Genomic DNA, 53,375 nt, shown 5'->3' on the forward strand with positions numbered 1-53,375 from the left:
GCGACGGGCGGCTATGACGCCAGGCAGAACCTGATCCAGGACGGTGGCGGGCGCATCTTCGCCTACGACGGCGAGAACCGCCTGACCGCGATGAGCGGGCCGGCGAGCGCCAGCCTGGAATATGATCCCCTGGGGCGGCTTTCCAGGACCACGATCAACGGCGTCGTCACTCAGTTCCTCTACGCCGGCGACAAGCTTGTGGCGGAGTATGACGGCTCGGGCGCGCTCCTGCGGCGCTATGTGCCCAGCTATGGCGTCGACGAGGCGGTGCTCTGGTGGGAAGGGGCCGGCTTTGGCGATGCGCGTAGCCTGCACGCCGACCGGCAGGGCTCGGTGATCGCGACGGCGAGCGGCGGCGCGGCGGCGGTCTACACCTACGGGCCCTATGGCGAGCCCGGCGACAACTGGGGCGGGGGCAGCCGTCTTCGCTATACGGGCCAGATCGTCCTGCCGGAGCTGAAGCTCTATCACTACAAGGCCCGGGCCTATGATCCGGCTCGCGGCTGGTTTCTGCAGGTCGATCCCATCGGCTACGAGGCCGACATGAACCTCTATGCCTATGTCAATGGGGACCCGCTCAATCTGCGCGATCCTGATGGCCAGAGGCCTTATACAGACGGCGAGCTGAACATCGTTCGCCAGATTTTTGGCGATTCCGTAAAGTATAAGGATGTAAATATTCGGGAAGGCTCTGGTTTGAATGTGGCCGCAGCAATAGCATTCAAGCGCGGTCACGGAGCAATTACTATTGGGAACACCATTTATTTAAAGAGCGATTCTGGCGACCTTTCTGTCTCGGAGCCTGGACTGATAGCTCATGAAACAACACATATCTGGCAGTATCAGACCAAGTTGGGCCTCATCAAAGGGCCGGGGATCATCGCGGCCGACACCATCAAGCGCGGGCTGGACAAGGCCTATGACGTCTCGAACGTGACGGCGGACGACAACCTTTCGGAGCTGGGTTACGAGCAGCAGGCTCAGGTGGTGGAGGAACAAGTCAACTCCGCCCAGGGGGGCGCGGGCGCCAAGCCTGCCGATCAGGCCAACAACTCACGACTATCCTCGGTGCTGAACAAGGCAGGACTGGGGACGTTCTCGATGGATGGATCTTCGATCACCGCCGATAAGGCCCAGGGGTCCAGGATCGGTTGTAAGGATGGAGCTTCCGTATGTTGATGTCGCAGGGGCTCCGTCGCGTTGCGACCATGGCGGTGATTGTCTGCCTCGGCGCGACGGGTCTGTCCTGTTCACGCGAAGTGGACGTGACGATCAGCGGTTCAGAAGGCGCGCCGAAGTTTCAGCTCAAGGGCGCAAAGGCTTGCGTAACGGCCCTGACCATCCGAACCGACGATGGCGCGACCGCACTCTGGCATCTTGGCGCGCGCGACTGCCGCAACTTGTCGGAAGTCGCCTATGGTGTGACGCCGGAAGGCTTTTGGGACAGAGGTCCGGCCAGAGAGATCGGCGCGGGCCCGTACCGGATTAATGCGAGCGGGCCCGGATGGCGTGGAAGCGCTCGATTCGCCATCGCTAACGGCAAATACAAGATCATTCCGGAATGACCTCGATCAGCGAGACCGAGGCGCGTGGCGGAGGGTGCTCGTGATGGGCGGCCAGGTCGGGCTGCGTTCGGGCCGGGCTGGATGGCTGGGCGCGGGTAGCGTTCTGGTGCTTGTGGTTTGCCTGGCCGGTGGCGCGGCCCGGGCCCAGGGCTATAGCGCGAGCGACTACACCAGCTACTTCAAGTACGACGAGAAGCGGCGGCCGACGATGAAGATCGGGCCGGATCCGGACGGAGCCGCCGGTCCGCTCAAGCGTGGCGCCACCCAGACGACCTACGATGCGGTGGGGCGGGTGGTGCGGCTGGACGTGGGCACGGTCGATAGCGTTTCGGTCAGCGGCGGGGTGGTCAGCTACAGCAACTTCGTCGCCAACCAGACGACGCTGACGCGCTATGACGCGGTGGGCAACAAGACCCAGGTCTATCGTTCGCCGGGTACGACGGCCGCGAAGCTGACCCAGACGAACTATGACGCGTCCAATCGCGCCGTCTGTACGGCGGTGCGGATGAACCCGGGGGTCTTCGCCGCCCTCTACGAGGCGTCCGACCGCCCGAACGCCTGCGCCCTGCAGGCCGAGGGCAGCCAGGGTCCAGATCGGGTCGCTCAGACCGAATATGACGCCGCGGGTCAGGTGCTGCGGGTGTTCCAGGCCGTCGGCACGGCCGATGCGCGTCGCTATCAGTTCAATGTTTGGCGTCTGAACGGAACCTTGGGCCTGGTCTACGACGCCAACGGCAATGTCACGAGCTACAGCTACGACGACTTCGACCGCCTTACCTACACCCACTATTCCAGTCCCAACCGCGCCGCTCCCGGACAACTGACCGTGGCCAATGGCGCCGACTACGACCTGTACGGCTACGACGCCAACGGCAACCGAACCAGCTGGCGACGGCGCGACGGAACGGTGATCGGCTACGGATATGACGCCCTCAACCGCGTGGTTTCCAAGGGCGGCGCCTCGATTGCCGACGTCACCTACGTCTATGACCTGTCCGGCCGGGCGACCTCGACGCATTTTACGGGCAGCGGACAGGGGGTGACCTACACCTATGACACCGCCGGCCGGCAAAGAACCGAGGCCAGCCTCGGTCGGACCTTGATCTACGAATACGACAAGAGCGGCAATCGGACCCGACTGACGTGGCCCGATGGAAACTATGTGGTCAACACCGTCGACGCGGCCAATCGGCTGAAGGCGGTCGCCTTGACCACCAATGCGCCGTTCCTGACCTATGGTTTCGACATCTGGGGGCGACGGACCTCGGCCAGCTACGGGACGGGGGCGACGACCACCTGGGGCTTCGACGTGGGCAACCAGATGACCAGCCTGGCCCACGACCTGCCCGGTGCAACTCAGGACGTCGCCTTCGGCTTCGACTACAACGCCGCGGGGCAGACGGTTGGCCAGACGGTGTCCAACGGCGCCTATGTCTGGAATGGGGAAACCGTCAGTCGCAACGTCACGGCCGACGCTCTCAATCGCGATGCGGCGATCGCTGCGACGGGCGGCTATGACGCCAGGCAGAACCTGATCCAGGACGGTGGCGGGCGCATCTTCGCCTACGACGGCGAGAACCGCCTGACCGCGATGAGCGGGCCGGCGAGCGCCAGCCTGGAATATGATCCCCTGGGGCGGCTTTCCAGGACCACGATCAACGGCGTCGTCACTCAGTTCCTCTACGCCGGCGACAAGCTTGTGGCGGAGTATGACGGCTCGGGCGCGCTCCTGCGGCGCTATGTGCCCAGCTATGGCGTCGACGAGGCGGTGCTCTGGTGGGAAGGGGCCGGCTTTGGCGATGCGCGTAGCCTGCACGCCGACCGGCAGGGCTCGGTGATCGCGACGGCGAGCGGCGGCGCGGCGGCGGTCTACACCTACGGGCCCTATGGCGAGCCCGGCGACAACTGGGGCGGGGGCAGCCGTCTTCGCTATACAGGCCAGATCGTCCTGCCGGAGCTGAAGCTCTACCACTACAAGGCCCGGGCCTATGATCCGGCTCGCGGCTGGTTTCTGCAGGTCGACCCCATCGGCTACGAGGCCGACATGAACCTCTATGCCTATGTCAATGGTGACCCGCTCAACAAGACGGATAGCACGGGCCTGGATCCGCGGATCACTGTTGATATTCAGACCAACAGCGTGAAGCTCGAATATGCTCTGACACTTACTGGAAGCGGGGTCACGCCGACGACGATGTCCGAAGTCCAAGCTGTGGCCAGTGAGATCAAGACCAACGATGGCGGTTATAACTTATCGGTCAGCGTGGTTCCGGGCGCGGGGGCGTCCGACGCGATCAACTTCGACTTTAGCCCTGGCAAAGATACCGCCATGGCCGCCAAGCAGGAAAGTGGTCGTGGAGAAGGAATAAATCTTCAAGATGACACTGGTCACATCCGTTCTGATCGCCCTGACGCCGCCGCCGCGGTCGCCCATGATGTACTCCACGACGGGCCGAAAGGGTTGCTAGGCGCCAGTGACAGATACAACCAGGCGACCGGCGTTGTGGATCAGGGCTTCGAAAACAACATCATGGGCTCAACCCGAGGGCGCCAAATGACTAGCGGACAGGTCGACGAAATCATAAAAAAGCCTGGAGCCAACGTCACATATCTGGGGCTGCCGTATTGAGGATGCCGTACGAGTTGAAGATGAGGCTGGCCGCCGCTGCGGTTTTGCCCGCGTGGATCATAGCGCTCCCGGCTTTGGCTGATCCGCCGCCTCCGCCGTTGAACTCGATTTCTGCCTATGCCTGTTACTCGGTAGTCGATCCACAATCCGTCGAGATGCGTTGGCGGCCGCAGTCGTCGACTGCCACAACGAAATTCACATTCCGCCATGGCCAGATCGAGATCGACGAGCAGCCTGCGGACAAAAGTGCATGCTCTGGCCAAATAAACGATGAGATCGTCTGGGGGCCGGTGACGCTTGATGGCGCGCGGCGAAGAGCCGAAGCTCATCTGTGCCTGTCGCCCGATCAAGGCGGAAGCGTTGGTTGGTTGAAGTTGCATGTTCGAGCAGAGGCGGAGAATACAGAGTCTCTCAAGGAAGCCGTAGATGGCTTACAGGCCCTGGCCTCTTGTCATGTGGGACGCCCCGGCGTTGCTGAGTTTGTGTTCCACGGAGATAAACTCACGGTCTATCGTCACATTCTAGGCAAGCGGCTTCCGTAAAATCGGCGAAGGCGCGAGGCGCATTTCCCGTGGCTCGCGTAGATCGCCGCTCCAAGAGTTAACACCGCCGGTGCGGTACTGTCTCGCGTACGCCACCCTGCTCTAAAGTCCAGCGCGTGAAAGCGGCCGGCAATTCTCCCATTGTCCGCCAAACCTGGCATTGCGCGGAGACGGTCAAGCGGGGCGAGCCGCTCCTGAGGCGACACGACGTGTGAAAAATAATCTGGCGCTGGCCCAGCCAGCTCCGAGCACAGGTGAGGCGCAAAGTGGTCGCGCAATTCCCGGTGTAAAAATATTGATGAAAATCAATATCTTGAGGGGTGTGGTGGCGGTGAGAGAGGGATTCGAACCCTCGATAGAGTTTCCCCTATACACGCGTTCCAGGCGTGCGCCTTCAACCACTCGGCCACCTCACCAGCGCACTCGGGTCGGGGGCGGTTGAGACCCCCGGCGCGGGAAGGGGCGCAATATACTCAAGCAGCGACTCGTAGCAAGCGCCGTTACGGGATGAAAACGACGCCGCGACGACTTATATCGGCGGGCAAGGAACTCCCGCCTCCGAAAGGCCCCGCCATGCTGTTCAAGAAGTCCCTCGAGATGCCGACCGTCGACACCGCCCTGCCCGGGCGCGAGGCGGCGATCCCGACCGCGCAGACCCACTTCGTCAACGGCGCCCAGCTGAAGGGCCCCTATGCCGACGGCCTGGAGACGGCCGTGTTCGCCATGGGCTGCTTCTGGGGCGTCGAGCGCGTGTTCTGGAAGGTGCCGGGCGTGCTGGTCACCGCCGCCGGCTATGCCGCGGGGATCACCCCCAACCCGACCTACGAGGAGGTCTGCTCGGGCCGCACCGGCCACACCGAAGTCGTGCTGGTGGTGTTCGACCCCAAGGTCGTCACCTACGAGGCCCTGCTGAAGGTGTTCTGGGAGAACCACGACCCCACCCAGGGCATGCGCCAGGGCAACGACATCGGCACCCAGTATCGTTCGGGCATCTACGCCACCAACGACGCCCAGGCCGCCGCCGCCGCCGCCTCGAAGGAGGCCTATCAGGTCGCGCTGTCGGACAAGGGCCTGGGCGACATCACCACCGAGATCTCGGTCGCCGGCCCGTTCTACTTCGCCGAGGACTATCATCAGCAGTACCTGGCCAAGAACCCGGGCGGCTATTGCGGCATCGGCGGCACCGGCGTGACCTGCCCGATCGGCGTGGGCGTCGAGGCCTGATGAGCCCCGAGGCCTTCCACGCCGCCGCCATGGCGCTGCCCGCGGCGACCATGACCGTCCAGTGGGGCGACGACCAGGTCTACAAGGTCGGCGACAAGATGTTCGCCGTCATGGGACCCGGCGCGGCCCAGGGCGGGGTGTCGTTCAAGGCCTCGGACGTCGCCTTCGAGGTGCTGACGGAAACGGGGCGGGCGATTCCCGCCCCGTACCTGGCTCGCGCCAAATGGGTGAAGCTCGACGACCTGGCGTCCTTCGACGACGCCGAGGTCGCCGACTGGCTGAACACGGCCCATGCGCTGGTCGCGGCCAAGCTGACGAAGAAGAAGCGGGCGGAGCTGGGGCTCTAGCCGCTTCGCGGCCCGCTCAGTCGGCTTCGCCGACAGCTCCCCCAGGGGGGAGCATCCGGATGGATAGATCCTCCCCCACAGGGGGAGGTTCTTTTCGACTAGATCCGATCCTCCGGCGGCTCGCCCGCCGTTCCCCGCATGTGCGGCCCATACACCACCGGCTGGCGCTCGAGGATCTGGCGGACCTTGCGCACGGCCACGGAGGCGCGGCTGCGGCGCTGGCGCCAGACCAACAGGACCAGCGCCCCGATGCTGGCGGTCAGGAAGGCGATGGGGCCCAGCAGCCAGGCCGCCGCCGCCAGGGCGAAGTAGTAGCCGCGCACCCCGGCGTTGAAGGCCGACAGGGCCGGGTTGAGGATGCCGCCGGCGGCTTCGGCGTATTCGGCCAGCACCGAGGGCGGCGCCCACATCGGCGTCGCGCCGATGGCGGCCAGGCAGTAGTTCATCTGGCGCAGCGCCCAGATGAAGTCGAGCAGGCCCCGGGCCAGGGTCAGCAGCACGAGGCCCAGCTTGATCTGGAACATCACCGGCGTGGTCTCGGCCAGCACCTTGAGGCCCTCGACGCTCTTCAGCGCCGCGTCGCCGCCGAACAGCACGCCGGCCGCCGCCGCGATCAGGATCAGGTTCGACGAGGCGAAGAAGCTGGCCGAGTTGATGGCGTGGCCCAGCAGTTGGCCGTCCAGCAGGGCGACCTCGCGCACGGCCATCTCGGTCATCCACCGGCGACGGATCACCGTCATGTCGGTGTTGATCAGGTTCTTGCCCTGGCCCAGGCGCCGCAGCAGCGGCTCGTAGAACAGCCAGGCGAAGACGAAGAGGCTGATGGCCAGGATGTCGAGAATCGGCATGAAGGGCGCTGCGCAGGAACGGGAGTCGACGACAGGGGATATCCGGCGGAGCGCGCCGGTCAATCCTCGGCGATGAGGCTGTGTCTCGCGGTGTCACGCAGCAGGACCGAGACGACCAGGCCCACCGTCATGATCGCGGCGACATAGAGGTAGAAGCCGCTCTCGATCCCGCCGTGCTTGAAGGCCAGGCCGACCATCTCGGCGGTGCCGCCGAACAGCACATTGGCGACCGCGTAGGGCAGGGCCACGCCCAGGGCGCGCACGTGGGCCGGGAACAGCTCGGCCTTCACCACGGCGCTGATCGAGGTGTAGCCCGACTGGAAGGTCATGCCGACGATGATCAGGGCCAGGGCCACGCCGATGGAGTCGGTGGCGGCGATGCCGCTCATGATCGGCCAGATGGTCAGCGCCCCGCCGGCATAGGCGATGATCAGCAGCGGCTTGCGGCCCACCTTGTCCGACAGCCAGCCGGCGAGCGGCTGCATCAGCATGAAGACGATCATGCTGATGGCGCTGATCTCGGAGGCGGCGGCCTTGTCGAACCCGGCCGTGTTGACCAGGAACTTCTGCATGTAGGTGGTGTAGACGTAGAAGGTCAGCGAGCCGCCGGCGGTCAGGCCCATGATCATCAGGGTCTCGCGCGGGTGGCGGCGCAGAAGCGGCGCGATCAGCGTGGCGAAGAAGGCGACCAGGAAGGCGCCGGCCAGCACCTGTGGAACCAGGCCCGGCCGCGCCAGCACCCAGCCGCCGGCCGCCAGGGTCAGCACGAAGAACAGGCTGGCGAGGTTGCGCTGCGACTTGCCGATGCCCTCGGCCGGCTTGTCGGCGGCCTTGAACGAGGCGCTCTCGTCCAGGCCCCGGCGGATCCAGAACACCACCACGGCCAGCAAGGCGCCGATCACGAAGGGAATGCGCCAGCCCCAGGCGGCCAGGTCATCCTTGTGCAGCAGGCGCTGCAGGATGATCAGAACGGCGAGCGCGATCAGCTGGCCGGCGATCAGGGTCACGTAGTGGAAGCTGGACCAGAAGCCGCGGCGGCTCTTGCCGGCCATCTCGCTCATGTAGGTGGCGCTGGCGCCGTACTCGCCGCCCACCGACAGGCCCTGCAGCACGCGGGCGATCAGCAGCACGGCGGGGGCGAACAGGCCGATGGTCTTGTAGTCGGGGGTCAGCGCGATGATCAGCGCCCCGGCGCACATCAGCGACACCGAGACGCTCAGCGCCGCGCGGCGCCCCGAGCGGTCGGCGTAGTGACCCATCAGCCAGGCGCCGACCGGGCGGGCCACGAACCCCAGGAAGAACACCGCCGCCGCCTGAAGCAGCTGCACGGTCTGGTCGCCCTTGGGGAAGAAGTGCGGAGCGAAATAGAGGGTGAAGGCGGCGTAGGCGAACCAGTCGTACCATTCGACGAGGTTGCCGGCCGAGCCGCCGAGGATTGCCCGGGCCCGCTGCGCCGGGGTCAGGGTCACGGCGGCGGGCTGCGGCGCGGCGGCGTCGGTCATGCGGGCTCCCCTGGTCGGCCATGGGCCGTTGGAAGAACCTTATGCGCGTTCGCCGCCGCGCTCCAAGAGGGGCGTCAGATCCTGCCGATGAGGACCAGGATGATGATGATCACCAGGACGAGGCCGAGACCGCCGCTGGGGAAGTAGCCCCACGAGCGGCTGTGGCCCCAGGTGGGCAGGGCGCCGATCAGCGCCAGGATCAGGATGATGATGAGGATCGTGCCGAGCATTCGGGTCTCCCATATGTGCCGGCGAACCGCGTTCGGCGCGCCTGGGCTTCGGGGAGGGAATGCGGCCTGTGCGGCGACGGTTCCGCCGTCGCTCGTTCGGTCAGCCGCCGGGGGCGTCCTCGGCCTTGCGCAGGCCGTTGGCCCACAGGGCGCCGATCACCGCGCCCTTGACGCGCGGCAGCAGCATCAGGGTCAGGGCCGCCAGCGGCAGGATGGTCAGCGGCGCGACCAGCCACGGCGAGGCCTGCCAGATGAACGGGAACAGCAGCAGGGGGGCCACGAACAGGTGGCCGACGATCAGGATCGTGAAGTAGGCGGGACCGTCGTCGGCGGGGTAGGCGGCCAGGTGATGGCCGCAGGCCTCGCAATCGAACTCGACCTTCAGGTAGCGCGAATACAGCTTGCCCTCGCCGCAGTTGGGGCAGCGATGGCGGACGCCTCTCTTCATGCCGGTAAGGACGCTGGGTACGGGTCGGTCGGTCATGGCGTCCATATGGCTCCGGCGACGCTTGGTGCAAATAGCACTTTCGGTCGCATGCGCGCTTTGGAAGCAGATATTCGTCCCTGAACCGGGAGATTGCTGGAAGACTTCATCCTCTGCGCGTGTCGCGCGCGAATGAATTTTCCGGCAAGGTTAATGGCGGGCGGCTTCCGGTTAAGCTTTGGATGTCGAACGACGTCACGCGGGTTACTTGCCTCGACGTCGGCAAATCTGGCGCGCCATTGCGGCCGGTATTGGGCGAGGCGGCGCGCCCGCCGTGCGACAAAACGCGCCGGGAAGCCCTGAGGGCCTATTTGGCGTCGCGCGCGGTGTCGGCGACCGCGCGGCCGGCGGCCGAGACGTCGCGGCCCACGCCTTCGATGGTGTTGCAGGCCGAGACCAGCAGGGCGGCCGCGGCGGCGGCGAGGACGATGATCTTGCGCATGGGCGTTCCCCGAATGAAAAGGCGCGCGGAGCTTAGCCGCCCCGCGCGCCGCTTCAAGGTCGAGTTCTCGACCAAATTAGGGCGGGCAAACTAGGGCCGATCAGCGGATTCGGCGGATCGAGCTGACGCGGTCGTTCATGTCGCGCGGGAAGAGGCCCATGTCGGCCGACACCCGCCAGCAGCGGCCGCGGTAGTAGATGTCGTCGCACAGCTCCCATTCACCGCGACGGATCTGGATCGACGAGGCCTTGTCGTTGAAGCCGATCTGCGTGAAGTCGGGCATGTCGCCGCGCACCTCGTAGGCCCGGCCGCCATAGCCGGCGTGCTCGAAGATCACCGCGTCGGCGCCGCGGCCGCCGCCCCAGCCGGGGCCGCCCGAACCGCCCGGACCGCCCGGACGTCCGCCGCCCCGGACGCAGACCAGGCGACCGTCCTGGTTCTCCATCTCGCGGCAATCGGCGCTGGCGCTGGACCACTGCCAGCGGCCGCGACGGTCGCGGCATTCGGCGGTGATCTCGCCGCGGCGGACGTTGATGTTGCGGCAGCTCTGCTCGTAGGAGCCGCGGGGGCGTTCCTCATAGCGGTCGCCGCGGCCGGGGCCTTGGGCGAGGGCGGGGGCCGCCGTGGCGGCGAGGGCGCTCGTCGCGGCGATCAAGGCGAGGGCGGTGCGCATGGCGAAGGTCTCCCGAAAGGCCGGCGTCGAGGCCGGTTGATGCGGCCAAGCTAGTATCGCCCGGCGTGAACATGACCTGAATGAAAACCTTGTAACGAAAGGCCGGCCCGCTTCGCCGAACGGCGCCTTGAGAAGGCCGCGCTTGATCGCCATTGTCAGACCATGCGCATCGCCGTCCTCGCCTTTCCCGTCCTGGCCGCCCTCGCCGTAGCGGGCGGCGCGCTCGCGCAAGCCTCGCGGCCTGAGCCGACCCCCGTCTCGCCGGTGACGGTGATGCCGCCGACCCAGCCGCCGAAGGTGACCGCCACCTGGCCCGCGGCCGGACAGGCCGTGGCCCCGGGAATCCTGGTGCTGAAGGTCAGTTTCGACCAGAAGATGCTGCCCGGCGCCTGGAACTACGCGGCCGGGGCCGGCGGCGAAAAGCCCGAATGCGTTCGCGCGCCGCGCCTGCTGAACGACGGCAGGACCTTCGTCCTGCTGTGCGGCACCAAGCCCGGCAAGAGCTACGCGGTCACCTTCAACGGCGTGCGCGAGGGCGGCTTCGCCAACGAGGCCGAGAACCCGGCCCTGACGGCCGAACTGGCTTTCTCGACCAGCAAGGATCCGTCGATCTACACGCTGAAGTCGGCCATGAAGGCCGCCAGCCTGAAGGACGACGAGGGGCCGGTGCAGGAAGCGCCCAAGCTTGTCGCCACGACGCCGTGAGGCGCGCGATCACGCGCTGTTTCGGAACCGTTACAAACCGGGCTGCGTTGGATGATCGGGCAGGGGCCCTCCGACGGAGCGCATTATGAAGACCAAGTTTGCTTACCTCGCCGCCGCCGCGACCCTTTCGATGGCTGGCGCCGCTTACGCTCAAGACGCCACCCAGCCGCCGGCCGATCCGGCCGCCGCGCAACCGCCGGCCGCCAGCACGCAGCCGCCGGCCGACACCACCTCGACCACCCCGCCGGCTGACAGCAGCGCCGCGGCCGCCAGTTCGGCCGGCACGCCGTCGTCCGCCAACGTCTCGGCCGACGTCGCCGTCGGCGCCGAGATCAAGGACCCGGCCGGCGCCGTGGTCGGCACCGTCAGCGGCACCTCGACCGGCGCCGATGGCTCGGCCAACGTCGTGGTCAGCAGCGGCGACAAGAAGTTCGCCCTGCCCAAGGCCAGCCTCAGCACGGGCGCCGACGGCAGCGTGAGCACCACGGCCACCAAGGCCCAGATCGACGCGGCCCTGGCCGGCGCGGCGGCTCCCAAGTAACAGCGTCCCTTCTTCCGAACACGCACGAGGCCCGCCCGGCATTGCCGAGCGGGCCTCACGCTGCTAGCGATGCAGCGTAAACTTCGGCGGTCTCCGCCAGTCCGCTGACATGAGGTGTGTCGGATGGCTCCGGCCAGGAAATCCAAGGCGCGTGGTTCTGGCGCGCTGTTCTGGGATCTGTTGACCTTCGACCGATTGGTGACCGGGCCGGTCATCCACCTGATCTACTGGGCGGGCCTGGGCGTCGTGGCCCTGTTCGCCTTTTCCGTCGTCGGCGCGGCCGTGGGTCTGGCGCTGAAGGAGCGCGGCGTCGCTTCGCTGCTGCTGGCCTTCCCCGTGCTGATCGCCGGCCTGCTGGTCGCCGCCGGCATGGTGCTGTTGTGGCGCGCCTTCTGCGAGTTCTACGTCGCCGTCTTCCGCATCAGCGAAGACCTGCGCGCCCTGCGCCAGGCCAACGACGCCGACCACGCGGTGGCCACCAGCGTCCGCGGGCCGGGGGCCTAGCCCCGCCTGAACGTCTCGACCAGCGCCGCCGCGCCCGCCTTGGGCCGGCCGGCGTCGTCGAACGGCGCGGGAGCGTCCGACGCGTTCTCCTTCTTCAGCCACGAATCCTTGTCGCGCAGGCCCCACAGGGTGAAGGCGAAGCGCTGGCGTTGCGGCAGGGCCATGAAGGCCTCGGCCGCCTCGCCGTAGGTGCGGGCCTGGCGGCGCTCCAGCTCGGCGCGGCCCAGCAGCTTGTTGTCCGAGCGCACCAGCGACACGTCGAGTTCGGAGAGATGGATCGGCAGGCCAAGGCTCGCCAGGTCCTTCATCATGGTGGTGATCTCGCCCGGGCGGATGTCGGCGGCGACGTGCATCTGGGTCCCGATCCCCGTCAGCGGCGCGCCCGACGCCAGGAGGCGCTCGGCCAGCTTCAGGAAGGTCGCCCGCTTCCTGGGCATGTATTCGAGATTGTAGTCGTTCAGCAGCAGGGTCGCGCTGGGGTCGGCCTCGCGCGCCGTGCGGAAGGCCAGGGCGATGTGCTCGAAGTCGCCCAGGCGCCTGGACCACAGGCTCGTCCGCCAGCCGTCGCCGTCTTCCGCGACCGCCTCGTTGACCACGTCCCAGCCGATCACCTTGCCGCGATAGCGCCCGGCCACGGCCAGGATGTAGTTGCGATAGGCCTGCTCGAAGCTGACCCGGTTCTCGTCCAGCCGCTCGAAGGCCTCGGGCGCCTGGGCGTACCAGACCAGCACGTGACCCAGCAGGGCCATGCCATTGGCGGCGGCGAAGGCGGCGATCCTGTCGGGGGCGTCGAAGCGGAACGAGCCGTCCGGCTGGACGATGTATTCCATCTTCATCTGCCACTCGGGCGTCAGCTGATTGACCTGCCGGCGCAGCAGGGCGGCCAGCGCCGGATCGTCCAGATGCAGGGCCTGGACCGAGGATCCGATCCGGAACGGCGCGATCGTCTTCAGCGGCGGCAGGTCGGCCGGAACCGGCTGGCTTTGCGCCTTCTGCCCGCAGGCGGCCAGCGCCAGGCTGGAGCCGAGCACGGCGCGGCGTGAGACGTCGGACATGAAACCCTCGCGGCGATCTGTCGCGAGGAAAGCACGGGGAGGTTGGGGAAGGGTGAAGTTCATCACGATCCCTCTCCCCTTGCGGGAGAGGGTGGCCTCCGAAGGAGGTCGGGTGAGGGGTCTCTCGGAAGCTTGCGGAGGAGCCTTGCGACCCCTCATCCGTCAGCTTCGCTGACACCTTCTCCCGCAAGGGGAGAAGGACGTTATCGACCCATCGCCGCGCGGCGCAGGCCAAGCTCGTCGAGCGCCGCCATCTCCAGCTTGCCGACCTTCTTGGCCAGGGCGACCTTGGCGGTCTCGGCGACGTGCTCGTATTTCTTGAGGTTCTCGAAGGCCATCGACAGGGCGTCGCGGGCGCCGATTTCCTCGATGCTGATCTGGTCGATCTCGAGCAGGGTCTCGGCGCGGCGCACTTCCAGGCCCTTGCGGTAGCCGATCATGTACCAGCCGGCCGAAACGTCGCCCTCGGCGTTGCGGATCTCGATCTCGGCTTCGGCCTCCATCGTGGCCAGCTTCATCTGCGCGGTTTCGCGGCGGTCGACCACCTCGGCCAGGCGCTTCTGCAGCGTCTCGACCTCGTGGTTCGAGATGCGGATCAGGGAGGCGGCCCACTTGGTCATGCTGGCTTACTCGGTACGGGCGCTTCAGGCGGCGCTTTGGAGAATCTGGCCGAGGAAGTTGAACGAATCGTCAAGACTCGTGGCTTCGTCGGGGTTCTGGCTGAGAAAGGCCTCGACCGCCGGATTGAGCTGGATGGCCCGGTCGACGGTGGGATCGGCGCCGGCGCGGTAGGCGCCGATGCGGATCAGCTCTTCCATGTTGGAATAGGCCGACAGCACCTGGCGGGCGGATTTGACGATGTCGCGCTCGTGCGGCAGCTGGCAGCCCGGCATGGTCCGGCTGATCGATTTGAGCACGTTGATGGCCGGGAAGCGGCCGCGCTCGGCGATCGAGCGCTCCATGACGATGTGGCCGTCGAGGATGCCTCGCGCGGCGTCGGCGATCGGCTCGTTGTGGTCGTCGCCGTCCACCAGCACGGTGAAGAGCGCGGTGATGGGCGCGGCGGTGGTGCCGTCGGCGCGGATGGGCCCGGGGCCGGCGCGCTCGAGCAGCTTGGGCAGCTCGGTGAAGACGGTGGGCGTGTAGCCCTTGGTGGTCGGAGGCTCGCCGGCGGCCAGGCCGATCTCGCGCTGGGCCATGGCGAAGCGGGTCACCGAGTCCATCAGGCAGAGCACCTCCTGGTCCTGGTCGCGCAGGAACTCGGCGATGGCCAGGGTCATGTAGGCGGCCTGCCGGCGGGTCAGGGCCGGTTCGTCCGAGGTGGCGACCACGACGATGGCGCGGCGCAGGCCTTCCTCGCCCAGGGTCTCCTCGATGAACTCGCGCACCTCGCGGCCGCGTTCGCCGATCAGGCCGACGACGACGGCGTCGCAGGTGGCTTCCTTGGCCAGCATCGACAGCAGCACCGACTTGCCGACGCCGGAACCGGCGAAGATGCCCAGGCGCTGGCCGCGGCAGGTGGTGGTGAAGACGTTCATCGAGCGCACGCCCAGGTCCAGGCGCTCGCCGACACGGCCGCGGGCGTGGGCCGGCGGCGGCGGGGTCTTCAGGGGGTACGGAACCTCGCCCTGCGGCAGCGGGCCCAGGCCGTCGATCGGCTCGCCGAAGGCGTTGATGATGCGGCCCAGCCAGGCCTTGGTCGGGCGCACGGTGGCGCCTTCGGGCATGATGCGGATCTCGGCGCCGGGAGCCACGCCCTCGACCGGGCCGAAGGGCATCAGCAGGGCGCGGGTCTCGCGGAAGCCGACCACCTCGGCCGGCAGCACCGGGGCGCCGATGCGCTCGATCTCGACCCGGGCGCCGACCGCCAGGCGCGTCAGGCCGCCGCGAGCCTCGATCAGGAGGCCGTTGACGGCCGCCACGCGTCCGAAGACGGTCAGCGGGTCAAGACGTTCGACGGCGGCGATGAGACTGCGCAAGACGGCTCCTGGAAGCGACCCGCGCAGACTCGGCCATCATGGTTAATCGGGCATGAAATTCAGTGTTCGCCGACGCCCAGATGGGTGGCGAAGAATGTCGCAACCTGCCTGTTGAAATCGGCGTGGAAAGCGGCCCGGTCGAAGCCCGGAGCGCTTGCGCACAAGGGGCTGGGCAGTTGCCTGGCCGCCTGCGGACCGCACGGCGCCAGGAAGTCGAAATGTCGCGCCCCCGGCACGACGCGGTAGTCGTGGGCGCGGGGCAGGGCGCGATGCACCGCCTCGGCATAGTCGGGATCGGGCAGGATTTCGTCGTCGCCGGCCTTCCACAGTTGCAGCGGCTGGGTGACGCCCTTCAGGCCCTCGCGGCCGAACGAGAAGCCCAGCGCGGGCGCGGCCGAGACCACGGCCTTGATACGCGCGTCGTGGGTCCAGGTCGGGGCGAGCGTGCTTGCCGGCAGCGGCTTGCCGGCGCCGAGGCGGCAGTCGTAGTTCCCCGGGTGCTTCAGGCAGTGGGCGGGGAAGGTCGCGGCCAGGTTCGGCTCGCCGCCGGCCGCCGCCAGCACCGTGAAGCCGCCCGACGAGAAGCCGAAGGCGCCGACCTTGGCCGGATCGATCCGCGCGTGCATCGGCGAGGCGTCCAGCATGTAGCCGATCAGCACGGATAGCTGGCGGGGCCGCTCGGTCATCTCCAGCGCCCGGCTCTGGTCGCGGTAGTTGTCGCCGGTGTGGGTCAGGGCCGCGACCACGAAGCCCTTCCTGACCAAGGCGGCGGCGGTGTCGTAGTGACCGCCGAACCAGCCGCCGTTGCCGTGCGACATGACCACCAGCGGCAGATGCTTGCCGACGACCGGCGCACCGGTCGCGACGGGCAGGCTCTCCATGCCGCCCGCCGGGGCGGTCTCGGCCGTGTCGGTGGGGTACCAGACCCCGACCTCGATCGGCGGACCGCTGGCGTCGGGCGCGGACAGGCGCATGAAGCCGACATGCGGCTCGGATGCCCAAGTGGGGGTGGAGGCCGCGCCGGCCAAGGCGAGGGTTGCGAGCAGGGCGAGAAGGCGAGGGGAACGCATGGAGGGCTCCGGTTGGCGATGACCCCTCGATGCGGCCCGGTCCCTTGCGCCGCCACGCCTCATGCGTGAACGGGCGAATGGGTTCGCCAAGCGGCGAACGGCGCTATAGATCGGCCATGACCGCCAGAACGCCCGTCCTGGGAACCGCCCGCGAATGGGCGATCGACCTTTCCGTCGCCACGGCGGTGGGGGTGTTCCTGGGCGTGGTCGGACCGTTCGGCAGCTACTTCAACGGTCCCGTCCTCGTGCGCGCGTTCTACTGGACGGGCTGCTTCTGGGCCGGGGTCGTGATCTTCGGCCTGCTGATCCGCCTGGCGATCGCCGCCGCCGAGCGGCTGAAGGTTCCGGCCTGGGCCATGGTCGGGGCGGCCATCCTGGTTGGCTGCGGCCTGCAGACGGCGATCGTGGCGCCGCTGGCCTCGACCCTGTGGCCGTTCCTCAAGCGCCTGTCGCCGCTGGACTGGTACGGGCAATGCCTGGCGATCTCGGCGCCGATCGCCGCGGGCTTCACCTGGCTGCGCGCGCGGCTGCAGGCGGCGCGGGTGGTGCCGGTGATCCCCGGGGCGCCGGCCGAGCCGGCCCTGGCGCCCTCCAGCGTCCTCTATCTCAAGATGGAGGATCACTATGTCCGGGTCCGCACAGAGAGCGGCTCGCGCCTGGAGGCCGGGCCGTTGGCGCGGGTGCTGGCGGGGCTGTCGGGCCTGGACGGCCTGCAGGTGCACCGCTCGTGGTGGGTGGCGCGGCGGGCCGTCGTCGGGGTCGAGCGCGACGGCCGGAACCTGCGCCTGCGGCTTGTCGATGGCGAGGCCGCGCCCATCTCGCGGGCCTCGGTGGCGCGCCTGCGGGCGGCCGGCTGGCTGGCCGACGGGGAATCGGCCGCGACCGGGTGACGCGGATATCCGCCGCTCAAGCTTTCGACCGCACGCGGCCCGCACGCGGAAGGCGAAAAAATGGGTGGGAAATTCTCGCGACAGAACGCCGCAATCTCGCCCTAAAGACGAACGGAGCCTTGAGGCTTCTTAACGCGGTAACGGCGTCCGATCCCCTGTTAACCCTTGGGTTTGCTGGCTTTTCACCATGCCAAGGCGCAGCTTGAAAACCGCCTGCGGCCAATGTGCGCAACGGTTTTCTGGGCGCTTGCACCCGATTCGCAAATCATATTAACCATTTCGCCAGACGACGCGTTCACCATTAACCAGTCTTAAATTAACTGTCCGCCAGACTGGTGGACGGGTTTCACCGGCGGTTGTCCGCCTAGCTGTCGAATAAGCGCCGCCTCAGGGCGGGGAGGGTTTCATGCGGGTACTGTTGATCGAGGATGACAGCGCCACCGCGCAGACGATCGAGCTGATGCTGAAGTCGGAAGGCTTCAACGTCTATACGACCGACCTGGGCGAAGAAGGCGTCGACCTGGGCAAGATCTATGACTACGACCTGATCCTGCTCGACCTGAACCTTCCCGACATGAGCGGCATCGACGTGCTGCGCACCCTGCGGGTGGCCAAGGTCAACACGCCGATCATGATCCTGTCGGGCACGGCCGAAATCGACACGAAGGTTAAGACCTTCGCCGGCGGCGCCGACGACTACATGACCAAGCCCTTCCACAAGGACGAGATGATCGCCCGCATCCATGCGGTGGTCCGTCGTTCGAAGGGTCACGCCCAGTCGGTCATCAAGACCGGCGACATCATTGTGAACCTGGACGCCAAGACGGTGGAAGTGAACGGCAACCGTGTTCACCTGACCGGCAAGGAATACCAGATGCTGGAGCTGCTCTCCCTGCGCAAGGGCACGACCCTGACCAAGGAGATGTTCCTCAACCACCTGTACGGCGGCATGGACGAGCCGGAACTGAAGATCATCGACGTCTTCATCTGCAAGCTGCGCAAGAAGCTGGCGGCCTCGGCCCAGGGCAAGCACCACATCGAAACCGTCTGGGGCCGCGGCTACGTGCTGCGCGACCCGAACGAGCAGGTCAGCGCCGCCTGATTTTTCGCCAGCGCGAAACCCGAAATTCGACAGAAGACGCCCGCTGCTCGCAGCGGGCGTTTTTCTTTGTCCGCTCGCGTTTTCCGAGCCAGGACAACGGGTTAACCATATCCGTGACAAAACGTCCAAAGCACCGGATAGTCCTTGATCGGCGGCCCTCGCGCCGTCATGTTCCGGCCCGACGATTGCTGGGGGGCTTCCCGGCCGTGCTGTTTCTGTACGAAAACGGCATCGCTACCGAACGGGGGACCGATGCAGGAATTTGATCCGCGACGCCCGACGTGGCGTCTCGCGCCGCGGCTCTTCACCGCCGTCGCCGGCCTGGCCGCCCTGGCCCTGGGCTGGAAGCTGACGGCGGGCGACGCCCCGTCGACCGTCGTGGCCGCCCACGCGCCGCTGGACGCGGCCGCCATGGTGGCCCTGCAACACGTCGCCTTCGCCCAGGCCGAGGCCCAGCCCGGCTTCGATCGTCCCGAAACCGTGTCCGTCAAGGTTCGCCCCGGCGAGACCCTGCAGGGCGCCGTGCAGCGTTCGGGCGTCGGCGCCGACGAGGCCAGCCAGGTGGTCAGCACGCTGCAAAGCGCCATGGACACGGTCAACATCAAGGCCGGCATGGCCTTCGAGGCCGCCATCGCGCGCCGCCGCGACAACGACCGCGGCCCGGCCCGCCTGGTCGGCCTGTCGATGCGCACCAGCCCGTCCTCGACCGTGACCGTGTCGCGCACCTTCGACGGCGCGCTGAAGCTGCGCGAGATCGAGGAACAGGTCCGCGACGAGACCAAGGTCTCGTGCGGGGCCATGAACGGCTCGTTCTACGAGAGCGTGGCGGCTGTCGGCGGCAGCCCGGCCGTGATCAGCCAGGCCGCCAAGCTGTTCTCGCACAAGATCGACTTCTCGCGCGACATCAAGGACGGCGACCAGTTCTGCCTGGTGTTCGACCGCAAGGTCACCGAGAGCGGCCGCACCATCGAGGCCGGCGACCTGGAGTACGCCGAGGTCAAGGGCCAACGCTTCTACGCCTTCGAGCGCGACGGCAAGACCCAGTTCTTCGACGAGAGCGGCAAGAACATCAAAGGCTTCCTGCTGCGCACACCGGTCGACGGGGCCCGCATCACCTCGACCTTCGGCATGCGCCGCCACCCGATCCTGGGCTATGCGCGCGGCCACAAGGGCGTCGACTTCGGCGCCGGCACCGGCACGCCGATCCTCGCCGCCGGCGACGGCGTGGTGCTGGAGGCCAAGCGCTGGGCCGGCTACGGCAATTGGCTGCGCATTCGCCACGCCGGCAACTGGGACACGGGCTACGCCCACATCTCGCGCTACGCCAAGGGCGTCCGTCCGGGCATGCGCGTCTCGCAGGGGCAGGTCGTGGCCTATGTCGGCTCGACCGGCATGTCGACCGGCCCGCACCTGCACTACGAGGTCTGGCTGAACGGCCAGCGCGTCAACCCGATCGGCGCCAAGGTGCCGCAGGGCACGGTGCTGTCGGGCGGCGAGCTGGCGGCCTTCAAGGCCAAGAAGGCCCGCGTCGACACGCTGCTGGCTCAGGCCGGCCGCGAGGACGCCAACTACGCCCAGGCTTCCAACGCGACCTCGTCCAGCCAGGACACCCCGCGCCTGGCCCTGGCCGAGCTGAAGTCGCCGAACACGAGCCGGCTGCGCTAGCGCTCCAGCTGGGCCAGGCCGCCCATCAGCGGATCGCTGTGCGAGTGTCGGCCGGATTCAGCGCGGCCCGCGGCGCGGCGGCGCCAGGACGGTAGCTCTTCGCAGCGGGCCGACAGGTCGTACCAGTCGACGCCCGCTTGCCATTCGCGCCCCCGCGATTCACCCGCCGCCAGCGTCACCGTCCAGGGCTTGGGCTTCAGGAAGCCGGCCGGTTCGATGATCACCGTGCGCGCCTCCGCACTGGTGTTGTGGAGGGTCATCGCCACTGTCTTGCCGCTGGGGTTGGGGACGATCAGCCATTCCAGCCCGTCGGACGGTTCCCCCGCATAGTGTCGGTGGAAGCTGTTGGGCCCCAGCAGCCACAGGTCGTAGGCGCCGGCGGGCCAGACGTCCTCGAGCCGTCCGCCCGCGCCCAGGGTGTAGCGGCGCGACGGCTGGTCCAGGCGCAGGCGGTCGTAGACGTGCAGCACGGCCCCGGCGGCGCCGGGATTGTTCAGCACCAGGCTCGCCACACCGTCGCTGATCCTGGCGTCGACCTCCAGCCGGTAGGGCAGCGCGCGCGACTTGCGCATGCCGCTTTCCTGGAAGGGCGCCCGTACCGTCGTCGGCGTCGGCGGGGTCGTCGTCTGCTTCTTGCGGGCGGCGAACCGCGCCGCCCTGGCCAGCGTCTGCATGTCCTGCATCGAGGCGGGCGGGTCGGCGTTCGGCGTCGCGAAGTTGAAGCACGAGGTCAGGTCGCCGCACACCGACCGCCGCCACGGCGAGATGTTCGGCTCGGCCACGCCGAAACGGGTTTCCAGGAAGCGGATCACCGAGGTGTGGTCGAAGACCTCGCTGCTGACCCAGCCGCCGCGGCTCCAGGGCGAGATGACGTACATCGGCACCCGCGGGCCCAGTCCGTAGGGGCGGCCCATAAGGTCGTCGCGCTCGGCCTTGGCCTCGGTCGGATTGCGCACGAGGTGATACTCGCCGGTCGTATCCACGGTCGAGCCGCCCAGTTCCCGGCCGGCGGCGTCGCGCGACGGCGGGGCGGGCGGCGGCGCGTGGTCGAAGAAGCCGTCGTTCTCGTCGAACATCACCAGCAGCGCCGTTTTCGCCCAGACCTTGCTGTTCAAGGTCAGGGCGTCGAGCACCCGGGCCAGATAGAAGGCGCCCTGGGCGGGGCTGGACGGCCCCGGATGTTCGGAGTCGGCGGCCGGGGCGATGATCCACGAGACCTGGGGCAGGCGCCCGGACATCACGTCCTGGCGCAGTCCGTCGAGATGCCAGGTGGACAGGGCCAGGTCCTTGAGCCGCTGGTCGGAGCCGGCGGCGCCGGCATGGGCGGCGCGATAGGCCGCGAACCCCGCCAGGGGGTTGTCGGTGAAGTTGTCGGCCATGTCCTGGTAGATGCGCCAGCTGACGCCGGCCTCCAGCAGCCGTTCGGGGTAGGTGGTCCAGCGGTAGGACTCGGCCGCGCCGCCCTTTTCCGGAAAATCATCGTGCGAGTTCGAGATCGACGGCCCGCCGGCCTGGCCCGCGCCGTCGTTGGTTCCGCTCCACAGGAACAGGCGGTTGGTGTTGGTGCCGGTCTGGGTCGAGCAGTGATAGGCGTCGCACAGGGTGAATTCTTGGGCCAGGGCGTACTGGAAGGGGATTTCGGCCTTGGTGTAGTAGCCCATGGAGTGGGGCCGCTTGGCCACCGGCCAGCGGTCCATGCGCCCGTCGTCCCAGGCGTCCTGGGCGTCGGTCCAGCCATGCGGCGTGCCCTCGACGCGGATCAGGTCGCCCAGCGGCCCGGTGTTCAGCGCGAAGGGCGCGATCACCTCGGGGCCGCCTTCCTGGCCGTAGGCCTGGAGGAACGCCGTGCCGTCCTTGCGGCCGGCTGCGTCGCGCACCGGGACGGGGAAGCGGTCGCCGAAGCCGCGCACCCCGGCCATGGCCCCGAAATAGTGGTCGAAGCTGCGGTTCTCCTGCATCAGGATCACCACGTGCTGCACGTCCTGGATCGTGCCCGTGCGGTCGTCGGCGTCGATCGCGGCGGCGCGGGCCAGGGTCGAGGCGAGGAAGGCGGGCAGGGCGCCGGCGGCGGCCCCGCCCAGCAGCAGGCCGCGGCGATCGATGTCGGACAAGGCGAATCTCCCCCTCTGGAACACTGCCGGTAGCATGGCGGGCCTGGCGATCTCGTGACAGCACGCACAAGGGCGGCCCCGCGGTTGAAGCCCGGCGGCCAGAAGCCTAGAAGCGGGGCGCAGACATGATCGCCGCTCCGCTTCCCGTGGGGCGGCGATGCTTTTTTCGACAAGGCCCGCCCCCGTGACCTCGCCTAGCGTGACCTCGCCCCGCGCCGACCTCTATAGCGACCGCCGTTTCGTCATCGGCATGGCGGTGCTGTGCTGCCTGCTGTGGGGCAGCGCCTTTCCGGCGGTGAAGGCCGGCTACGCGATGCTGCACGTGGCCAAGAGCGACACGGCCGCCCAGATGCTGTTCGCCGGCTGGCGGTTCCTGGCGGCCGGCGCGATCCTGTTGGTGCTGGCGGCCCTGACCGGCAAGTCGCTGGTCCCGCCACGCGACCAGGCTCCCAAGGTCGTGGCCCTGGGCATCGTCCAGACCACGGTGCAGTACGTTTTCTTCTACATCGGCCTGGCCCACGCCACCGGCGTGAAGTCTTCGATCATGAACTCGACCGGCGCCTTCTTCGGCGTGATCCTGGCCCACTTCCTCTATGCCAACGACCGCCTGACCCCGCGCAAGGCGCTGGGCTGCCTGCTCGGCTTCCTCGGCGTGCTGGCGGTGAACCTCGGCGGCAAGGGGCTGGACTTCGAGTTCAGCCTGCTGGGCGAGGGCTTCGTGGTCATCGCCGCCTTCGTGCTGGCCGCCGCCGGCATTTGGGGCAAGACCATCTCGCAGAAGATGGACGCCATGGTCATGACCGGCTGGCAACTGGCCATCGGCGGCGCGGCCCTGCTGGGGATCGGGTTTGCGTTCGGCGGACGCCTGGAAGGCTTCGACATCCGCTCGCTGACGCTACTGGCCTACATGGCCGGCCTGTCGGCGGCCGCCTTCGCCCTGTGGAGCCTGCTGCTCAAGCACAACCCGGTGGGCATGCTGGCGGTGTTCAACTTCCTGATCCCGGTGTTCGGGGTCCTGCTGTCGGCGCTGTTCCTTCACGAGCCGGTGCTGGCCTGGAAGAACGCCGCCGCCCTGGCCCTGGTCTGCGGCGGCATCTGGCTGGTGACGCTCAAGGGGCGGCGGAAGGCGGCCTAGAAAAACCCTCTCTCTTTGAGAGAGGGAGGGACCCGCCGCGCAGCGGTGGGAGGGTGAGAGGTTTCACCGCTGGCGGAGAAATCTCTCGAACCTGCACCACTGACTGGTGCTCCCGATCGCCGGGTTTGATCGGATAGGGTGAAACCTCTCACCCTCCCATGGCTCCGCCATGGGCCCCTCCCTCTCTCTCAGAGAGAGGGAATTTTAGTCGAACACGATCACCGAGCGCGCCAGTTCGCCGCGCTTCAGCTCCTCGAAGGCGTCGTTGACGTCTTCCAGCTTGATGCGACGGGCGATGAGCTCGTCGAGCTTGAGCTTGCCATTCATGTAGAAGTCGACGAAGCGCGGCATGTCCACCGGGAAGCGGTTGGAGCCCATGTAGCTGCCCTGGATCTTCTTCTCGCCGAGGAAGTCGGGGCCGTGCAGCTCGATCATCGTGCCGACCGGGATCATGCCGATGATGTTGGCCGTGCCGCCCCGGCGCAGCATCTTGAACGACTGCTCGGCGGTGACTTTCAGGCCGATGGCCTCGAAGCTGTGGTGCACGCCGCCGCTGGTCAGTTCCTGCACCTGCTTGACCACGTCGCCGTCATTGGCGTCGATCACGTCCGTCGCCCCGAACGTCCTGGCCAGGGCCAGCTTCGAGGGCTGGCGGTCGATGGCGATGATGCGGCCGGCGCCGGCGATGGCGGCGCCGTTGATCGTCGCCAGCCCCACCCCGCCGCAGCCGATGACGGCCACGGTCTCGCCCGGCTGGACCTTCGACGTATGGATCACCGCGCCGATGCCGGTGGTCACCGAGCAGCCGATCAGGGCGGCGCGGTCGAACGGCATGTCCTTGCGGATGGCCACGCACGCGTGCTCGTGCACCAGCATCAGCTCGGCGAAGGACGACAGGTTCAGGAACTGGGCCATCGGGCCGCGACCGCCGGCGGCGTTCAGGTCTTCCTTGAACAGGCGCGGCTCGGCGCCCTTCGGACGCTTGGTCTCCGAACTGGTGCACAGGCTCATGTGGCCGGTGAGGCAGACCTCGCAGTGGCCGCAATAGACCGACAGGCAGGTGATGACGTGGTCGCCGACCTTGACCGTGCGCACCTCGTCGCCGACCGCCTCGACGATCCCGGCGCTCTCGTGGCCCAGCACGGCGGGCAGGGGATGGGGGTAGGAGCCTTCGACGAAGTGCAGGTCGGAGTGGCAGACGCCGGCGGCCTTGGTGCGGATCAGCACCTCGCGCGGTCCCGGCTTGCCGATGGCCACGTTTTCGATGACGAGGGGCTTGCCCACCTCGCGCAGCACCGCCGCCTTCATCCGCTCGTCTCCCGCTTTATGGTTGTGCGGCAGACCCTAGCCCCGGCGGAGGGGCGAGCGGAAGAGGCTATCGAAACATTTGTTTGAAGTCGCCCTTAGGCCGCGATGGCGATCGGGCGCTCGGGCAGGATGGCGTCGACGGTCAGCAGCACGACCATGGCCGCTTCGGTGGTGACCACGGCCGACACCAGGGCCGAGGCCTCGTCGCCGACCGACGGCGGCGGGCTGATCTGGCTGGCTTCGACGATGAAGCTGTCGCACACGGCGTCGACCAGCAGGCCGGCCACGTCGCGGCCGTTCTCGACGACGATGATCACCTGGCGCGGACCGTCCTGGGCCGGACCTTTGCCGAGGCGGGCCGACAGATCGATGACCGGCATCACCTGGCCGCGCAGGTTGATGACGCCGCGCACGTGCGGCGGGGCGTCGGGCAGCGGGGTGGGGGGCGTGACGCCGCGGATCTCGCGCACCGTGCCGACCGGCACGCAGTAGGTCTGGGCGCCCACCTCGAACGACAGAACCTGCAGGGCTTCGCCGGGGGTGTAGGCCGTGTTGTTGCTCGACATCGCTTTCGTCCGCCTTCGTCGCGTCGATGGCCTTCTGGCCACGTTCGAGGAAAAGCATCGCCTAGAAAGGTGAACAAAAAAGGCGCCTTGGCGCAGCTTTCCACCTGACAGGATTGTTCACACGGGGTTCAGGCGCGGACGCGCAGGCTTGAGGCAAGCTTTTCCAGGGAGGCCGCCATGGCTTTCAAACCGCTCAAGACCTTCGGGGGCGTCGCCGCCGGCCTCGCCGCCCTGACCATGATCGCCGCCAGCACCCAGGCCTCGGCCGACGACTGGCGCCGCCATCGCCACCGCGACCGCGGCAACGACGCCGCGGCCGCCGCCATCGTCGGCGGCATCGTGGGCCTGGCCATCGGCTCGTCGCTGAACAACGACCGTCGCGGCGACCGCTATTACGACCGTCGCTATTACGGCCGCCCGGCCTATGGCTACGACTACGGCTATCGCGCCCCGCCGCCGCGTTACTACGGCTACGACTACGGTCCGCGCCGTCACCGCAGCGACTGCTGGACCACGCGCGACTACGATCGCTACAGCGGTTCGGTCTACGAACGCACCGTCTGCCGCTAAGACCTCGCAGCCCCGGCGCCGAACCCTCGGCGCCGGGGCTTGCCATCGAGAACAAAAAATGAACATTGTGGCGTTCCCGGTTCTTGAAGAGGCCAGCCCCATGTCCGCCGCCGCCGCCGTCGTTCCCGACCGCCATGAAGTGGCCATGGCCGCTCTGCTGGGCGCCTGGCGCACCCTGCGCGCCGCCGGCCTGGAAGAGGCCGAGGTCCAGGCCCTGTTCCTCCAGATCGCCGACCGCCCCGAGGACGTCGCCCGCCGCCTTCGCAAGATGGTCAACGGGCTGGGGTAGGCCCGCCCAGCGTCGTCATCCTGGAAGGGGCGAATTGGGCGGTGGGAGCCTCTTGCCCCGCTTGGCCGTTTCACCGCCATGGACGGCGTCTCGCTGCAATACGTGCTGCCCGTGCTGGGCGCCCTGATGGCCGGAGCGGTGGTGGGGTTCGAGCGCGAATACCGCTCGCGGCCGGCCGGGCTGCGCACCCACATGCTGGTGTCGCTGGCCTCTGCCCTGCTGATGCTGGCGGCCGTGCACCAGCTGAAATGGATTGGCGACACCCCGCTGGAGACGGTGCGCATCGACCCCGTCCGCATGGCCCACGGGGTGTTGACCGGCGTCGGTTTCCTGTGCGGGGGCGTGATCTTCCAGCAGGGGGTGTCGGTCCACGGCCTGACCACGGCCGCGTCGCTGTGGATCACCGCCGCGCTGGGCATGCTGTTCGGAATGGCGCTGTACGACCTGGCGATCGCCGGGACGGTCCTCAGCGTGGTGGTGCTCAGCGCCGCCCGCTGGCTGGACCGCCACATGCCGCAGAAGAACTACGCCGAGATCGCCGTGCGCTTCCGCCGCGAGGCCCTGGTCGACGAAGCGCAGTTGCGCGGCCTGCTGGCGACCTTCGAGCTGGAGGGCGGCCGCATCAACCAGCGCCTGATCGGCGGCGGGGCGCTGTTCGAGCTGGCCGGCTCGTTCTCGGGCAAGGGGACGCTGCGGCTGGGTGAACTGGCCCGGCGCCTGGAGGAGGACCAGCGCGTGGTCGAGTTCGACATCCTGCCCAGAAAGGATTGAACGGCGGTCGCCGACGGCTTCCTGGCGCGCCCGCTGATCGGTTATGATCGCGGCCATGGCGCTTCGTCTGCACATCGACACCGACTGCGGCGTGGACGACGCCCTGGCCCTGGCCCTGCTGGCGCGGGCCAGGGAGGCCGTCGAGGTGGGCTCGGTCTCGGCCGTGTTCGGCAACACCTATGTCGACCAGGCCGCCGCCAACGCCCGGGGCGTGCTGCGCCTCGCCGGCTGCGCGGCCGAGGTCTATATCGGCGCCGGCGCGGGCCTGGCCCGCCGTCGGGTCGAGCGGATGCGCCCGGCCCATGGTCCCGACGGCCTGAACGGCGCGGGCTTCTCCCAACGCTGGAAGTTGCCGGAACTGGATCGCGGCCACGGGGTCAGCCTGCTGGCCTTCCTGGCGCGGCGGCGGGTGAAGGGCCTGTTCCTGGGGCCGCTGACCAACCTGGCGCTGGGCCTGCTGGACGATCCGGCCGCCTTCCGCGGCTGGTCGCCCACGATCATGGCCGGCGCCTTTTCCGTACAGGGCAAGGCCGCCGGCGGGGCCGACTTCAACAGCTGGAGCGATCCCGAGGCCCTGGCCCGGATCCTCGAGGCCGGGGTCAAGCCGCGCCTGGTGCCGCTGGACGTCACCAGCCTGGTGACCATCACCGCGGCCGACCTCGACAGCGGCGCGCGCTGCTGCGGCAGCCCACTGTCGGCGCGGCTGAGCCGCGCGGCGGCGCCCTACATCAGCTTCCACCAGAAGGCCTGGGGGGCGGAAGGCTGCCATCCGCATGACGCCGTCGCGGCCGCCAGCCTGGTGGCGCCCGAAGCCTTCGCCTTCGAACCGGCCCGCCTGCGCGTGGTGCTGGACGGCGAGCGCCAGGGCCGCATCGAGCGCGTCGACGGCGAGCCCAACGCCGAGATCTGCGTGTCGGTGGACGCGCCGGCGGTGCGGGCCCTGATCCTCAAGGCCCTGTTCGGATGGGTGGAGATGGCGGGGGCCTGACGATTCCCCCTCCCGTAAAATCCCAGCGAAAGCGGGGACCCAGGTGTTTTATCGTCGAGCGTCGCGGGTCGCAGAAAAAGCCTGGGCCCCCGCTTTCGCGGGGGTTTTACGGGTGATGAAGCCGATCACCTCCCGCCCGCGTAGTCCTTGACCAGGGCGTACAGGAAATCCCGCCCGTCATAGAGCGACTTGACGCGCATGCGCTCGTTGAGGCCGTGCACGCCGTCCCCGTCCGCGTTGCCGAACAGGCCGCTGACGCCATAGGTCGGGATGCCGGCGGCGTTGGTGTGAACGCCGTCGGTGGCGCCGGTCAGCAGGATCGGCACGATCGGCACGCCGGGCCACTGCTTGGCGGCGTTCTTCTGGATCGGGCCCATGATCGCCGGCGTCAGGGCGGGCGGCGGCGAGACCGGCTTGGCCTCGTGGGCCAGGGCGACGGTCACGGCCGGATCGGCGACCAGTTCGGTCAGCTTGGCCTTCACCTCCTCGACCGGCGTGCCCGGCAGGATGCGACAGTTGATGTTGGCGGTCGCGCGCTGGGGCAGGGCGTTGGGCGCGTGGCCGGCGTTGACCATGGTGGCCACGCAGGTGGTGCGCAGGATCGAGTTCCAGCCGGCGTCCCTGGTCAGCACCTTCAGGGCCTCGGGATCTTCGACATTGGCGACCAGGGCCTTCATGGCCGCGGCCTGCTCGGCCGGCACGCGGGCCTGCATCTGGGTGAAGTAGCCGCGCGTGGCGTCGATGAAGCGGGTGGGGAACTGGTAGGCGCCGATGCGGCCGACGGCGGCGGTCAGGTGGTAGATGGCGTTGTCGGCCACGGGGCGGCTGGAATGGCCGCCGGGGTTCGTCGCCGTCAGGGTGAAGTCCTGATAGACCTTCTCGCCGGCCTGGACCTCAAGCACGATCTCCTTGCCGGTCTCGTCCAGCAGGCCGTCGGCGCCTTCATTGAGCGCGAACTCGGCGTCGACGAGGGGACGGTGGTTCTTCACCAGGTCCTCGATGCCGTTGTAGCCCTCGCTCTCCTCGCCGCAGGTCAGCGCCATCTTGATGTCGCGCTTGGGCTTGAAGCCGCTCTGCTTGAGGCGGACCAGGGTGTCGGCCCAGATGGCCGCCTGGGCCTTGTCGTCCGACGTGCCACGTCCGTAGAAGTAGCCGTTCTCCTCGACCAGCTTGAACGGGTCGCGCGTCCAGTCCTCGCGCTTGGCCTCGACCACGTCGATGTGGGCCAGCAGCAGCATGGGCTTGGACTTGGCGTCGCTTCCCCGCAGCACGGCGACCAGGCTGCCTTCGCGCGGATACTTCGGATCGACCACGACCTTGACGTCGCCTTCCGGATAGCCGGCGGCCTTCAGGCGCGCGCCCATGGCCTCGGCGGCGGCGGTGCAGCTGCCCTTCGACAGGGTGGTGTCGATCTCGACCAGCTCCTTGTAGAGCGCCCGGAAGGCCGTCTGGTCGGCGCGCGGCGTGACCTGCGGGCCGGGCGTTGGCTGGGCGTTGGCCAGAACCGGAACCAGCAGGGGAAGGGCGGCGAGGGCCGCGGTGGTGGCGAAAAGGGCCTTCAGGCGCATGGTCCGACCTTCAAGTGTCGCAAAACGTGGCCGGAACAGGAGCGGGCTTCGCCTCGCTGCGCAAGCCACATGCTTGAAAACCAAGGCCTGGCGTTAACCCGTGCTTAAGCATGACGCGGCTTTTCCTGGCGACAGGAAAGGGCGAGACTGCGAGAACACATGATGAACGCGAATCGTCCCCTGCGCATCCTCGGTCTCGATCCGGGCCTCCGCCGCACCGGCTGGGGCGTGATCGGCGTGGCCGGCTCGCGCATCACCCACATCGCCCACGGCGTCATCGCGCCCGACGAGAAGGCCGCCTTCTCCGATCGCCTGCTGACCCTGTTCGAAGGCGTCTGCGCGGTGATCGAGCAGCACGCGCCGGACGAGGCCGCGGTGGAAGAGACCTTCGTCAACACCAACGCCCAGTCGACGCTGAAGCTGGGCCACGCCCGCGCCGCCTCGATGATCGCCCCGGCCCGCGCCGGCCTGATCGTGGCCGAATATTCCGCGCCCGTGGTCAAGAAGGCGGTGGTGGGCACCGGCGCGGCCGACAAGGCCCAGGTCGCCTTCATGATCGCCCGCCTGCTGCCGACCGCCGGCTCGCCCACGGCCGACGCCGCCGACGCGCTTGCGGTGGCGATCGCTCACGCCCATGCCCGCACGGCGAGGAGAGTCGCATGATCGGACGCCTGCGCGGGGCCGTCGCCGAGGTCGGCGAGGAAGAGGCCCTGATCGACGTCATGGGCGTCGGCTACATCGTCCGCTGCGGCCAGCGCACGCTCCAGCGTCTGCCAGCCCTGGGCGAGGAGACCCTGGTCCACATCGAAAGCCAGTGGAGCGAGAGCCAGGGCCTGCGCCTGTACGGCTTCTCCACCCGCGACGATCGCCGCGCCTTCGTGCTGCTGCAGGCGATCCAGGGCGTGGGGCCCAAGGCCGCCATGGCCGTGCTCGACGTGCTGTCGCCGGCCGAACTGGCCTCGGCGGTGGCGCGCGAGGACAAGGCCGCCGTCGGCCGCGCCAATGGCGTGGGCCCCAAGCTCGCCCTGCGCATCGTCACCGAGCTGAAGGGCAAGCCGATCACCGACGGGCCGGTGCTGACGGCCGCGCCGTCGGCCGCCGCCACGCCTTCGGTCCCCGCCAAGCCCGCCGCCACCGGCGACGCCGTGGCCGCCCTGATGGGTCTGGGCGTGGCCGAGGTGAACGCCCGCCGCGTCGTCGAGGCCGCCGCGGCGAAGCTGGGGGACGAGGCCAGCGTGCAGGCTCTGATCAAGGCCGGTCTGCAGGAGCTGGGGCGATGAGGGCGTCTCAAAGCCCTTCCCCCTTGATGGGGGAAGGGTTGGGATGGGGGTGGTTCGGCGTTGGCCGTTTGCGCCATCGCCAGCCGAACCGTCCTAGTCACCCCCATCCCCGGCCCTTCCCCCATCAAGGGGGAAGGGGGAAGGTCCAGCCATGACCCGCATCATCTCCGGCGAGGCCCAGATGGGCGACCAGGTCCCGTCCACCGACCGCGCCCTGCGGCCCCAGACCCTGGCCGAGTTCGTCGGCCAGGAGCAGGCCAAGGCCAACCTGCGGATCTTCATCGAGGCGGCCAAGGGGCGGGGCGAGTCGCTCGACCACGTGCTGTTGTTCGGCCCGCCGGGCCTGGGCAAGACCACCCTGGCCCAGATCGTCGCCCGCGAGCTGGGCGTGAACTTCCGCGCCACTTCCGGCCCGGTGCTGAACAAGCCCGGCGATCTCGCGGCCATCCTGACCAATCTCGAGCCCAACGACGTCCTGTTCATCGACGAGATCCACCGGCTGTCGTCGAACGTCGAGGAGATCCTCTATCCGGCGATGGAGGACCACGTGCTCGACCTGGTGATCGGGGAGGGGCCATCGGCCCGCTCGATCCGCATCGACCTGGCCCCCTTCACCCTGGTCGCGGCGACCACGCGGGCGGGGATGCTGGCGACGCCGCTGCGGGATCGTTTCGGCATTCCGGTGCGGCTGGAGTTCTACACCCCGCGCGAACTGCGCCACGTGCTGCTGCACGGCGCGCGCAAGATGGGCGCGCCGCTGTCGGACGACGGCGCCGACGAGATCGCCAAGCGCGCCCGGGGCACGCCCCGCGTCGCCGGCCGCCTGCTGCGCCGGGTGCGCGACTTCGCCACCGCCGACGGGGCCGAGATCATCGACCGCAAGGCCGCCGCCATGGCGCTGGCGCGTCTCGAGGTCGACGAGAGCGGCCTCGACAGCCTCGATCGCCGCTACCTGCGGGCCATGATCGAGCACTACGGCGGCGGTCCGGTGGGCGTGGAGACCATCGCCTACGCCATCGCCGAGGCCCGCGATGCGGTCGAGGACGTGATCGAGCCCTACCTGATGCAGCAGGGCTTCATCCAGCGCACGCCGCGCGGCCGCATGGCCTGCGGCAAGGCCTACCTGCACCTGGGCCTGACCCCGCCCGCCGCCCCGCCTGGCATACAGGGCGGGCTGTTCGGGGATGAATAGGGCCTAGTCGGGCTGGCGCATCCCATGTCGGATACGCAGGATGATCACGGCATTCTCGGTGATCCGATAGCGGATCAGGTAGGGCGCAATCACCGCCAGTTCCCGCAATCCCTTCGGGATAGGTCGACCGCGTTCGGGATTTGCGTCGAGACTGTTCGCAGCTGCGTGGAGCCGCTGGGCGAGCCGTGCCGCCGCCGAGGCGTTGAAGGACGCCACATAGGTGAAGATGCTGTCGAGATTGTCGACGGCTTCAGCCGTCCAGACGACACGCGACATCAGTCGCCGGGCTTGGGTTTGGGCGTTGGCGCGCCGTCGGCCCAGGACGTCAGCCAGCGGCTGACGGCCTCGTGGCTGATCAACCGACCGGCGGCGACGTCGGCCTCTGCCCGCGCATCGGCGGCGGCTTCGACCTCGTCATCGATCTCATCGAACAGGGACGGCTCGATTTTCATTTCGCCAGCCTATCACTACAACGGTCGTGGCCCAACTGCGTCGGAACCGCCTCATGATCGAACCCACCGCCGGCGTCTTCGTCGATCGCGAGCATCAGCTGCCCGTGCGCATCTATTACGAGGACACCGACTTCTCGGGGATCGTCTATCACGCCAACTACCTGCGCTATTTCGAGCGGGGACGCAGCGACTTCTTCCGGATGATCGGGGTGTCGCACACCGAACTGGCGGCCATCGACACGGCCTTCGCCATCACCCGCATGGAAATCGACTTCAAGCGCGCTGCAAGGGTCGACGACGCCCTGGTGGTGCACACCGTGTGGAACCGCATCAAGGGCGTGCGCCTCTTGGCCCGCCAGTGGATCACGCGCGGCGAGGAACTGGTCTGCGCGGCCAATGTCGAGGCCGTCTGCATCAGCCTGGATGGCCGTCCGCGCAAGCCGTCGGCCGAGATGACCGCCAAGGTGACCCCTTGGCTGGCGCCTGAAGAGGGCTGATCGCCCGTCGCACAGTGGAAAATCGCCGGTCCGTGAAAAATGGGCCCGTTGCAACCAATGTCATAGTTTCAACATTGCGCCGCTTCATGCAGTAAGGCGCAGAGTCGATACCTTTAGACTGACGCCCGAACGGAACAGGACCCCGCATGGACGCCGCCGCCAGCCCCGAAAGCTTCTCCTTCATCACGCTGTTCCTGAACGCCGACTGGGTGGTCAAGCTGGTGATGATCGGTCTGATCCTCGCCTCGCTGGGCTCCTGGGCGGTCATTCTCGACAAGCTGTTCCGCTTTTCCGCGCTGAACCGCGCCGCTGATCGCTTCGAGGAGCAGGTCGGCTCGGGCCGCTCGCTCGAGGACGTCGCCGGCGAGGCCGGCTCGAACCCGCGCCACGCCCTGCCGCGCATGCTGCAGGCGGCGCTGAAGGAATGGCGCGAGGCCAAGGCGAAAGGCGTGCAGAGCGAGGGCCAGGTGGCCCTGCTGTCCCAGCGCATCGACCGCGTGCTCGACACCCAGATCGCCCGCGAGAGCGCCAAGGCCGAAGAGGGCCTGGGCAGCCTGGCGATCGTCGCCACCGCTTCGCCGTTCATCGGCCTGTTCGGCACCGTCTGGGGCATCATGCACGCCTTCCAGAGCATCGCCGCGGCCAAGAACACCTCGCTGACCGTCGTGGCCCCGGCCATCGCCGAGGCCCTGTTCGCCACCGCCGTCGGCCTGATCGCCGCCATCCCGGCCTACATCGCCTACAACAAGTTCTCGACCGATGCGTCCAAGTACGCCGGTCGCCTGGAGAACTTCGCCGACGACCTGTCGACCGCCATCCAGCGTCGCCTCAGCGAGCGGGTCTGATCCCATGGCGATGTCCGCAAACGACGCCTTCGCCACCTCGGGCGGCGGTCGCGGCCGCCGTCGCCGCCGGCGCGGCAAGGGGGCCCTGTCCGAGATCAACGTCACCCCGCTGGTCGACGTCATGCTGGTGCTGTTGATCATCTTCATGATCAGCGCCCCGCTGCTGACCTCGGGCGTGGAACTGGAACTGCCCAAGACCGAGGCCGGCGCGCTGAAGAACGAGCAGGAGCCGATCACCGTGTCGGTCCGCCACGACGGCGCGGTGTTCATCGGCGAGGACCAGGCGCCGTTCACCGAGTTCGCCTCGATCGTCTCGGCCAAGGCCGGCGACGCGGCGGACAAGCCGATCTACGTGCGCGCCGACGGCAAGGCCCCCTACGAGGTGGTCGCCCAGGTCATGGCCGCCCTGTCGAAGGCCGGCTTCACCAAGATCAACCTGCTGACCGACACCGGCGGCCCGTCGTCGGGCGCCGCCCCGCAGGACGCCCAGCCGGTCGGCGGCGGCGGCGACCTGCGTCCGGCCCAGTAGGGAATAGCCAAGCCTGATGCGGGAAGAACGCAACAAGCTGTCTCCGGCCCTTCTGGGCTCGGTCGCCCTCCACGCCGCGGTGGTGGCGGCGGTGATGATCGGCTGGCCGTGGAAGACGTCCAAGAAGATCGTCATCGGCGAGAGCGTGCCGGTGACCATCGTCACCGAGGGGCCGACCAACGTGCGTCCGGCCATCGAGGATCCCGTCGAGCAGCCGGCCGAGACCATCGAGCCGGTTCCCGAGGCCACGCCCGAGCCGCCGGCGCCGACGCCCGCGCCGCAGCCCCAGCCGGCGCCGCCCAAGCCGCAGCCCGCGCCGACGCCGAAGCCTCAACCGACGCCGCCGCCCAAGCCGGCGCCGAGCCCGACGCCCAAGCCGCAGCAGCCGCAGCCCAAGCCGACCCCGAAGCCGACCCCGGCCAAGCCCGAGCCCGACTTCTTCTCGTCGCTGGAAAAGACGCTGTCGAAGACCGCGAAGCCGGCCGGCAAGCCCGCTTCGTCGGCGCCCAAGGGTCAGACGAACCGTCCCGAGACCGCCACCCAGGCCCGTCCTGGCGCGGGCCAGATGACGGCCATGCAAGCGGCGGCGATCAGCGGCATGAAGGACGAGATCCAGCGGCGCTGGAACCCCAACTGCGAGGTCGTGGGCGGCGGTTCGATGCAGATCAAGCTCAGCTTCAAGCTGGCGAGCAACGGCCGCGTCTCCGGCCAGGTCACCGCCGGCGGGGCCGAGAACTCGAGCGACGCGATCGTCAAGACCGAGGCCGAGCGCGCGATCCGCGCCGTCTTCCAGTCGGCGCCGTTCGAAGGCCTGCCGCCCGACTACTACAACACTCAGCTCAATCTGAACTTCAAGGCGCGCGACGCCTGCGCCGCGCGTTAGGCGTTCCAAGGACGCCGCAAAGAGAAGAATGGAAGGAAGCCCGACGATGATCGCCAAGAGCGCCCGCGCCAAGCGGACCCTCGCCACGCCGCTCCTCGCCGTGACCCTCGCCCTGGCGGGCGGCGCGTTCGCGGCGGCCCTGCCGGGCGTGGCCGCGGCCCAGATCGAGATCGACATCGACAAGGGCGCGGTCAAGCCGATGCCCGTGGCGATCCCGGCCTTCGCCGGCGCCCAGCGCGGCGCCGACATCGCCCAGGTCATCAGCGGCAATCTCGAGCGCTCGGGCCTGTTCCAGCCGCTGAACGTGGCCGGCGTGCCCGACAAGCTGACCGACGTGAACATCCAGCCGCGCTTCCCCGACTGGCAGGGCACCGGCGCCCAGGCGCTGATCAACGGCCAGGTGACGGTCGGCGCCGACGGCTCGCTGCGCGTCGACTTCCGCCTGTGGGACACCTTCAGCCAGCAGCAGCTGCTGGGCCTGCAGTTCACCTCGACGGCCGAGAACTGGCGCCGGGTGGCCCACAAGATCAGCGACGCGGTCTATGAGCGCCTGACCGGCGAGAAGGGCTATTTCGACACCCGCGTGGCCTTCGTCGCCGAGAGCGGCCCCAAGCTCAATCGCGTCAAGCGCCTGGGCATCATGGACCAGGACGGCGCCAACCCGCAGTTCATCACCGACGGCTCGTCGATCGTGATGACCCCGCGCTTCTCGGCCACCAGCCAGGAGCTGACCTACATGGCCCTGCGGCCGACGGGGTCGAGCATCTATCTGCTGAACCTGCAGACCAACCGCCAGGAAACGGTCGGCCGCTTCCCCGGCATGGTGTTCGCTCCGCGCTTCTCGCCCGACGGCAAGAAGGTGGCCTTCTCGGTCGAGAAGGGCGGCAACAGCGACATCTACGTGCTCGACCTGCGTACCCGCCAGTCGACCCGCATCACCACCGACCCGGCCATCGACACCTCGCCGTCGTTCTCGCCGGACGGCAGCAAGATCGTCTTCAACTCCGACCGCGGCGGCCAGGCCCAGCTCTACGTCATGAACGCCGACGGCTCGGGCGTGCGCCGCATCTCGTATGGCGGCGGCCGCTACACGACGCCTGTGTGGAGCCCGCGCGGCGACTACATCGCCTTCACCAAGCAGACCGGCGGCCAGTTCCACATCGGCGTCATGCGCACCGACGGCGGCGACGAACGCCTGCTGACCACCAGCTATCTCGACGAGGGCCCGACCTGGGCCCCCAACGGGCGGGTGCTGATGTTCTTCCGCGAGAGCTCGGCGGGCAATCCGCGTCTCTGGACCGTCGACATCACTGGTCGAATCCTGCGCCCCGCCGCCTATCCGGGCGCGGCGTCCGATCCGGCCTGGTCGCCGCTGCTGGACTGATTTCCGGGCGTGGGAAGCTGCGGAACAAGAAGGTTTCGCAACTTTCCACAGGCTCGGCGCGTTGGAGCGTGGCTGTTCATCCGCCGTTCACCCGACAGGTGAAACGAGGTGGAGCAGCGTCCAACTGACGCCATTGTGAGGTCCAGGGAACGTTTTTGCGGGGCGGAGCAAGAGCAGCGCCGGTAAGAGTTTTGAACCCAGGCCGTACCTAGACTTGAGGAGATACTGGATGAGCTTCGACATCAAGAGCGCCGCCCGACTGGCGCTGATCGGTCTGGCCGTCGCTTCGGTGGCCGCCTGTACGCGCCCGAAGCCCGCTGGCCCGGTCGAAACCCCGCCGGCTCCGCAGCAACCGGCCGAACCGACCCGCCCCTACACCCCGCCGCCGACCCCGGACGCCCAGCCGACCGGCCCGCTGCCGGGCACGGTGCAGGACTTCGTCGTCAACGTCGGCGACCGCGTCTACTTCGACACCGACGAGTATTCGGTCCGCGCCGACGCCCAGCCGGTGCTGGCCGGCCAGGCCCAGTGGCTGGCCCGCTACTCGGCCGTCCGCGTCCGCATCGAAGGCAACGCCGACGAACGCGGCACCCGCGAATACAACCTGGCCCTGGGCGCCCGTCGCGCCAACGCCGTCCGCGAGTTCCTGATCGGTCAAGGCGTCGCCGCCTCGCGCATCGAGACGATCTCGTTCGGCAAGGAGCGTCCGCTGGATCCGGGCACCACCGAAGACGCGTGGGCCAAGAACCGTAACGCCCGCACCGCCATCACCGAGGGCGCGCGCTAAGGCTCACAGCCTGATCTGAACGAAGGCCCTCCTCCTAGCGGAGGGGGGCCTTTTTTCTGGCCGCGTTTCTGGCCGCACTTTTGTCCGCAACCGGGGCATAATCGTCGACATGAAGCTGAAAACCGCGCTCCTCGCCTCCGTTCTGCCGGTCGCCTTGGCCCTCGCCGCCGTCGCGCCGGCCCTGGCCCAGACGCCGATGCCCGATCCGCTGGACGACCGTTCGGCCAAGCGCATCGAGAAGATGGAGAAGGTCGTGCGCGAGCTGCGGGCGATCGTCTTCCAGGGGCGCGACACGGGCAAGCCCGTCGTCGTCCAGACCGCCGAGACCGACGCCCAGATCGCCGCCCTCAACGAGCGGATCTCCGACCTGGAGCAGACCATCCAGAAGATGAACGGCCAGAACGAGGTCCTGACCCACGACATCGACCAGGCCCGTCGCGGCGGTGAAGCCCAGAAGGCCCGCGCCGACCAGCTGGAGCAGCGCCTGGCCGCCCTCGAGGGCAAGATCACGACGCTGGAGACGGCGGCCGCCAACGCCGCCGCCGCGCAGGTCGCCGGGCCGCCGGCCGCCGCCGCCGATCCGGCCACGGCCTTCAAGCAGGCCCGCCAACTGCTGCTGGACGGCGACTACGCCGGCGCCGAGAACGCCTTCGGCGGTTTCGTCGACGCCTATCCCGACGACGCCAAGGCGCCCGAGGCCCGCTACTGGCTGGGCGAGACCCAGTTCGTCCGCGAGGCCTATGGCGACGCCGCCGGCTCCTATCTGGGCGCGGTGCGCGGCTGGCCGCAGACCAGCTGGGCGCCCAACGCGGTGCTGAAGCTGTCGCGGTCGCTGGTGGCGCTGAAAAAGCCCGCCGACGCCTGCCGCACGCTGGACGAACTGGCCAAGCGTTACCCGAAGGCGCCGGCCGACGTGGTCAGCAAGGCCAAGAGCACGCGCACCCAGGCCAAGTGCGCGGCCTGACCGAAGGCTTTCGCGCCGTCCTGAAACGGCGACTGCGGCCAGGGGCGACCACGCCCCTGGCCGTCGGCTTTTCCGGCGGCGGCGACAGCCTGGCCCTGCTGCGCCTGACCCTGGACTGGGCCGCGTCCCGCGGGCGGCCGGTCCTGGCCCTGAGCGTCGACCACGGCCTCAACCCCGCCAGCGCCGGCTGGACCGCCGACGCCCTGGCCAAGGCCCGGGCGCTTGGCGCTGAAGCCCGCTCGCTGCACTGGATCGGCGACAAGCCGCAGGCGGGCGTGCAGGCCGCCGCCCGCGCCGCCCGCCACGCCCTGCTGGCCAATGCGGCCCGAGAGGCCGGCGCCCATGTTCTGCTGCTGGGCCACACCGCCGACGATCGCCTGGAGGCCGCGCGGATGCGGGCCGAGGGCTCGACCACCTCCGATCCCCGGGAATGGGCCCCGTCGCCGGCCTGGCCGGAAGGGCGCGGCGTCTTCGTCCTGCGACCGCTGCTGGAGGCTCGGCGCCAGGCCCTGCGCGACTGGCTTTCCGAACGGGGCGAGACCTGGCTGGAGGATCCGGCCAACGCCGACGCGCGCTTCGCCCGCGCCCGCGCTCGCGCCGCCTTGGCCGGGGAGGACCCGATCATCCCGCCGCTTTCACCGGATCCGACCCCACCCGCGGCGATCGAGGGTGAGCACGCCCTGCGCCTGCCGCGCGAGGCCTCCGCCGCCCAGGTCGCCGCCGCCTGCCTGTGCGCGGCCGGCACCGCCACGCCGCCGCGCGGCGAGCGCCTGGAGCGCCTGGTCGCGCGGCTCCGGTCGGGCGAAACCTTCGTCGCCACCCTGGCCGGGGCCCGGATCGTGGCCGACGAGGCCGGCGCGCTGTTCGCACGCGAGGCGGGGGAGGGCGGCCGCAGCGGCCTTTCGCCGCTGGTCCTGGCCGCCGGCGAGACCGGCGTCTGGGACGGCCGGTACGAAATCACGACGCATGCCGGACCGACCGCCATCTGCCCGCTAGGCGGTCTGGCGAGCCGTCTGCCGGCGGACGAAAGCCAGGCCCTGAAAGGGTTTCCCGCCGCCGTCCGGCCGGTGCTTCCGGCCGTCGTCGACGCCGCCGGAAGGGTTTCTAGCCCGATCCTTGCAGGGGCCGGGACAATCGGCGCGCGCGTGCTGATCCGGGAAAGGTTCGAGGCCGCAACCGGCCTGATCGATCAAGAACCCGCTACATGACATCGCGCGCGTGGCGAAAAGCCGTCCGCCGTCCTATCTTGGGTCGACGAGCGCTATCTTTGGGAAGACGACGCGTATGAATCTGAGGAATGTCGCCATCTGGCTTGGGGTCGTTTTCGTCCTCATCATGGCCTACAGCGTCTTGCAGCGCGGCGGTCCGACCGGGCGCGCCGGCGAGGTCAGCTATTCGCAGCTGCTCAAGAACATCGACGCCGGGCAGGTGAAGTCCGCCGAGATCAATGGGCAGCAGGTCAAGATCGCCTCGCCCGACGGCAAGACGACCTACACCGTCAACGCCCCGCCCAACAGCGAAGACCTGATCAAGCGCCTGGAGGCGCGCAACGCCGAGATCAAGATCCAGGACGGCGGCCGCTTCAGCCTGGTCAACCTGTTCCTGAACATGCTGCCGATCCTGCTGCTGATCGGCGTGTGGATCTTCTTCATGCGCCAGATGCAGGGCGGCACGAAGGGCGCGATGGGCTTCGGCAAGTCCAAGGCCCGCCTGCTGACCGAGAACAAGAACCGCGTGCTGTTCGACGACGTCGCCGGCGTGGACGAGGCCAAGGAAGAGCTGCAGGAAGTCGTCGACTTCCTGAAGGACCCGGCCAAGTTCCAGCGCCTGGGCGGCAAGATTCCGAAGGGCGCCCTGCTGGTCGGCCCTCCCGGCACCGGTAAGACCCTGATCGCCCGCGCCGTGGCGGGCGAGGCGGGCGTGCCGTTCTTCACCATCTCGGGTTCTGACTTCGTCGAGATGTTCGTCGGCGTCGGCGCCAGCCGCGTGCGCGACATGTTCGAGCAGGCCAAGAAGAACGCGCCCTGCATCATCTTCATCGACGAAATCGACGCCGTTGGTCGCCACCGCGGCGCCGGCCTGGGCGGCGGCAACGACGAGCGCGAGCAGACCCTCAACCAACTTCTGGTCGAGATGGATGGCTTCGAGGCCAACGAAGGCATCATCCTGATCGCCGCCACCAACCGTCCCGACGTTCTGGACCCCGCCCTGCTGCGTCCGGGCCGCTTCGACCGTCAGGTCGTGGTTCCCAACCCCGACGTCGCGGGCCGCGAGAAGATCCTGCGCGTGCACATGAAGAACGTGCCGCTGGCCGCCGACGTCGAGGTCAAGACCCTGGCTCGCGGCACCCCCGGCTTCTCAGGCGCGGACCTGGCCAACCTCGTCAACGAGGCGGCCCTGACCGCCGCGCGCAAGAACCGTCGCATGGTCACCATGCACGACTTCGAGTACGCCAAGGACAAGGTCATGATGGGCGCCGAGCGCCGCTCTATGGCCATGAGCGAGGACGAGAAGAAGCTGACGGCCTATCACGAGGGCGGCCACGCCCTGGTGGCCCTGAACGTCCCGGTCGCCGACCCGGTCCACAAGGCCACCATCGTGCCGCGCGGCCGCGCGCTCGGCATGGTCATGCAACTGCCGGAAGGCGACCGCTACTCGATGAGCTACGACATGATGACCTCGCGTCTGGCCATCATGATGGCCGGCCGCGTGGCGGAAGAGCTGATCTTCGGCAAGGAGAAGATCACCTCGGGCGCGTCGAGCGACATCAGCGCGGCCACCAACCTGGCCCGCAACATGGTCACCCGCTGGGGCTTCTCCGACGACCTGGGCACCGTGGCCTACGGCGACAACCAGGAAGAGGTGTTCCTGGGTCACTCCGTGGCGCGCACCCAGAACGTCTCGCCCGACACCATGGTCAAGATCGACGCCGAGGTCCGTCGCCTGGTGAAGGGCGGCGAGGACGACGCCCGCCGGATCCTGACCGAGAAGCTGGAAGACCTGCACTCGGTGGCGAAAGCCCTGCTGGAGTTCGAGACCCTCAGCGGCGAGGAGATCATCGGCGTGACCAAGGGCGTCGCCCCCAAGCGCGACGAGCCGGAAGAAAAGAAGCCGACCGGCCCGGTCGCCTCGGTTCCGGTCTCGCCCTCGGGCGTCACGGCCTAAAGGTCGATCACCTACTCGAATAATGCGAAAGCCGGATCCGTTCTCGGGTCCGGCTTTTGTTTTGCGCGTTAGGAGGCCTCATGAAGACCGCTCTCGTCGCCGCCGTTCTGGCGCTGTCGCTTCCGATCGTCGCGCCTGACCCCGTTCGGGCGGCCGAGCCCGCCGCCGTCGGTATCGCGCTGGAGAACTACGCCTATCCGTATCCCGTGGCCTTCCTGCCGCTGGAGCACGGCGGCCACGCGGTGCGCATGGCCTATATGGACGTGCCCCCGACCGGCCCCGCCAACGGCCGCACCGTGCTGCTGCTGCACGGCCGCAATTTCCCCGCCGGCTACTGGGCGCCGACGATCGCGGCGCTGAGCGCCGCCGGCTATCGGGTCGTGGCGCCCGACCAGATCCAGTTCGGCAAGTCGTCCAAGCTCGACGACGTTCCCGTCCGCTTCGACCGTATGGTGCAGGACACCGCCGCCCTGCTGGACCACCTGAAGATCGGCAAGGTCGAGGTCATCGCCCACTCGATGGGCAACCATGTGGGCGTGCGCTGGGCCCTGGCCCATCCGGACCGCACCGGGCGCCTGGTGATGTACGGCCCCGTCGGGCTGGAGGACTACCGCCTCTATACGCCGTCCACGCCGCTGGAGAAGCTCGTGGCCGACGACGAGGCCAAGGGGCCGGAGGCCTATCTGAACGAGCTGATGACCAGCTATGGCCTGACCCTGCCGCGCGAGGCCATGGCGCCGTATGTCGAGCTGCGCGAGGGCCTCAAGCGCTCGGGCGAGTGGCCGCGCTACGCCCGCAGCTTCGCCGCCAGCGCCGTCGCCATCCGCGACCAGCCCTATCTGCATGACCTGCCCAAGGTGTCGGTCCCGGTGCTGATCCTGGCCGGGGAGCGTGATGGCACCGCGCCGGGCAAGGGCTACGCCAGGCCCGAGGACAAGCCGCGCTTTGGCCATGTCCTGGCTCGCGCCCAGGCCCTGGCGCCGACGATGAAGAACGCCCGGGTCGAGGCCTTCGACGCCGGCCACCTGCTGCACCTGGAGCGCACCGAGCGGTTCAACGCCGTCGTCCTGGCCTTCCTCGGCGAAGGCCGGTAGAGCTTCCCTTCGAAGTTGAACGAAAGGGAAGATCGATGAAGACGTCGATTCCGGGCCTCCTGGCCGCCGCCGTGATGCTGTCGCCAGCCGTCGCTCTGGCTGCGCCCAAGCCGATCCATGCCGACGGCATGACCGGCCCCGAGGTGGTCAAGTGGCTGCAGGACGCCGGCTACAAGGCCGAGCTGCTGACCGACAAGACCGGCGACCCGCAGGTCAAGAGCGCCGCCAATGGGGTCAACTTCGACATCTACTTCTACGACTGCACGGCCAAGCCGCGCTGCAAGGCGATCCAGTTCTCGGCCGGTTTCGATCTGAAGACGCCGCTCTCGGCCGGCAAGATCAACGAGTGGAACCGCGATAACCGCTACCTGAAGGCCTATATCGACGACGACGGCGACCCCTACGTCCAGTACGACGTCAACCTGAACGCCGGCCGCACCACCGACGTCCTGGATGACGACTTCGGCGTCTGGACCTCGATGATCGACGACTTCACCAAGTTCATCGGCTGGTGACGGCCGGGGATCACGGGGGTAAACCCGCCCCCATGATGCATGCCGTTCCAAGCGTCATGGGCGTGGTCAACGTCACGCCCGACAGCTTCTCGGACGGCGGCCGGTTCTTCGATCCCGCCGCCGCCCTGTCCCACGCCCGCCGGCTGATCGACGACGGCGCGACCATTCTCGACATCGGCGGCGAGAGCACTCGCCCGGGCTCCGATCCGGTCTCCGAGGCCGACGAGATCGCTCGGGTCGTCCCGCTGATCCGCGCCATCCGCGCCGAGAGCGACGTCACCATCTCGATCGACACCATGAAGCCGGGCGTGGCCCGCGCCGCCGTCGCGGCCGGGGCCGACATCTGGAACGACGTCGCGGCCCTGCGCTTCGCGCCCGACGCCCCCGAGGTCGCCGCCGAGCTGGGCTGCGAGGTCATCCTCATGCACATGCGCGGCGAGCCGGGCACCATGCAGGACGAGCCGCGCTACGACGACGTCGTGGCCGAGGTCGAGGCCTTCCTGCTGGCCCGGGCGCTGACCGCCATGGCCGCCGGGGTCGAGCGCGAGAAGATCTGGCTCGATCCCGGCATCGGCTTTGGCAAGACGCTGGAGCACAACCTGGCCCTGCTAGCTGCTTTGCCGCGCTTCAACGCCCTGGGTTACCGCGTGCTGCTGGGGGCCAGCCGCAAGCGCTTCATCGCCGCCATCGATCCGCGCGCCCAGGACGCCCGCGACCGCCTGGGCGGCTCGCTGGCCGTCCACCTGCACGGCGCGGCCTGTGGCGTGGAGGCCGTGCGCGTCCACGACGTGCGCGAGATGAGCCAGGCGCTTGCCGTGTGGAAGGCGATCGGGGCGGGGGGGTGATCCTTGGTGTTCACCGCCCCTAGTTGGCGGCCCTGGACGGGATGATCCGATAGGCGCGGTCCCCGACCTCGAGGCGTTCGGGCGGCGGGATCACGCCCTCCATGACGGGAAGGGTCTTGGCCTCGGGCCAGCGAACGCGAATTTCGGCCAGCAATCCCTCGCGCAGGCGGGTCGAGCGCTCGGCCGGTTCGCCGCGGGCGAAAGTCAGCCAGGCGCGACCGGGATGAAACAGGTCGCTGACACCGATCTCCTGCATGTCGTCGTTCGAACCGCGCCAGACGCCGACAAAGATCGTGCCCCGATCCTCCGGTGCAATGGCTTCGGTGTGGGGCAGGAAGTCGACCCATGCTCTGGTCGCATCATCGACATGTATGCCGTCCTGCCCGTCGGCGGCCGCATGACGGTGGAGCATGGCCACGAGGTCGTCGTGGTCCTGCCGGCTCTTCAGCGGGACTTCGATCGCGGCGACCGTTCGAGGCCTGGCGGGCTGCTCGACGGGGACGCAGGCCGAAGTGAACAACAGGGCGGCGACTGTGAGGATGCGCCTCATCGCGCGCCTTCATAGGCGGCGCGCGCCACGAGCCTGCCCACCACGGCGCCGATGGCCGCCATGCCGGCGGCGATGAGCCAGGGCAAGGACGAGGAACGCCCATCGACCCCTGTCACGTACAGCGACAGAGCGGCCACGGCGGCGAAGGTCAGCGTCGCGCCGAGAGCGGTTCCGGCCAGAGGCGAACGGACCTCGAGAAAGTGCAACACCGCCCAGAACGGTCCGCCGACGGCGAGAAGCCCCACCATCCAGATCACGAGGCTGCACGGTGCGATCATCAGTCCGAAACCCAAGGCCAGGCCGATGGCGGAGAACTGGCCCTCGGCCAGGATTGGGATGGCGCCGATCAAGGCCACGGCCGCGCTGGTGAGCATCGCGCCTACCAGGCCGCCAACGAACAGGGCGCTGATGATCCGGCCGGGATGAGTTTCGAAACGCCGCATGACGGGCCCCTTTGTTGATAAGTTATTCCTTAAATACCTCATCGCTAATTTGCAAGCGGTTAGCGAACAGCTTAAATACGGCCCATGCAACGCGTGTTCGAAGCCCTGTCGTCGACGGTCCGGCGCAAGATCCTGGCCTATCTGGCCCATGCCGACCTGACGGCGGGCGAGATCGCCTCGCGTTTCGAGATCTCCAAGCCGGCGGTATCGCAGCACCTGTCGATCCTGGAGGCGGCGGGCCTGGTCAGCAGCGACAAGCGCGGCCAGTTCGTGCACTACAGCCTGGTGCGCGACAGCCTGGTCAATACGCTGACCGAGTTCGTGCAGGAGGTCTGCCCGGTCTCCCGGCCGCTGAAGGTCGAGAGCGCGCGCCTGAAGACCGAGCGCGACGGGGAATGATCGGCAACGACGTCGGCCAGCCGACGTTATAGGCTCTTCGAACCTTTGCTTTTCGGGGAGCTCGCCAATGATCCGTCCGTTGTTCGTCGCCGGCCTGGCCGTCCTGGCCCTGGCCGCCTGCGAGAAGAAGACCGAGGCGCCCAAGCCCGCGCCGACGCCTGACAACCTGGCCCAGAGCCCGGCGCCGCCCGCAGCGCCCGCCGCCGCCGAGCCCAAGCAGATCGTCTATGCCTGCGCCGACGGCAGCGTGCTGAAGGCGACCTATCCCGACGACAAGACCGCCGTCGTCGAATACGGCGACAAGACCCGCACCCTGACCGTGGCCATGTCGGCCAGCGGCGCGCGCTATGTGGGCGAGGGCCTGCAATGGTGGACCAAGGGCATGACCGAAGGGATGGTCGCGCCGCTCAAGGACGGCGAAGACGTCGCCAGCGCCAAGCCGGTCGAGTGCATGGCCCCGTCCGACGCGGGGAAGTAGGGGGCGGTTTGCTCTCTCTCCCTTCCCCCATCAAGGGGGAGGGAAGTGGGAAAGGCTCTTCGCCTCGGCTGGGCCCACCCTAGAGCAACGTCCGCTGCGCCGGTTCCGCCGCCTGCGCCGGCGCCACATCCCCCCGTCGCCGCAATTCGGTCTCGGCGCTGAAGCGCACGTCGGGATCGCGGTCCTGCGCCAGGAGGCGCAGCGCCTCGTCGCCGACCAGGGGCCAGGCCTTGCCGCGCTCGGGGCCCTTGGGCGCGCGGGGCAGCAGGCCCGGCTCGGCGCTCCAGGCCAGCAGCTGCTCCAGCGAGGCCTCGCCAAGCATGTCGCGCAGGTGGTGGGCGGTGACATAGGCGTCGGGCAGGGCGCGGTGCGCCGGCAGGCCCAGCGCGTGGACCAGGCCCTGCGGCATCCGCTGGTAGCGAAGCATCTGGTTGGAGAAGCTGGTCAGCTGCGGCCACAGGCGCAGGGCGCATTTCCACGTGCAGATCCAGGCCGCCCCGCCGGCCAGGGTCGGCGTGCAGTAGCGCTGCTCGAACGAGGCCCGATGCGCCGCCAGCGCCGCGACGCCGCCTTCCGGTTTCAACACGCCGGGCGCGGCGTCCTTCCAGAACGGCGCGCCGGTCACCTCGGCGTCGAGGATGTGGTGAACGGCCATGGTTTCCGGCGAGATCGGGCGCCCGGGATTGACCAGCAGGGCGCCGCGGTCGTCGTCGACGCGCCAGAGGCCGCCGGGGTCCTGGACGACGTCCTGCCAGCCGATCTCACAGACGTCCTGCGGTCCATTGCCGGCGGTCTCGAGGTCGATGACGCGGATGCGTGTCATCGATTGAATATGGGCCTGGGCCGCCGAGGCGCCAAACGGCCCGGCGCCAAATCTGTCAGCTGACTCGCAGGAAGGCCCGGCCGGCGGCGAAGTCGCCGACCTCGACATAGGCCCGGCGCACGGTCTCGCGGCCGTCGCGGCCCTGGAAGACGAACTCCACCGTCATGGCCTCGCGCGGGTCGAGGCGGGCGATCGCGTCGCCGGCCTCGCGGGGGAAGCGGAAGCCCATGCCGGTCTTGGCGCCGGTCGGCAGCAGGGTGGGGGCGGGGGCCGCGTCGCGGGTCTCGGCCCCGAACACCCGGCTGGCGGCGCGCGGGGCGGCGTTGTCGGCCAGCCCCCCGCCGTTGCGGGCCTTCAGATAGGGCCCTTGGGTGCGGGCCGGATCGCGCATGACCAGCCGTGCGGCGTAGGGGCGCGCCCCATCGGCGAAGTTCGCCACGGCCAGCAGTTCGGTGTTGCGGCCGGCCAGGCCGAACAGCAGCCGGTCGCCGCCGAAGCTCGCCGTCTGCGACAGCCGCCAGAACGGAATGGTCGCGGAGCTGGCGCGGTCGGCCTGCCAGCTGGCTCGGTCGCCTGGATAGTTCATCCGCTGCAGCAGGGCGTAGCCCTCGAAGGCCTTGCGCACGCGGCCCGCGGCGGTGGTCAGGTCCTTGGAGCCGCAGGGCACGGTGGCGGCCTTGGCGTGGGCGCGCTGCTGCACGCCGTCGAGCTGCTCGACGCTGGCGCCGGCGCGAAGGGCCGCGCCCCGGGCCTGGGCCCGGCCGGCGTCGAGGGCGCCCGATAAGGAGGGGGTGAACAGGCCGCAGCGCGCGCCGGCGGCGCTCATCAGGCTGCGTTCGTAGAAAACGTCGGAGGGGGTGGCCGTCGCCGTCTGGGCCGCGCCGAACACGGCTGTGGCGACGAGCGTCGCCGCCAGGCGCCGCTTTCGCGGGGCGGAGGTCTTCAGGGTGGCCATTTTCTCGTATTCTGCGAGAGAGGATGTTCGAGCGGACCTTAGCCGCTCCTGGTTGCGGTTCGGTTAGCGATGCTTCTTTCGACGGATCTTTGGGTGGGCGCGCTGATCCGCCGCGCCGAGCTGGGCGGGGCCTTCGCCATGGTCGTGCGCAAGGGCGACGCCCGGGCGGGCGCGGTGCTGGTCAAGGTGGTCGACCGCAGGGCCGGAACCGTGCGGCTCTATAGCGAGGCCACGCGCGGCGACGGCGAGCGGGTGTGGATGCAGCCCACCAAGTCGGACTTCGAGCCGGATCTCGACGCCTATGCCGAGCGCGCCGCCCGCATCGATCCCGACGTCTGGGTGGTCGAGATCGAGGATCGCGAGGGGCGCCATTTCCTGACCGAGGCGGTCGAGGGCTGAAGGCGCGGCGAGGCGACAGGCCGCACGGCGTTATTGCAACGATCCACAGCATTAACCCTGCCGCTAAACCAGACCGAAAGTAGAGCGCGGCAGGATGTCGCAGGTCTCTGAAGCAGCCCCCGTCATCCGCCCATGCTCTTTTTGATGAACGACGTCGTGCTCAGCCTGGACGCCGCCGAACTGTCGCCGCCGATGACGCGCGACCGTTTCGCGGCCCTGTCGCTGAACTTCGTCGCCGAGCTGGGCAAGGAGCTCTATGCCGAGGAGCCGCTGCTGCACCACAAGCAGTTGGAGAAAGCCAAGCGCCTGGCGGCCCTGATCATCGCCAAGGCGCCTGAGATCAACGCGGCGCTGTTCGTCGCGCCGGCGCGCGGCTGCCTGATCGAGCAGGTGCAGGTGCGCTACGCCCAGATCGGCCTGGAGGTCATGGGCGCGCTGCATCAGCGTCAGAAGGCCGGCCAACTGACCAATCTCGAGGCCGATCGCCAAGTCTGGCGTCGGCTGGCGGCCTGACGTCGCCGGCGGCCCGCTACATCAGCAGGCCGGCCACGATGTTCAGGACGAGGGCTATCACCACCAATCCGGCCAGCACCGTGCCCAGGCAGAGCGCGCTCTGCCCCAGGGGGCGACGACGGATGTGATCGCGAGGGTCTTCGGCCAGGGCCATGTCGTTTCCTCCGTCGCCCCGACGGCTCTCGGGGGCCGAACGTCGGCGACAAGGGAAGCATGACTCCAATTCCCCAAGTTGAATAGGGTCTTTTCGAACGCCTGTTCGTCGGACGCCGGAGCAATTTGCCGCGCCGTCGTTCCTCAAAGAGCTGGAAGCCAAGGCGGCCGCCAGAAGCTTGGCCTTGCCCCGCACGGCGATGTACGGCAAGGCTCAACGTTAAATTGCGTAAGGGGGCGAGCGTGGTGTCGCGGGCTTTTGGGGTCGGTCTGGTCATGGCGGCGGCCTTGGGGGTCTGGGCCCCGGCCTGGGGGCAGGGCGCGGGCGCGCCGCCCGTGCCGCCCGTCGTACAGGCCGACGCGACCGGCCGCTGGATCCGTGGCGAGAGCGAGCACTTCATCGTCTATTCCGACCGCAGCGAGGCCCTGGTCCGCCGCTACGTGACGATGCTCGAGGACTTCGACGCCATCCTGCGGCGGCTGCACGGCAAGACCGACGCCGAGACCCCGCGCAAGCTGCCGCTCTATCTGCTGTCCAGTTCGCGCGAGCTGCGCCGTGTGATCCCGAACGCCGACGAGCGCCTGCAGGGCCTCTACATGACGAGCATCGAGGACATCTTCGTCCTGGCCATCCGCGACGACAGCAACCAGTACGATCGCAACAACGGCGACGACACGGTGCTGCATGAGTACACGCACCACTTCATGATGCAGTACTTTCCCGACGCCTATCCGGGTTGGATGGTCGAGGGGCTGGCCGAGTACTACAAGACCATCGACCTGCAGATGAAGCGGGCGCGGATCGGCGACTTCAGCCGCGGGCGGGCCCGTTCGCTGCTGGACGACAAGTGGCTGCCGATGTCGGACATCCTGTCCAAGCGCGCCACCCAGTTCGACCGCGACGACGCCCTCACCTTCTACGCCCAGTCCTGGCTCCTGACCCACTACATCTGGACCGACCGCGAGCGCCGCGGGAAGTTGCAGGACTATCTGGAGCTGGTGCGCGACCATCAGGATCCGATGGCCAGCTGGACCAAGCTCTACGGCCAGGACTCGGCGGCCCTGGAGAAGGCGCTGCGCGGCTACATGAAGTCGCTGCCGGTGCTCGACATCCCGCGCGAGCCGCCCAAGCCGCAGATCGCCTTCACGCGCCTGCCGGCCGGCGCCGACGACCTGATCCTGGAAATCCAGCGCCTGAAGAGCGGCGTGGCCAAGGCCGAGGCGCCGGCCCTGCTGGCCAGGTTCCAGGAGACCGCGGCCAAGCGGCCGGGCGAGTTCTACAGCCGGCTGGCCCTGGCCCGGGCCGAAATCGATCTAGGCGACCGCGCCAAGGGCGAAGCGATCCTCAAGACCTTGCTGGACGAACGTCCCGACGACCTGGAAGCCCTGCAGGTCATGGCCTACAGCCGGCTGGAGACCGCCCGGCGAATGGCTCGCACCCCGGCCGACCGCGACAAGGCCAAGGCCGTCTATGCCGATGCCGCGACCTATCTCGGCCGCGCCCACAAGATCGACGACGACAACTACCTGACGCTCTACGGCTATGCCGAGACCAAGTCGATGGACCGCGAGCCGTCGCAGAACACCCTCAACGTCGTCTTCCGGGCGGCGACGATCGCGCCGCAGAACCCGGCCATTCGCACCAACGCCGCCCGCCTGTTCATCCGCGCCAAGCAGTACGAACTGGCGCGCGAGCTGCTGGAGCCGGTGGCCGGCAATCCGCACGGCGGGCCTCAGGCCAGGCGCGCGGCGCAGCTGCTGTCGACGCTCGAGGGCAAGGTCGACGGCGAGGCGCTGAAGCCCTCCACGGCCGCCGCGGCCTCGGGGGAAGGTGACAAGGACGCGCCGGGCGGGTAGTTGCGCGGGATGAGCACCTCTCCCGCCGCTGAAGCCGCCCGTCGGCGCACCTTCGCCATCATCAGCCACCCCGACGCCGGCAAGACGACGCTGACGGAAAACCTGCTGCTGGCCGGCGGGGCGATCCGCGCGGCCGGCGCCGTGCGCGCGCGCGGCCAGACGCGCCGCACCCAGTCGGACTGGATGAAGATCGAGCGCGAGCGTGGGATCTCGGTGTCGGCCTCGGTGATGACGTTCGACCACGACGGCCTGATGTTCAACCTGCTCGACACCCCGGGCCACGAAGACTTCTCGGAAGACACCTACCGCACCCTGACCGCCGCCGACGCGGCCGTCATGGTGCTGGACGCCGCCAAGGGCATCGAGCCCCAGACCCTGAAGCTGTTCGAGGTGTGCCGCCTGCGCGACATCCCGATCATCACCTTCATCAACAAGATGGACCGCGAGGCCCAGGACCCGTTCGAGCTGCTCGACGAGGTCTCGTCCAAGCTGGCCCTGGATCCGGCGCCGCTGTTCTGGCCGGCCGGTTCGGGCGGTCGCTTCAAGGGCATGCTGGACCTGCGCAGCCAGCAGTTCATCCCCTACGCCAAGAAGAGCTCGACCGACGAGGAGGGTCACCCCGACCCCGTCGCCTTCAACGGCAACGCCATCGTCCAGTACCTCGACCCCGATGAGCGCTCGGAGCTCGAGGACAACGCCATGCTGGTCACCGAGGCCGGCAAGCCGTTCGATGTGCAGAGCTTCCTCGAAGGCCACATGACGCCGGTGTTCTTCGGCTCGGCCTTGCGCCACTTCGGCGTCGACCAGCTGCTGGCCGGCATCGGCGCCTATGCGCCCGCGCCCAAGCCTGCCAAGGCCAGCAAGGCCGGGGCCGAGACCCACGTCGCCCCGGGCGACAACGAGGTCTCGGGCTTCGTCTTCAAGGTCCAGGCCAACATGGACCCCAATCACCGCGACCGGATCGCCTTCCTGCGCCTGACCAGCGGCCGCTTCACCCGCGGCATGAAGCTGAAGGCCCAGAACACCGGCAAGGCCATGAGCGTCAATGCGCCGATCATGTTCTTCGCCAGCGACCGCGAACTGGCCGAAGACGCCTTCGCCGGCGACGTGATCGGCATTCCCAACCACGGCGTCCTGCGGGTGGGCGACAGCCTGTCGGAGACCGGCAGCCTGCGCTTCGCCGGCCTGCCCAACTTCGCCCCGGAAATCCTGCGCCGCGTGCGCGTGAAGGATCCGCTGAAGGCCAAGCACCTGAAGAAGGCGCTGGAAGGCCTGGCCGAGGAGGGGGTCACCCAGCTGTTCCGACCGATGATCGGGTCCGACTTCATCGTCGGCGCCGTGGGCCAGCTGCAGTTCGAGGTCATGGCCGACCGCCTGAGCAACGAATACCAGCTGGACGTGATCTTCGAGGCCAGCCCCTATGCCGAGGCCCGCTGGCTGGTCGGCGAGCGCGCCGACGTCGAGGATTTCGAGAACAAGCACAAGTCGGCCATGGGCCGCGACATCGACGACCAGCCGGTGTTCCTGGGCAAGAGCGCCTGGGAGATCGGCTATGTCGCCGAGCGCTACCCGAAGGTGCGCTTCGAGCGGACCAAGGAGCGCGGCTAGCCCGGACCGGCCTCGGCCGCCTTCAGGCGCTGATAGACGGTCTGGATCTCCGGATCGGTCGGCGAGATGGCGTAGGCCTTGGCCGCCGCGCGGCGCGCCTCGACCAGGTCGGGCGGGGCGCCGCCCTTGCGCTCGAAGCGGTCGATCCAGGCGGCCGCCTCCACCGTCGCCAGCATGGCGATCTCGGTCTGGGAGGCGGCCGCCTTGGAGCGCCAGAAGTCCCGCGCCGTCTCGATCGCCCGGTTGGGATGTCCGCCCTGGCGCTGGAACCAGGCCAGGTGCAGGGCGATGTCCGACCACGGCGCGCCGCACGCGTTGGCCAGTTCGCGCCACGACTGGGCCAGCTGGGCGCCCTGGCGGTGCAGCTCGTTGCGCTTCAGCGCCCGCACCCACGGACCCCGCAGGGCGCGCTCGGGCAGCATGCCGGCGCGGCGGGCCGTTTCGGCGGCGTGGACGGCTTCCAGGTCGGCGACCGAGGCGAAGGGCCTGGAATATTCGGGCCCAAGTTCCTCGCGCATCTTCTGGTGGGCCCGCTCCTGGGGCGATACGGCGGCCCTGACCGCCGCGACGGCGGGGTGATCGGGCGTCGGCGCCACCAGCAGGCCGTCGAGCAGCCGTCCGAACGGAAACCGCACGCGCCCCTTCGGTCCGCCGCAGACCAGCGCCTGACGGGCCAGATCGACCTCGAGGATCGGCAGGGGCTCGTCGCACTCGCCGTCATCCAGCGCGCAGCCGCCCAGCACCGCCGGATCGGCCGCGTCGCTCTTCAGCCAGCGCTGCAGCAGGCGCCCGTCGATCTCCACTTCACTCACGCTATGGTCTCCAGGCGTCACGGGACGGGGCTTGGCCCGTGCAGATATGGGCTGCGGCCGGCCGCGTCGACCCTCAGCGGCGCATCCTGTTCGCGCACGCCCATCCACCGGTCCTGGTCGCTGATCCCCTTGCCGAGCCAGGCCAGCACTTGCTCCACCGGGATAGGGTCGGCGGGCGCCAGCCGTAGCTGGCTGACGAGATCGCCGGGCCGCACCTTGCCGTTGGTGATCGGCAGGATCCGTGCGTCGGCGCCGTACCAGTCCCACCCGAACGGCGACCAGTCCCTCGGCAGGGCCTTCAGAGCCAGATAGCGGCGGGGTGGGGCGCCGGGGCGGCAGGGCAGGGCGGGCCCAAGGAGCTCCGAGCCGAAGAGATCCATAGGCAGGTCCATCGACGCGATCCGGTGTCCGCCGACCAGATGAGGGCGGCGGCAGGATGGGGCCGAAACCTCGTAGATCGCGGCGTCCGAGAAGCGGCCGAAGAACTCCGCCGGCGAGACGCTCAGGCGTACGTCCCCGTCGCGGGCGCCGGCGCGCAGTTTCCGCAGGCGCTGGACCAGCAGGTCGCTATCGCCGCCGCCACGCCTCACGGGCTCCCAATAATCGATCTCGTCCCGCTCGTTCAGGAACACGAGATAGTCCAGCGAGGG

Annotated in this window: 60 protein-coding genes, 1 tRNA gene and 1 pseudogene (2 of these 62 cut by a window edge); 38 read left to right on the top strand and 24 right to left on the bottom strand. The window is 68.7% G+C overall.

Annotated elements, in window-relative coordinates; all coding sequences use genetic code 11:
- The 4 genes in view from V6S85_RS06335 to V6S85_RS06350 are tightly spaced (at most 43 nt apart) and all read left to right on the top strand, a layout consistent with a single transcriptional unit that may run on beyond the window.
- A protein-coding gene (locus V6S85_RS06335) for an RHS repeat-associated core domain-containing protein (protein ID WP_334348423.1) crosses the window boundary here: on the top strand, nucleotides 1-1,179 show its end. The gene continues 1,458 nt to the left of window position 1, outside the view; only the last 1,179 of its 2,637 coding nucleotides appear in the window; its start codon lies off the left edge, out of view; it ends in the stop codon at nucleotides 1,177-1,179.
- Nucleotides 1,173-1,565, top strand: a complete 393-nt coding sequence (locus V6S85_RS06340; RefSeq protein ID WP_133244767.1) for a hypothetical protein — start codon at nucleotides 1,173-1,175, stop codon at nucleotides 1,563-1,565. The genes V6S85_RS06335 and V6S85_RS06340 overlap by 7 nt, the downstream gene beginning before the upstream one ends.
- Nucleotides 1,566-1,608: 43 nt before the next feature.
- Entirely contained in the window at nucleotides 1,609-4,194 is a 2,586-nt protein-coding gene (locus tag V6S85_RS06345) for an RHS repeat-associated core domain-containing protein (protein WP_334348424.1), read from the top strand.
- A gap of 20 nt (nucleotides 4,195-4,214) precedes the next feature.
- Nucleotides 4,215-4,736 carry a hypothetical protein gene (locus V6S85_RS06350; RefSeq protein ID WP_133244766.1) on the top strand — a complete coding sequence of 174 codons (522 nt, stop codon included), beginning with the start codon at nucleotides 4,215-4,217 and terminating at the stop codon, nucleotides 4,734-4,736.
- Nucleotides 4,737-5,062: 326 nt separating this feature from the next.
- Here the strand turns inward: V6S85_RS06350 and V6S85_RS06355 are convergent.
- Nucleotides 5,063-5,152: transfer RNA gene (locus V6S85_RS06355), tRNA-Ser, on the bottom strand.
- Nucleotides 5,153-5,309: 157 nt separating this feature from the next.
- On the opposite strand from V6S85_RS06355, the gene msrA reads away from it, so the two are divergent.
- A complete protein-coding gene (gene msrA, locus V6S85_RS06360; RefSeq protein ID WP_116490451.1) occupies nucleotides 5,310-5,960 on the top strand; it encodes a peptide-methionine (S)-S-oxide reductase MsrA in 651 nt (216 codons plus the stop codon).
- Nucleotides 5,960-6,307, top strand: a complete 348-nt coding sequence (locus tag V6S85_RS06365; protein ID WP_334348425.1) for an MmcQ/YjbR family DNA-binding protein — start codon at nucleotides 5,960-5,962, stop codon at nucleotides 6,305-6,307. Before msrA ends, V6S85_RS06365 begins: the two co-directional genes overlap by 1 nt.
- Nucleotides 6,308-6,405: 98 nt before the next feature.
- On the opposite strand, the gene V6S85_RS06370 is transcribed toward V6S85_RS06365, so the two are convergent.
- From V6S85_RS06370 to V6S85_RS06395, 6 genes are all read right to left on the bottom strand, one after another.
- Complete coding sequence (locus tag V6S85_RS06370) at nucleotides 6,406-7,155, bottom strand: DUF599 domain-containing protein (RefSeq protein WP_116568170.1); 750 nt, start codon at nucleotides 7,153-7,155, stop codon at nucleotides 6,406-6,408.
- 59 nt (nucleotides 7,156-7,214) lie between these two features.
- Entirely contained in the window at nucleotides 7,215-8,657 is a 1,443-nt protein-coding gene (locus tag V6S85_RS06375; protein WP_334348426.1) for an MFS transporter, read from the bottom strand.
- Nucleotides 8,658-8,731: 74 nt separating this feature from the next.
- Complete coding sequence (locus tag V6S85_RS06380) at nucleotides 8,732-8,887, bottom strand: DUF3309 family protein (RefSeq protein WP_058347217.1); 156 nt, start codon at nucleotides 8,885-8,887, stop codon at nucleotides 8,732-8,734.
- A 100-nt stretch (nucleotides 8,888-8,987) separates the two neighbouring features.
- Nucleotides 8,988-9,380, bottom strand: coding sequence for a DUF983 domain-containing protein (locus V6S85_RS06385; protein ID WP_109100849.1), 393 nt, complete (start codon nucleotides 9,378-9,380; stop codon nucleotides 8,988-8,990).
- 298 nt (nucleotides 9,381-9,678) lie between these two features.
- Complete coding sequence (locus V6S85_RS06390) at nucleotides 9,679-9,813, bottom strand: entericidin A/B family lipoprotein (protein ID WP_101712307.1); 135 nt, start codon at nucleotides 9,811-9,813, stop codon at nucleotides 9,679-9,681.
- Nucleotides 9,814-9,913: 100 nt separating this feature from the next.
- Nucleotides 9,914-10,486 carry a beta/gamma crystallin-related protein gene (locus tag V6S85_RS06395; protein ID WP_116568166.1) on the bottom strand — a complete coding sequence of 191 codons (573 nt, stop codon included), beginning with the start codon at nucleotides 10,484-10,486 and terminating at the stop codon, nucleotides 9,914-9,916.
- 162 nt (nucleotides 10,487-10,648) lie between these two features.
- On the opposite strand from V6S85_RS06395, the gene V6S85_RS06400 reads away from it, so the two are divergent.
- From V6S85_RS06400 to V6S85_RS06410, 3 genes are all read left to right on the top strand, one after another.
- Nucleotides 10,649-11,191: a hypothetical protein gene (locus V6S85_RS06400; RefSeq protein ID WP_116568164.1), complete on the top strand. Its 543-nt coding sequence runs from the start codon at nucleotides 10,649-10,651 to the stop codon at nucleotides 11,189-11,191.
- A gap of 85 nt (nucleotides 11,192-11,276) precedes the next feature.
- Entirely contained in the window at nucleotides 11,277-11,732 is a 456-nt protein-coding gene (locus tag V6S85_RS06405; protein ID WP_116568162.1) for a hypothetical protein, read from the top strand.
- A 123-nt stretch (nucleotides 11,733-11,855) separates the two neighbouring features.
- Nucleotides 11,856-12,236: a DUF4282 domain-containing protein gene (locus V6S85_RS06410; RefSeq protein WP_116490458.1), complete on the top strand. Its 381-nt coding sequence runs from the start codon at nucleotides 11,856-11,858 to the stop codon at nucleotides 12,234-12,236.
- Here V6S85_RS06410 and V6S85_RS06415 read toward each other — a convergent pair.
- From V6S85_RS06415 to V6S85_RS06430, 4 genes are all read right to left on the bottom strand, one after another.
- Nucleotides 12,233-13,291: an endo-1,4-beta-xylanase gene (locus tag V6S85_RS06415; protein ID WP_334348427.1), complete on the bottom strand. Its 1,059-nt coding sequence runs from the start codon at nucleotides 13,289-13,291 to the stop codon at nucleotides 12,233-12,235. The genes V6S85_RS06410 and V6S85_RS06415 overlap by 4 nt on opposite strands.
- A gap of 203 nt (nucleotides 13,292-13,494) precedes the next feature.
- Nucleotides 13,495-13,911, bottom strand: a complete 417-nt coding sequence (locus V6S85_RS06420; RefSeq protein WP_116568160.1) for a flagellar export protein FliJ — start codon at nucleotides 13,909-13,911, stop codon at nucleotides 13,495-13,497.
- A gap of 24 nt (nucleotides 13,912-13,935) precedes the next feature.
- A complete protein-coding gene (gene fliI / locus V6S85_RS06425; RefSeq protein WP_109100856.1) occupies nucleotides 13,936-15,270 on the bottom strand; it encodes a flagellar protein export ATPase FliI in 1,335 nt (444 codons plus the stop codon).
- Between the two features lie 59 nt (nucleotides 15,271-15,329).
- Entirely contained in the window at nucleotides 15,330-16,340 is a 1,011-nt protein-coding gene (locus V6S85_RS06430) for an alpha/beta hydrolase family protein (RefSeq protein ID WP_334348428.1), read from the bottom strand.
- Between the two features lie 116 nt (nucleotides 16,341-16,456).
- On the opposite strand from V6S85_RS06430, the gene V6S85_RS06435 reads away from it, so the two are divergent.
- The 3 genes from V6S85_RS06435 to V6S85_RS06445 all read left to right on the top strand — a co-directional run bounded on the left by V6S85_RS06435 (nucleotide 16,457) and on the right by V6S85_RS06445 (nucleotide 19,997).
- Nucleotides 16,457-17,230 carry a LytTR family DNA-binding domain-containing protein gene (locus tag V6S85_RS06435; protein ID WP_116568158.1) on the top strand — a complete coding sequence of 258 codons (774 nt, stop codon included), beginning with the start codon at nucleotides 16,457-16,459 and terminating at the stop codon, nucleotides 17,228-17,230.
- Between the two features lie 406 nt (nucleotides 17,231-17,636).
- The gene (gene ctrA, locus V6S85_RS06440) at nucleotides 17,637-18,332 is read left to right on the top strand and encodes a response regulator transcription factor CtrA (RefSeq protein ID WP_058347205.1); all 696 of its coding nucleotides are present in this window, start codon (nucleotides 17,637-17,639) and stop codon (nucleotides 18,330-18,332) included.
- Nucleotides 18,333-18,584: 252 nt separating this feature from the next.
- A complete protein-coding gene (locus V6S85_RS06445; protein WP_334348429.1) occupies nucleotides 18,585-19,997 on the top strand; it encodes a M23 family metallopeptidase in 1,413 nt (470 codons plus the stop codon).
- Here V6S85_RS06445 and V6S85_RS06450 read toward each other — a convergent pair.
- A complete protein-coding gene (locus tag V6S85_RS06450) occupies nucleotides 19,994-22,108 on the bottom strand; it encodes a phosphocholine-specific phospholipase C (protein ID WP_334348430.1) in 2,115 nt (704 codons plus the stop codon). The two genes, V6S85_RS06445 and V6S85_RS06450, sit on opposite strands and share 4 nt — an antisense overlap.
- 250 nt (nucleotides 22,109-22,358) lie before the next feature.
- Here V6S85_RS06450 and V6S85_RS06455 point away from each other — a divergent pair, with 250 nt between their 5' ends.
- Nucleotides 22,359-23,243: a DMT family transporter gene (locus V6S85_RS06455; RefSeq protein ID WP_334348557.1), complete on the top strand. Its 885-nt coding sequence runs from the start codon at nucleotides 22,359-22,361 to the stop codon at nucleotides 23,241-23,243.
- Between the two features lie 204 nt (nucleotides 23,244-23,447).
- Here the strand turns inward: V6S85_RS06455 and V6S85_RS06460 are convergent, their stop codons facing one another.
- Both V6S85_RS06460 and V6S85_RS06465 read right to left on the bottom strand, forming a co-directional pair.
- A complete protein-coding gene (locus tag V6S85_RS06460) occupies nucleotides 23,448-24,551 on the bottom strand; it encodes a Zn-dependent alcohol dehydrogenase (protein ID WP_116568152.1) in 1,104 nt (367 codons plus the stop codon).
- A gap of 95 nt (nucleotides 24,552-24,646) precedes the next feature.
- Nucleotides 24,647-25,117, bottom strand: a complete 471-nt coding sequence (locus tag V6S85_RS06465; RefSeq protein WP_116490468.1) for a chemotaxis protein CheW — start codon at nucleotides 25,115-25,117, stop codon at nucleotides 24,647-24,649.
- Nucleotides 25,118-25,294: 177 nt separating this feature from the next.
- Here V6S85_RS06465 and V6S85_RS06470 point away from each other — a divergent pair, with 177 nt between their 5' ends.
- From V6S85_RS06470 to V6S85_RS06485, 4 genes and pseudogenes are all read left to right on the top strand, one after another.
- Nucleotides 25,295-25,687: a hypothetical protein gene (locus tag V6S85_RS06470; RefSeq protein ID WP_116490469.1), complete on the top strand. Its 393-nt coding sequence runs from the start codon at nucleotides 25,295-25,297 to the stop codon at nucleotides 25,685-25,687.
- Between the two features lie 142 nt (nucleotides 25,688-25,829).
- Nucleotides 25,830-25,976, top strand: a pseudogene (locus tag V6S85_RS06475) (hypothetical protein); the annotation flags it as partial.
- Between the two features lie 78 nt (nucleotides 25,977-26,054).
- Complete coding sequence (locus V6S85_RS06480; RefSeq protein ID WP_334348431.1) at nucleotides 26,055-26,747, top strand: MgtC/SapB family protein; 693 nt, start codon at nucleotides 26,055-26,057, stop codon at nucleotides 26,745-26,747.
- Between the two features lie 55 nt (nucleotides 26,748-26,802).
- On the top strand, nucleotides 26,803-27,735 hold the full coding sequence (locus V6S85_RS06485; RefSeq protein WP_334348432.1) for a nucleoside hydrolase: 933 nt from the start codon (nucleotides 26,803-26,805) through the stop codon (nucleotides 27,733-27,735).
- Nucleotides 27,736-27,860: 125 nt separating this feature from the next.
- Here the strand turns inward: V6S85_RS06485 and V6S85_RS06490 are convergent, their stop codons facing one another.
- Nucleotides 27,861-29,303 (bottom strand): M20/M25/M40 family metallo-hydrolase, encoded by a 1,443-nt coding sequence (locus tag V6S85_RS06490; RefSeq protein ID WP_442885646.1) that lies wholly within the window; start codon nucleotides 29,301-29,303, stop codon nucleotides 27,861-27,863.
- A 147-nt stretch (nucleotides 29,304-29,450) separates the two neighbouring features.
- On the opposite strand from V6S85_RS06490, the gene ruvC reads away from it, so the two are divergent.
- From ruvC to ruvB, 3 genes are all read left to right on the top strand, one after another.
- Nucleotides 29,451-29,966, top strand: a complete 516-nt coding sequence (gene ruvC, locus V6S85_RS06495) for a crossover junction endodeoxyribonuclease RuvC (protein ID WP_199229210.1) — start codon at nucleotides 29,451-29,453, stop codon at nucleotides 29,964-29,966.
- Complete coding sequence (gene ruvA / locus V6S85_RS06500; protein WP_334348433.1) at nucleotides 29,963-30,583, top strand: Holliday junction branch migration protein RuvA; 621 nt, start codon at nucleotides 29,963-29,965, stop codon at nucleotides 30,581-30,583. Before ruvC ends, ruvA begins: the two co-directional genes overlap by 4 nt.
- A gap of 151 nt (nucleotides 30,584-30,734) precedes the next feature.
- Nucleotides 30,735-31,775 carry a Holliday junction branch migration DNA helicase RuvB gene (gene ruvB / locus V6S85_RS06505; protein WP_334348434.1) on the top strand — a complete coding sequence of 347 codons (1,041 nt, stop codon included), beginning with the start codon at nucleotides 30,735-30,737 and terminating at the stop codon, nucleotides 31,773-31,775.
- Between the two features lie 3 nt (nucleotides 31,776-31,778).
- On the opposite strand, the gene V6S85_RS06510 is transcribed toward ruvB, so the two are convergent.
- Entirely contained in the window at nucleotides 31,779-32,051 is a 273-nt protein-coding gene (locus V6S85_RS06510) for a type II toxin-antitoxin system RelE/ParE family toxin (protein WP_334348435.1), read from the bottom strand.
- Complete coding sequence (locus V6S85_RS06515; protein WP_116568143.1) at nucleotides 32,051-32,227, bottom strand: CopG family transcriptional regulator; 177 nt, start codon at nucleotides 32,225-32,227, stop codon at nucleotides 32,051-32,053. Before V6S85_RS06515 ends, V6S85_RS06510 begins: the two co-directional genes overlap by 1 nt.
- A 53-nt stretch (nucleotides 32,228-32,280) precedes the next feature.
- On the opposite strand from V6S85_RS06515, the gene ybgC reads away from it, so the two are divergent.
- The 12 genes from ybgC to folP all read left to right on the top strand — a co-directional run bounded on the left by ybgC (nucleotide 32,281) and on the right by folP (nucleotide 43,735).
- Complete coding sequence (gene ybgC / locus V6S85_RS06520) at nucleotides 32,281-32,724, top strand: tol-pal system-associated acyl-CoA thioesterase (protein ID WP_116568141.1); 444 nt, start codon at nucleotides 32,281-32,283, stop codon at nucleotides 32,722-32,724.
- Between the two features lie 146 nt (nucleotides 32,725-32,870).
- Nucleotides 32,871-33,569 (top strand): protein TolQ, encoded by a 699-nt coding sequence (gene tolQ, locus V6S85_RS06525; RefSeq protein ID WP_109100871.1) that lies wholly within the window; start codon nucleotides 32,871-32,873, stop codon nucleotides 33,567-33,569.
- A gap of 4 nt (nucleotides 33,570-33,573) precedes the next feature.
- Entirely contained in the window at nucleotides 33,574-34,098 is a 525-nt protein-coding gene (locus V6S85_RS06530; RefSeq protein ID WP_116490476.1) for an ExbD/TolR family protein, read from the top strand.
- Nucleotides 34,099-34,114: 16 nt separating this feature from the next.
- Nucleotides 34,115-34,981 (top strand): energy transducer TonB, encoded by an 867-nt coding sequence (locus tag V6S85_RS06535; RefSeq protein WP_334348436.1) that lies wholly within the window; start codon nucleotides 34,115-34,117, stop codon nucleotides 34,979-34,981.
- A gap of 46 nt (nucleotides 34,982-35,027) precedes the next feature.
- The gene (gene tolB, locus V6S85_RS06540; RefSeq protein WP_334348437.1) at nucleotides 35,028-36,365 is read left to right on the top strand and encodes a Tol-Pal system beta propeller repeat protein TolB; all 1,338 of its coding nucleotides are present in this window, start codon (nucleotides 35,028-35,030) and stop codon (nucleotides 36,363-36,365) included.
- 214 nt (nucleotides 36,366-36,579) lie between these two features.
- Nucleotides 36,580-37,152 carry a peptidoglycan-associated lipoprotein Pal gene (gene pal / locus V6S85_RS06545; RefSeq protein ID WP_116490478.1) on the top strand — a complete coding sequence of 191 codons (573 nt, stop codon included), beginning with the start codon at nucleotides 36,580-36,582 and terminating at the stop codon, nucleotides 37,150-37,152.
- A gap of 109 nt (nucleotides 37,153-37,261) precedes the next feature.
- Nucleotides 37,262-38,116, top strand: coding sequence for a tol-pal system protein YbgF (gene ybgF, locus V6S85_RS06550; protein WP_334348438.1), 855 nt, complete (start codon nucleotides 37,262-37,264; stop codon nucleotides 38,114-38,116).
- Nucleotides 38,113-39,324 carry a tRNA lysidine(34) synthetase TilS gene (gene tilS, locus V6S85_RS06555; RefSeq protein ID WP_334348559.1) on the top strand — a complete coding sequence of 404 codons (1,212 nt, stop codon included), beginning with the start codon at nucleotides 38,113-38,115 and terminating at the stop codon, nucleotides 39,322-39,324. The genes ybgF and tilS overlap by 4 nt, the downstream gene beginning before the upstream one ends.
- A 76-nt stretch (nucleotides 39,325-39,400) precedes the next feature.
- Entirely contained in the window at nucleotides 39,401-41,281 is a 1,881-nt protein-coding gene (ftsH, locus tag V6S85_RS06560; RefSeq protein ID WP_116568135.1) for an ATP-dependent zinc metalloprotease FtsH, read from the top strand.
- An 80-nt stretch (nucleotides 41,282-41,361) separates the two neighbouring features.
- Nucleotides 41,362-42,375 carry an alpha/beta fold hydrolase gene (locus V6S85_RS06565; RefSeq protein WP_334348439.1) on the top strand — a complete coding sequence of 338 codons (1,014 nt, stop codon included), beginning with the start codon at nucleotides 41,362-41,364 and terminating at the stop codon, nucleotides 42,373-42,375.
- A gap of 35 nt (nucleotides 42,376-42,410) precedes the next feature.
- Nucleotides 42,411-42,890 carry a YbjN domain-containing protein gene (locus V6S85_RS06570; RefSeq protein WP_116568131.1) on the top strand — a complete coding sequence of 160 codons (480 nt, stop codon included), beginning with the start codon at nucleotides 42,411-42,413 and terminating at the stop codon, nucleotides 42,888-42,890.
- Between the two features lie 32 nt (nucleotides 42,891-42,922).
- Nucleotides 42,923-43,735 (top strand): dihydropteroate synthase, encoded by an 813-nt coding sequence (folP, locus tag V6S85_RS06575; RefSeq protein WP_334348440.1) that lies wholly within the window; start codon nucleotides 42,923-42,925, stop codon nucleotides 43,733-43,735.
- Nucleotides 43,736-43,754: 19 nt separating this feature from the next.
- Here folP and V6S85_RS06580 read toward each other — a convergent pair whose 3' ends face one another.
- Complete coding sequence (locus V6S85_RS06580) at nucleotides 43,755-44,285, bottom strand: hypothetical protein (protein WP_334348441.1); 531 nt, start codon at nucleotides 44,283-44,285, stop codon at nucleotides 43,755-43,757.
- Nucleotides 44,282-44,728, bottom strand: a complete 447-nt coding sequence (locus V6S85_RS06585) for a hypothetical protein (protein WP_334348442.1) — start codon at nucleotides 44,726-44,728, stop codon at nucleotides 44,282-44,284. The genes V6S85_RS06580 and V6S85_RS06585 overlap by 4 nt, the downstream gene beginning before the upstream one ends.
- 84 nt (nucleotides 44,729-44,812) lie before the next feature.
- Here V6S85_RS06585 and V6S85_RS06590 point away from each other — a divergent pair, with 84 nt between their 5' ends.
- Both V6S85_RS06590 and V6S85_RS06595 read left to right on the top strand, forming a co-directional pair.
- The gene (locus tag V6S85_RS06590) at nucleotides 44,813-45,127 is read left to right on the top strand and encodes a metalloregulator ArsR/SmtB family transcription factor (protein WP_116568123.1); all 315 of its coding nucleotides are present in this window, start codon (nucleotides 44,813-44,815) and stop codon (nucleotides 45,125-45,127) included.
- Between the two features lie 67 nt (nucleotides 45,128-45,194).
- Nucleotides 45,195-45,605, top strand: a complete 411-nt coding sequence (locus V6S85_RS06595; RefSeq protein ID WP_116568121.1) for an MliC family protein — start codon at nucleotides 45,195-45,197, stop codon at nucleotides 45,603-45,605.
- Between the two features lie 79 nt (nucleotides 45,606-45,684).
- Here the strand turns inward: V6S85_RS06595 and V6S85_RS06600 are convergent, their stop codons facing one another.
- Entirely contained in the window at nucleotides 45,685-46,428 is a 744-nt protein-coding gene (locus V6S85_RS06600; protein WP_334348443.1) for a DNA polymerase III subunit epsilon, read from the bottom strand.
- Between the two features lie 55 nt (nucleotides 46,429-46,483).
- Nucleotides 46,484-47,383 (bottom strand): hypothetical protein, encoded by a 900-nt coding sequence (locus V6S85_RS06605; RefSeq protein WP_334348444.1) that lies wholly within the window; start codon nucleotides 47,381-47,383, stop codon nucleotides 46,484-46,486.
- Between the two features lie 69 nt (nucleotides 47,384-47,452).
- Here V6S85_RS06605 and V6S85_RS06610 point away from each other — a divergent pair, with 69 nt between their 5' ends.
- Together V6S85_RS06610 and V6S85_RS06615 are read left to right on the top strand one after the other, a co-directional pair.
- A complete protein-coding gene (locus tag V6S85_RS06610; protein ID WP_116490487.1) occupies nucleotides 47,453-47,782 on the top strand; it encodes a DUF1491 family protein in 330 nt (109 codons plus the stop codon).
- A gap of 132 nt (nucleotides 47,783-47,914) precedes the next feature.
- Nucleotides 47,915-48,295: a hypothetical protein gene (locus V6S85_RS06615; protein WP_116490488.1), complete on the top strand. Its 381-nt coding sequence runs from the start codon at nucleotides 47,915-47,917 to the stop codon at nucleotides 48,293-48,295.
- Between the two features lie 16 nt (nucleotides 48,296-48,311).
- On the opposite strand, the gene V6S85_RS06620 is transcribed toward V6S85_RS06615, so the two are convergent.
- Complete coding sequence (locus V6S85_RS06620) at nucleotides 48,312-48,449, bottom strand: hypothetical protein (RefSeq protein WP_165256844.1); 138 nt, start codon at nucleotides 48,447-48,449, stop codon at nucleotides 48,312-48,314.
- Nucleotides 48,450-48,694: 245 nt separating this feature from the next.
- On the opposite strand from V6S85_RS06620, the gene V6S85_RS06625 reads away from it, so the two are divergent.
- Both V6S85_RS06625 and V6S85_RS06630 read left to right on the top strand, forming a co-directional pair.
- Nucleotides 48,695-50,305: a hypothetical protein gene (locus V6S85_RS06625; protein WP_334348445.1), complete on the top strand. Its 1,611-nt coding sequence runs from the start codon at nucleotides 48,695-48,697 to the stop codon at nucleotides 50,303-50,305.
- 9 nt (nucleotides 50,306-50,314) lie between these two features.
- On the top strand, nucleotides 50,315-51,913 hold the full coding sequence (locus V6S85_RS06630; protein ID WP_334348446.1) for a peptide chain release factor 3: 1,599 nt from the start codon (nucleotides 50,315-50,317) through the stop codon (nucleotides 51,911-51,913).
- On the opposite strand, the gene V6S85_RS06635 is transcribed toward V6S85_RS06630, so the two are convergent.
- Together V6S85_RS06635 and V6S85_RS06640 are read right to left on the bottom strand one after the other, a co-directional pair.
- Nucleotides 51,910-52,725: a hypothetical protein gene (locus V6S85_RS06635; RefSeq protein WP_334348447.1), complete on the bottom strand. Its 816-nt coding sequence runs from the start codon at nucleotides 52,723-52,725 to the stop codon at nucleotides 51,910-51,912. The genes V6S85_RS06630 and V6S85_RS06635 overlap by 4 nt on opposite strands.
- A 17-nt stretch (nucleotides 52,726-52,742) precedes the next feature.
- Nucleotides 52,743-53,375 carry the 3' portion of a hypothetical protein gene (locus V6S85_RS06640; RefSeq protein WP_334348448.1) on the bottom strand. Its footprint extends 552 nt past the window's final position, so the window shows 633 of its 1,185 coding nt (coding positions 553-1,185); its start codon lies off the right edge, out of view; its stop codon occupies nucleotides 52,743-52,745.

It is taken from the genome of Caulobacter sp. CCNWLW153, from assembly GCF_036889365.1.
Taxonomy (GTDB): Bacteria; Pseudomonadota; Alphaproteobacteria; order Caulobacterales; family Caulobacteraceae; genus Caulobacter; species Caulobacter radicis.

Coding starts and splice junctions, on each gene's coding strand:
- V6S85_RS06340 (WP_133244767.1), top strand. CDS start 1,173: ATGTTGATGTCGCAGGGGCTCCGTCGCGTTGCGACCATGGCGGTGATT.
- V6S85_RS06345 (WP_334348424.1), top strand. CDS start 1,609: ATGGGCGGCCAGGTCGGGCTGCGTTCGGGCCGGGCTGGATGGCTGGGC.
- V6S85_RS06350 (WP_133244766.1), top strand. CDS start 4,215: ATGAGGCTGGCCGCCGCTGCGGTTTTGCCCGCGTGGATCATAGCGCTC.
- msrA (WP_116490451.1), top strand. CDS start 5,310: ATGCTGTTCAAGAAGTCCCTCGAGATGCCGACCGTCGACACCGCCCTG.
- V6S85_RS06365 (WP_334348425.1), top strand. CDS start 5,960: ATGAGCCCCGAGGCCTTCCACGCCGCCGCCATGGCGCTGCCCGCGGCG.
- V6S85_RS06370 (WP_116568170.1), bottom strand. CDS start 7,155: ATGCCGATTCTCGACATCCTGGCCATCAGCCTCTTCGTCTTCGCCTGG.
- V6S85_RS06375 (WP_334348426.1), bottom strand. CDS start 8,657: ATGACCGACGCCGCCGCGCCGCAGCCCGCCGCCGTGACCCTGACCCCG.
- V6S85_RS06380 (WP_058347217.1), bottom strand. CDS start 8,887: ATGCTCGGCACGATCCTCATCATCATCCTGATCCTGGCGCTGATCGGC.
- V6S85_RS06385 (WP_109100849.1), bottom strand. CDS start 9,380: ATGGACGCCATGACCGACCGACCCGTACCCAGCGTCCTTACCGGCATG.
- V6S85_RS06390 (WP_101712307.1), bottom strand. CDS start 9,813: ATGCGCAAGATCATCGTCCTCGCCGCCGCCGCGGCCGCCCTGCTGGTC.
- V6S85_RS06395 (WP_116568166.1), bottom strand. CDS start 10,486: ATGCGCACCGCCCTCGCCTTGATCGCCGCGACGAGCGCCCTCGCCGCC.
- V6S85_RS06400 (WP_116568164.1), top strand. CDS start 10,649: ATGCGCATCGCCGTCCTCGCCTTTCCCGTCCTGGCCGCCCTCGCCGTA.
- V6S85_RS06405 (WP_116568162.1), top strand. CDS start 11,277: ATGAAGACCAAGTTTGCTTACCTCGCCGCCGCCGCGACCCTTTCGATG.
- V6S85_RS06410 (WP_116490458.1), top strand. CDS start 11,856: ATGGCTCCGGCCAGGAAATCCAAGGCGCGTGGTTCTGGCGCGCTGTTC.
- V6S85_RS06415 (WP_334348427.1), bottom strand. CDS start 13,291: ATGTCCGACGTCTCACGCCGCGCCGTGCTCGGCTCCAGCCTGGCGCTG.
- V6S85_RS06420 (WP_116568160.1), bottom strand. CDS start 13,911: ATGACCAAGTGGGCCGCCTCCCTGATCCGCATCTCGAACCACGAGGTC.
- V6S85_RS06430 (WP_334348428.1), bottom strand. CDS start 16,340: ATGCGTTCCCCTCGCCTTCTCGCCCTGCTCGCAACCCTCGCCTTGGCC.
- V6S85_RS06435 (WP_116568158.1), top strand. CDS start 16,457: ATGACCGCCAGAACGCCCGTCCTGGGAACCGCCCGCGAATGGGCGATC.
- ctrA (WP_058347205.1), top strand. CDS start 17,637: ATGCGGGTACTGTTGATCGAGGATGACAGCGCCACCGCGCAGACGATC.
- V6S85_RS06445 (WP_334348429.1), top strand. CDS start 18,585: ATGCAGGAATTTGATCCGCGACGCCCGACGTGGCGTCTCGCGCCGCGG.
- V6S85_RS06455 (WP_334348557.1), top strand. CDS start 22,359: ATGGCGGTGCTGTGCTGCCTGCTGTGGGGCAGCGCCTTTCCGGCGGTG.
- V6S85_RS06460 (WP_116568152.1), bottom strand. CDS start 24,551: ATGAAGGCGGCGGTGCTGCGCGAGGTGGGCAAGCCCCTCGTCATCGAA.
- V6S85_RS06465 (WP_116490468.1), bottom strand. CDS start 25,117: ATGTCGAGCAACAACACGGCCTACACCCCCGGCGAAGCCCTGCAGGTT.
- V6S85_RS06470 (WP_116490469.1), top strand. CDS start 25,295: ATGGCTTTCAAACCGCTCAAGACCTTCGGGGGCGTCGCCGCCGGCCTC.
- V6S85_RS06480 (WP_334348431.1), top strand. CDS start 26,055: ATGGACGGCGTCTCGCTGCAATACGTGCTGCCCGTGCTGGGCGCCCTG.
- V6S85_RS06485 (WP_334348432.1), top strand. CDS start 26,803: ATGGCGCTTCGTCTGCACATCGACACCGACTGCGGCGTGGACGACGCC.
- V6S85_RS06490 (WP_442885646.1), bottom strand. CDS start 29,303: ATGCGCCTGAAGGCCCTTTTCGCCACCACCGCGGCCCTCGCCGCCCTT.
- ruvA (WP_334348433.1), top strand. CDS start 29,963: ATGATCGGACGCCTGCGCGGGGCCGTCGCCGAGGTCGGCGAGGAAGAG.
- ruvB (WP_334348434.1), top strand. CDS start 30,735: ATGACCCGCATCATCTCCGGCGAGGCCCAGATGGGCGACCAGGTCCCG.
- V6S85_RS06510 (WP_334348435.1), bottom strand. CDS start 32,051: ATGTCGCGTGTCGTCTGGACGGCTGAAGCCGTCGACAATCTCGACAGC.
- V6S85_RS06515 (WP_116568143.1), bottom strand. CDS start 32,227: ATGAAAATCGAGCCGTCCCTGTTCGATGAGATCGATGACGAGGTCGAA.
- ybgC (WP_116568141.1), top strand. CDS start 32,281: ATGATCGAACCCACCGCCGGCGTCTTCGTCGATCGCGAGCATCAGCTG.
- tolQ (WP_109100871.1), top strand. CDS start 32,871: ATGGACGCCGCCGCCAGCCCCGAAAGCTTCTCCTTCATCACGCTGTTC.
- V6S85_RS06530 (WP_116490476.1), top strand. CDS start 33,574: ATGGCGATGTCCGCAAACGACGCCTTCGCCACCTCGGGCGGCGGTCGC.
- V6S85_RS06535 (WP_334348436.1), top strand. CDS start 34,115: ATGCGGGAAGAACGCAACAAGCTGTCTCCGGCCCTTCTGGGCTCGGTC.
- tolB (WP_334348437.1), top strand. CDS start 35,028: ATGATCGCCAAGAGCGCCCGCGCCAAGCGGACCCTCGCCACGCCGCTC.
- ybgF (WP_334348438.1), top strand. CDS start 37,262: ATGAAGCTGAAAACCGCGCTCCTCGCCTCCGTTCTGCCGGTCGCCTTG.
- ftsH (WP_116568135.1), top strand. CDS start 39,401: ATGAATCTGAGGAATGTCGCCATCTGGCTTGGGGTCGTTTTCGTCCTC.
- V6S85_RS06565 (WP_334348439.1), top strand. CDS start 41,362: ATGAAGACCGCTCTCGTCGCCGCCGTTCTGGCGCTGTCGCTTCCGATC.
- V6S85_RS06570 (WP_116568131.1), top strand. CDS start 42,411: ATGAAGACGTCGATTCCGGGCCTCCTGGCCGCCGCCGTGATGCTGTCG.
- folP (WP_334348440.1), top strand. CDS start 42,923: ATGATGCATGCCGTTCCAAGCGTCATGGGCGTGGTCAACGTCACGCCC.
- V6S85_RS06580 (WP_334348441.1), bottom strand. CDS start 44,285: ATGAGGCGCATCCTCACAGTCGCCGCCCTGTTGTTCACTTCGGCCTGC.
- V6S85_RS06585 (WP_334348442.1), bottom strand. CDS start 44,728: ATGCGGCGTTTCGAAACTCATCCCGGCCGGATCATCAGCGCCCTGTTC.
- V6S85_RS06590 (WP_116568123.1), top strand. CDS start 44,813: ATGCAACGCGTGTTCGAAGCCCTGTCGTCGACGGTCCGGCGCAAGATC.
- V6S85_RS06595 (WP_116568121.1), top strand. CDS start 45,195: ATGATCCGTCCGTTGTTCGTCGCCGGCCTGGCCGTCCTGGCCCTGGCC.
- V6S85_RS06600 (WP_334348443.1), bottom strand. CDS start 46,428: ATGACACGCATCCGCGTCATCGACCTCGAGACCGCCGGCAATGGACCG.
- V6S85_RS06605 (WP_334348444.1), bottom strand. CDS start 47,383: ATGGCCACCCTGAAGACCTCCGCCCCGCGAAAGCGGCGCCTGGCGGCG.
- V6S85_RS06610 (WP_116490487.1), top strand. CDS start 47,453: ATGCTTCTTTCGACGGATCTTTGGGTGGGCGCGCTGATCCGCCGCGCC.
- V6S85_RS06615 (WP_116490488.1), top strand. CDS start 47,915: ATGCTCTTTTTGATGAACGACGTCGTGCTCAGCCTGGACGCCGCCGAA.
- V6S85_RS06620 (WP_165256844.1), bottom strand. CDS start 48,449: ATGGCCCTGGCCGAAGACCCTCGCGATCACATCCGTCGTCGCCCCCTG.
- V6S85_RS06630 (WP_334348446.1), top strand. CDS start 50,315: ATGAGCACCTCTCCCGCCGCTGAAGCCGCCCGTCGGCGCACCTTCGCC.